Below are 53,531 nucleotides of genomic sequence, written 5' to 3'. Positions count from 1 at the left end.
CTGTGCAACCTGACCATCGAGGGCGGCGCCAAGGCCGGCTTGGTCGCGCCCGACGACAAGACCTTCGCCTACATCCAGGGCAAGCCCTCGGCGCCGAAGGGCGGGGCCTGGGACATGGCCCTGTCGTACTGGAAAAGCTTCGTCAGCGACGAGGACGCCCATTTCGACCGCACCGTGGTGATCGACGGCTCGGCCCTGGTTCCGATGGTCACCTGGGGTACCTCGCCCGAGGACGTCATCCCGGTGACCGGCAACGTGCCTGATCCGGAAAGCTTCGCGACGCCCGACAAGCGCGCTGCTGCTCATCGCGCTCTCGACTACATGGGCCTGACCGCCGGCCAGCCGATCTCGGAAGCCCGTATCGACCGCGTGTTCATCGGCTCGTGCACCAACAGCCGGATCGAGGACATGCGCGCCGCCGCCGCCGTGGTGCAGGAAGCCTTCCTGCACGGCCGCCTGGTGGCCCCGCACGTCAAGGCGATGGTCGTGCCGGGTTCGGGCCTGGTCAAGGAACAGGCCGAGGAAGAAGGCCTGGACGCCATCTTCAAGGCCGCGGGCTTCGACTGGCGCGAGCCGGGCTGCTCGATGTGCCTGGCCATGAACCCCGACAAGCTGGCCCCGCAGGAGCGCTGCGCCTCGACCAGCAATCGCAACTTCGAGGGCCGCCAGGGCCGCGCCGGCCGCACCCATCTGGTCTCGCCGGCCATGGCGGCGGCGGCGGCGATCGCCGGTCATCTGGTGGACGTGCGCACCCTGCTCGAGGAGACCGTCTGATGCAGGCCTTCACCCGTCTCGACGGCCGCGCGGCCCCGCTGTCGCTGGCCAATATCGACACCGACCAGATCATCCCCAAGCAGTTCCTCAAGACCGTCGAGCGCGAGGGCCTGGCCAAGGGCCTGTTCTACGACTTCCGCTTCGACGGCGACGGGAACGAGATCCCCGACTTCGTGCTCAACAAGCCGGAGTACAAGGGCTCGTCGGTGCTGATCGCCGGCGACAACTTCGGCTGCGGATCGTCGCGCGAGCACGCCCCCTGGGCGCTGATGGACTACGGGATCATGTGCGTGATCTCGACCAGCTTCGCCGACATCTTCAACAACAACTGCTTCAACAACGGCCTGCTGCCGGTGGTGCTGAAGCCCGAGGAAGTCGCCCAGCTGATGGACGAGGCCAAGGGCGGCAACCACATGGTCAGCGTCGACCTGGCCGCCCAGACCGTGATCTCGCCCTCGGGCAAGAGCTTCCATTTCGACATCGACCCGGTGCGGAAGGACAAGATGCTCAAGGGCCTGGACTTCATCGGCGAGACGCTGATGCACGGCGCCGACATCGACGTCTACGAAAGCAAGCGGGCGCTGGACCGTCCCTGGCTGGAAGCCTGATGCCCAAATCCGGCTCCGTCATCCTGGCCGGCACGATCCGCGTCCCGCCCGAGCGGCTGGCCGACCTGCGCCCGCACCTGAAGGCCCAGGTCGAGGGCAGCCGGGCCGAGCCAGGCTGCCTGGACTACGCGCTCAGCGAGGATCCGCTGGACCCCGGCCTGATCCGGGTGTTCGAGCACTTCGTCGACGAGGAGGCCGTGGCCTTCCACCGCGCTAGCCCGCACATGGCCGCCTGGCGCGCCTGCTTCCCCGAACTGGGCGTCCATGACCGCCGCATGTCGTCGTTCGACGTCTCCGACACCCGCCAAATCTAAGAAAGCCTTCCGATGTCCACGCTTCTGCTCCTGCCCGGCGACGGGATCGGCCCCGAGGTCTGCGCGCAGGTGCGCCGGGTGGCCGCCGCCCTCACGCCCGACCTGAACATCGAGGAGCGGATCTACGGCGGCGCCAGCTACGACGCCCACGGAACGCCCCTGACCGACGAGGTCCGCGACGCGGCCCTGGCCAGCGACGCGGTGCTGATGGGCGCGGTCGGCGGCCCGCAATGGGCGAACGCCCCGCGCCATTTGCGCCCGGAAGCCGGCCTGCTGAACCTGCGCAAGGCGATGGACGTCTACGCCAACCTGCGCCCAGCCTACTGCTTCGAAGCCCTGGCCGACGCCTCCAGCCTCAAGCGCGAGCTGGTCTCGGGGCTGGACATCATGTTCGTCCGTGAACTGACGGGCGGCGTCTATTTCGGCCAGCCGCGTGGCATCGAGGATCTCGGCAACGGCCAGAAGCGCGGCGTCGACACCCAGGTCTACACCACCAGCGAGATCGAGCGCGTGGCCCGAGTGGCCTTCGAGCTGGCCCGCGGCCGCGGCAACCGCGTGGCCTCGGCCGAGAAGTCGAACGTCATGGAGAGCGGCCTGCTGTGGAAGCAGGTGGTCACCGACCTGCACGCCCGCGACTACGCCGACGTCCAGCTGGAGCACATCCTGGCCGACAACTGCGCCATGCAGCTGGTCCGCGCCCCCAAGCAGTTCGACGTCATCGTCACCGACAACCTGTTCGGCGACATCCTGTCCGACGCCGCCGCCATGCTGACCGGCTCGCTGGGCATGCTGCCCTCGGCCGCCCTGGGCGCGGCGGGCAAGCCGGGCCTGTACGAACCCATCCACGGCTCGGCCCCCGACATCGCCGGCAAGGGCGTGGCCAATCCGCTGGCCGCCATCCTGTCGTTCGAGATGGCCCTGCGCTGGTCGCTGGACCGCGCCGACGCCGCCGACGGCCTGCTGGCGGCGGTCAAGGCGGCCCTGGACGGCGGGGCCCGCACCCGCGATCTGGGCGGTTCGCTGACCACCGCCCAGATGGGCGACGCGGTCCTGGCCAAGCTCTAGGGCGATCCGGCGCCATTTTCGCTCACCTTTTGGTGAGCGAAATGGATTTGCCCGCTCCCAATCGCGCGCCGGCGTTCTAAGCTCCTCCCAATAAAAACAGGGAGGAGCGCCCATGATCCCGGGCCTGATGCAGACCGCGCCGCTGCTGATCAGCGGCATCCTGCGCTATGCGGCCAGCGCCCACGGCGGGCGCGAGGTGGTCTCCCGGCTGATCGACGAGCCCGTCTGGCGCTACGACTATGTGGGCCTGGCCCGTCGCGCCGCTCAGGCGGCCAACGCCCTGGCGCGGCTGGGCGTGCGGTCCGGCGACCGGGTCACCTCCCTGGCCTGGAACACCCACCGACACCTGGAGCTGTTCTACGCCGCGCCCGGCATCGGCGCGGTGCTGCACACCGCCAACCCCCGGCTGTCGGACGAGCAGATCGTCTTCACGATCAACCACGCGGCCAGCGGCGTCCTGCTGTTCGACCGCAATTTCGCCGAGCTGGTCGCGCGCCTGGCCCCGCGCCTGACCACGGTGAAGGCCTTCGTCATGCTGTCGGACGCCGAGCGCGCCCATGACGCCGGCGTCGGGGCGACTTCGTACGAGACGCTGATCGCCGGCGAGTCCGACACCGTCGACTGGCCCGTGCTGGACGAGAACGGCGGGGCCTTCCTCTGCTACACCTCGGGCACGACGGGCGATCCCAAGGGCGTGCTCTATTCGCACCGCGCCGTGGTGCTGCACGCCATGGCCGGGGGCCTGTCCAGCGCGTTCGGCCTCACCGCCTTCGACGTGGTGATGCCCTGTTCCAGCCTCTACCACGCCACCGCCTGGGGCCTGCCGTTCACCGGTCCGATCTGCGGGAGCAAGCTGGTGCTGCCCGCCGACAAGATGGACGGAGCGTCGCTGCACGAGCTGATCCAAGGCGAGGGCGTCACCTTCACCGGCGGGGTGCCGACCATCTGGACCATGTACCTGGCCTGGCTGGAGCAGACCGGCCAGCGGCCGGACAGCCTGAAACGCGTCGTGATCGGCGGCAGCGCCGTGCCGCGCGCCATGGCCGAGACCTTCAAGACCCAGTACGGCGTCGACGTGCTGCAGATCTGGGGCATGACCGAGACCTGTCCGCTGGGCGTGATCGCCACCCCGACCCCCTCCCTCGCCGCCCTGGGCGAAGACGCCATGAACGAAGCCATCTGGACCCGCCAGGGCCGGCTGCAGTTCGGCATCGAGCTGCGGGTCGAGAACGAGGACGGCTCGGAAGCTCCGCGCGACGGCGAGACCTCCGGCGCCCTGAAGGTGCGCGGCCCCTGGGTGGTGCGCCGCTACTACCGCAAGGACGAGGACGCCGCCCAGGACGACGGCTGGTTCGACACCGGCGACATCGCCACCCTGGACGAGCACGGCTTCCTGCGCATCACCGACCGCCAGAAGGACGTCATCAAGTCGGGCGGCGAATGGATCAGCTCGATCGACCTGGAGAACATCGCCGCCGGCTGTCCCGGCGTGAAGATCGCCGCCGTGGTCGGGGTGCCGCACCCCAAGTGGGAGGAGCGGCCGCTGCTGGTCATCGAGGCGCACGAGGGAGCGTCGGTGGGCAAGGCTCAGGTGCTGGAGTACCTGGCGCCGAGGATCGTCAAGTGGTGGACCCCGGACGACGTGGTGTTCGCCCCGGTGCCGCTGACCGCGACGGGGAAGATCGACAAGAAGGTGCTGCGGGATGCTTGGCGGGGGCACCTGCTGGGATAGTGCGGCTAACACTTGCCCCCTACGGGTCGCTTCGCGACCGTCTTCCCCCACAGGGGGAAGAGGCGCGTCCTCCGCCCCCTGTGGGGGCGGACAGACCGCGAAGCGGTCAGGTGGGGGCAAGTGGGTGAGCCGCCTTACGCCAGCGTCCGCGCCTTCGGCTCCCGATCCCAGAACCGCTTGGCCGCCGCCGCAATGAAGTCCGCGCCCAGACCGACCACGCCCTCGTCCGGCTCCACCCCCGCCTTGTCCAGCAACGGCTTGGCCGCGTCAGTCGCCCCGATCGCCTTCAGATGCCCGAAGGCGTCCATGACGAACTGAACCGCCGCCGCTTCCTTCAGCAACGCCGCGCAGCCCGTGTCGGACAGCACCAGAGCGACGGCGTCCACCGTCACCGACGGCGTGCCGGCCAGCTGGCCGTCGGCCGGGATCAGCGTGCCGTCCGCGCCCTTGGCCCCGCCGATCTTCGGCGCGATGACCTTGGGCACGGCCCCGGCCTTGCTGATCGCCGCCTTCAGCTTGTCGACCGCCGCGGCGTCCGAACCGTCGGCCACCAGCACGCCGATCACATGGCCCTTGATGTCCTTTGGCGCGCGCGGGCCGTTGACGATGCGCAGGGCCGGCGACGGATCGAGGTCCTGGACGGGCGCGGCGGTCTTCGAAGCTTTCGGCACGGGCATGTTCAGGCCGGCCCCGACCCGCTTGGCCAGGTCCGGATCGACATTGACCAGGTTGGACATCATCCGCGTCCGCACCGCCTCGATCCCGACCTTCGACAGCTCGAACACCAGGGCCGAGGCCAGGTGGGCCTGCTCGGCCGGATCCAGCGAGCGGAAGAACAACCGCGCCTGGCTGTAGTGGTCGGCGAAGCTCTCGGGACGAATCCGCAGCTTGTCGCCCTGCTCGTTGGCGACATCCGCCGTCTGGAAGGTCGTGAACCCCGTCATCGGGCATTCGCGCGGTCCGCCGATCTCGCCGGCCGTTTCGGTCAGGCTGTTGGGCTCGTAGTTGGCCCGCCCCTTGGGGACGGCCATCTGCATCTGCCCGTCGCGCTGGAAGTTCATCACCGGACACTTGGGCGCGTTGATCGGGATCTGGTGGAAGTTGGCCGTGCCCAGCCGGCTCTTCTGGGTGTCCAGATAGCTGAACAGCCGGCCCTGCAGCAGCGGATCGTTGGTGAAGTCGACGCCCGGAACGATGTTGGCCGGGCAATAGGCCACCTGCTCGGTCTCGGCGAAGAAGTTGTCGGGCCAGCGGTCCAGCACCATGCGGCCGACGATCCGCACCGGCAGCACTTCCTCCGGGATGATCTTGGTCGGGTCCAGCACGTCGAACGGCAGGCTGTCGGCGAAGGCCTGGTCGAAGGTCTGCAGGCCCAGCTCCCATTCGGGGAAGTCGCCGCGCTGGATGGCCTCGAACAGGTCGCGGCGCTGGAAGTCCGGATCGGCGCCGGCGATCTTCACCGCCTCGTCCCAGATCGTCGAGGCCACGCCCTGCTTGGGCTTCCAGTGGAACTTGACGAAGGTCGACTTGCCGGCCGCGTTGACGAACCGGAAGGTGTGGATGCCAAAGCCCTCGATGGTGCGCAGGCTGCGCGGAATGGTCCGGTCGCTCATCGCCCACATGATCATGTGGGTGCTCTCGGGCATCAGGCTGATGAAGTCCCAGAAGGTGTCGTGGGCGCTGGCGGCCTGCGGATAGCCGCGGTTGGCCTCCATCTTCACCGAATGGATCAGGTCGGGGAACTTGATGGCGTCCTGGATGAAGAACACCGGGATGTTGTTGCCGACCAGGTCCCAGTTGCCCTCCTTCGTATAGAACTTCACCGCGAAGCCGCGCACGTCGCGGGGCGTGTCGACGCTGCCGGCACCGCCGGCCACGGTCGAGAACCGGGTGAAGACCGGGGTCTTCTCGCCGGCCCGCTGGAAGATATCGGCCTTGGTCAGGTCGGACAGCGACTCGAAGAGTTCGAAGAAGCCGTGGGCGGCCGAGCCGCGGGCGTGGACGATCCGTTCCGGGATTCGCTCATGGTCGAAGTGGAAGATCTTTTCGCGAAGGACGAAGTCCTCCAGCAGCACCGGGCCGCGCTCGCCGCTCTTCAGCTGGTTCTGGTTGTCGGAAACCCGGATGCCCTGGTTGGTGGTCAGGTGATCCTCGGGCGTATGGGGCCCCTTCTCCGGCACGTGCTGGTGGGTCTCGCCGCCGTTACCGACGTCGGTCTTGAAGCTGTCCATGTCCGCCACTCCTGATGCGCCCGGGGTGACGGCGAAACCCGGCGCTGAGCGGATCGTTCCTATGTCGGAAAGTCGAAGGAAGGCGCGACCTTAAGAAAGCTTCAGCCGCCAGGTCTCGGAGATCAGGCCATCGCCGAAGCCGTCATAGGCCCAGGTTTCCTCCAGCACGAAGCCGGCGCGTTCGTAGAGGCGACGGGCCGGCAGCAGGTTGTTCTGGGTCCAGAGGACGATCTCCTGGTACCCCGCCAGCCGCGCGAAACTGAGGCATTCGGCCACCAGCTTGTCGCCCACGCCCAGCCCCCGCGCCGAGGGTTCGACCAGCAACAGGCGCAGGCGGCCGACCGTGTCGCTCTCGCGGGCCAGCATGATCGAGCCGACCGGCCGTCCCTGATGCTCGGCGATCCAGCAGGCCTCGCGGGCCGGGTCGAAGGTCTTGATGTAGTCGGAGACGACGCCGGCCACCACGCCCTCGAACCGGGCGTCCCAGCCCTGCTCCTCCGCATACAGAACGCCGTGCCGCTGGACGATCCAGCCGAAGTCGCCGGGCCGGGGCGCGCGCAGGACGATCATCGCTCGATCAGCGCCTTCAGCGTCGCCAGGTCCTTTGCGACCATGCCTTGGTCGCGCGCGAACGTGGCGTCGTCCATGCCCGGGGCGCGAAACAGGGTCAGGGTCACCTCGGCCCCGTCGCCGTTGGCCACCACGCGCAGAGGGATGCTCAGCTCGGTCCCGTCCGGCAGGGTCACCCAGTGGTCGAGCACGCCAAAGGCGTTCTCCGGCGAGAACCGCACGTGGACGTCGCCGTCCGGGCCGTGGGCGATCCAGCGGTCGCCGTCGGGGGTCAGACCCGCCCCCAGGCCGGCGGCCCACTTCGGAAAGCTCTCGGGCTTGTGGGCGAAGGCGTAGACCTCGGCGGCCGGGCGGGCGATGGACACGGTGATCGGGCGGGTCTCGAACAGGGTCATGGAGCTTTCCTAGCGCAGCATCCCCCAGGCGATCATCGCCTGGCCGCCGAAATAGAGGAACCACACCGCCCAGGCCGTCAATCGCGGCGAGCCCAGCAGCTTGGCTCCCTTGAACAGGTCGAACGACAGGATGGCGTCGGACGCCATGAAGGCCACGGCGCCGATCGTGGCCGGCCAGCGCAGGCGCGGCAGCAGCAGGCTGGTCACCACCATGGCGACGATGGCCAGCACGTAGAGGACGACGGCCGGCTTCAGCGGGCCCAGCGACCGCCACAGCTGGACCAGCATCACGGCGGCGGCCAGGACGATCAGCGGCGCGACGGCCCAGAACGCCGTCCCCGCCGCCGGTCCCCGCTCACGCCAGAACAGCAGCACGTAGACCACGTGACCGGCCAGGAAGGCGGCCAGGCCGAACGGCAGCCAGCGCTTGGGATCTCCGGCCAGGAAGGCGTCGCCGGCCGCGCACAGGGCCAGGGCGATCGCCAGCCACGGCCCGCCGCCCTCCAGATAGGCCAGCACGGCCAGCGCCGCGACGGCGAGCGTCTTGACCAGGGTCCGGAGGAAGGACGGCGGTCGCTGGACCAGGACCAGGCCGTACAGCGCCGCGCAGAGCCCGGCGACGCTCCACAACGCCAGGTCAGTCATCAGAGCCGAGCTTGGCGAGGAAGGTCTTGGCCTCGTCCTTGTGGCGGGGCTTGAGGTTGCGTCCGATCAGGGCGATGACCGCGGCGATCACGGCCGCGTCGTCGGTCAGGCCGATGGCCGGCAGGATGTCGGGTATCGCGTCGGTCGGCAGGACGAAATAGGCCAGGGCCGCGAACATCATGCCCTTGGCCGAAGCCGGCGTCGCGGGATCCTTGGCGCACCACCACAGCGACAACGCGTCGGCCGCGAACGGCGCCTTGGACGCCACCTTGCGGATCTTCGGCCAGAAGCCGCGCGCCACCCGCTGCTCGTTGACCCGCACCGTGGCCGGGACAAGCGCCTTCTTCGGATCCAGCACGTCGTCGGGCGTGAAGCCTGGGTTGACGTCGGGGGATGGTTTGGCGTCGGCGCTCATCGGGGTAAACCGCTCCTCAAGGTTCAATTAAACGCAAGCCGCGAGGAAACGTCCATGAAACTCGATAACAGCGTCGCCGCCGTCGTCACCGGGGGCGCGTCGGGCCTCGGCGAAGCCACCGCCCGCGCCCTGGCCGCCCAAGGCGTCAAGGTCGCGATCTTCGACATGAACGAGGCCAAGGGCGAGGCGGTCGCCAAGGAAATCGGCGGGGTGTTCTGCAAGGTCAACGTGACCTCGGACGAGGATGTCGACGCCGGCTTCGAGAAGGCCCGCGCCGCCCACGGCCAGGAACGGGTCCTGGTCAACTGCGCCGGCACCGGCAACGCCATCAAGACCGCCAGCCGCGACAAGGCCACCGGCGAGGCCAAGCACTTCCCGCTCGACGCCTTCAACATGATCATCCAGATCAACCTGGTCGGCACGTTCCGCTGCATCGCCAAGTCGGCCAAGGGCATGCTGGACCTGGAGCCGCTGGCCGACGGCGAGCRCGGCGCGATCGTCAACACCGCCAGCGTGGCGGGCGAGGACGGCCAGGTCGGCCAAGCCGCCTATTCGGCGTCCAAGGGCGGCGTCATCGGCATGACCCTGCCGATCGCCCGCGACCTGATGAACGACGGCATCCGCGTCAACACCATCCTGCCGGGCATCTTCAACACCCCGCTGATGAACGGCGCGCCCGAGAACGTGAAGGCCGCCCTGGCCGCCTCGGTGCCGTTCCCCAAGCGCCTGGGCAACCCCGAGGAATACGCCCAACTGGCGCTGACCATGATCAGCTGCGGCTACTTCAACGGCGAGGACGTGCGTCTGGACGGCGGCATCCGCATGGCGCCGCGGTAGTCGGCACCCTTCCCTCCCCCTTCTGGGGAGGGGGGACCAGCGAAGCTGGTGGGTGGGGTCCGCTGACTCAGCGAGCCCCACCCGACGACTTACTGACCGGCCGAGGCGACCGGACGCAGGATCGACGGACCCAGGTTGGTCATGATCTCGCGAGCGTCGTAGGCGCGCGGGTCTCCGGCCGGCTTGGGCCCCTTGTGGAGCAGGATCTCGGCGCTGGCCTGGAACTTCTCGATCGTACGGACTTCGGCGGAGCCGCCGAAGAACGGGTCACCCCACGGGCCCCAGCCGCCGTAGCCGCCGTAATAGCCGCGCCAGGCCGGACGCCAGTAGCCGTACGGATAGCCGCCGTAGCCATAGCCGTAACCGCCCCAGCCGGGGCCGTAGTTGTCGATCACGGCGCGGGCCGTACGGTCGGTGCGGCGATCGGCGGTCTCGAACCAGTCGTAGCCCGCCTGAACGGTGACTTCGGCGGCGCGATACAGCAGGTAACGCTCGACGGTTTCGCGCGAGGTCATGCTGTTGCCGGCGAAATTGACCTGATAGCGGTCGCTTTCCAGCCGTCGGTCGGAGAAACCGCCGGGGGCCTTCTGGCCGGCGACGTTCGGTTGGTAGGGGGTGGCGGTGGCGCAGGCCGTCAGCAGGGCGGCGAGCGCCAAGGCAGCGACCAGCCCGGCCTTACCGGCGATGGTCTTGCGAATAGTCATGGCGCATCCCTTCACTAGGAATCTTGGCGAAAAGACTCGTTTCGTCCCGTCAATCTAAATGCATGGCGCAGCTTTGTGGTTTCGCCAAGGCCATTGCGTTTCAACCTTGTGATCAGCCGCGCGAGACGATCAGCCCCGCGGCGGTGATCAGCAGCACCCCGACGACGATCGCGAAGCCCTTGCGGAACCCCGGTTCGTTCATCCGCGAGGCCAGCGCCGCGCCGCCCAGGCCGTAGCTGCTCATGCTGATCAGATCCATGCCGATGGTGGCGGCGGCGAACATCGCCAACTGCGGGACCAGGGGCCGCTGGACGTCGATGAACGGCGGCAGCACGGCGCCGAAGAACAGCAGGATCTTGGGATTGGCGATCTGCACGGCGAACCCGTCGCGGAACGCCGAGCGGCTCATGCGGAACGATCGGTGGCTTTCGTCCTCGCCGCCCTTGTCCCTGAGCCCCGAGCGGATCGACTTGATCCCCAGCCAGACCAGATAGGCCGCGCCGGCCAGGGCCAGCAGGTGGAAGGCCTTGGGGAAGGCGATGATCAGCGCGCCCAGGCCCAGGGCCGAGCAGGCGAACCAGACCAGGGTCGCGACGTTCATGCCGGCCACGCCCAGCAGGGCCGCGCCCTTGCCCTTCTGCATGCCGGTGGCGATGGCGAACAGGTTGGCCGGCCCCGGCGTGATGGCCATGACGAACATCATCACCAGGAAGGCGCTGTAGCGGGCGGGATCGACGGGCAGGGTCATGGCCCCGCCCTATAGCCAAGCCTCGCCCGCCGGACCAGTCGCGGCCTAGGCGCCGACCGTCACCAGGATCCAGATGACCCGGCCCAGGGCGCCGAACAGCAGGATCGCCGCCGCCAGGGCCTGGATGATGAAGCCGGCCTCGCGCTTGCCCGGATCGGCCACGTAGCCCAGGGCGTAGACGATCCGCCCGACGATCCAGATCGCGCCGAGGATCGCGGCGATCAAGTCGCTCCAGTAGACGGCGAACAGCCACAGCGACGGCAGGAAGATCACCAGCCATTCCAGGGTGTTGGCCTGGCGCGGATGTGGCGCTCCAGGATCGGATCGCCGGTCATGGTCGGGGCGTGGATGCCGGTCCTGGCGCGCACCCGGCCGATGCGGGCGATCATCCAGGCATAGACCAGCAGCGCGACGATCGTGACGATGGCGACCCAGGAATGCGGTTGCATGTGCGTTTCTCCCCCGGCTCCCTTAAGCGGAGCCTTGCTCCGACGACTACACCGCAGTTCGCGCCGGTTTGCACCCTAAACAGGCATCGGGAACCGCCCCAGGCGGCCATGCGCTTTTTCGTCAGAACCGATCCTCATGCGGAGGCTTTTCAGCCATGCGTGTCGACTCCACGGCGATCCGCCAAATCGACTACGAGCCCGAGCACGGCAAGCTGTTCGTGACGTTCCACGACGGCGACGAATACGTCTATGTCGGCGTACCGCCCCGGGTGACCGAGGCCTTCGAACGCGCCCCGTCCAAGGGCCGGTTCTTCCAGCGGATGATCCGCGACCGCTACCCCTATAATCGGGTCTGACAACCTTCCCTTTCGTCGCCCCTTTCCTTCCTTCGCGCGGCAACGCTAGATCGCATTTCTGATCGAGCGGGGCGGCGACATGGTGCGGGCGGGGATCGCCGTTGTTCTGGGCTTGGCCCTGGGTCTGGCGGCGGGCGTCGCCCAGGCCGCGCCGCGCGTCGGCTACCAGGTCGAGGGAACCTGCGATGGCTGGCCCCGGCTGGCCATCGACACCGAAAAGGGCCTGTGCGCCGGCCTGGTGGCCGGTCCCGCCCCTGGCGCCTTCGCCAGCCGCCAACTGCGCCTGCCCCGCACTCTGGTCCAGCTGGACGAGCGGACCTGGCTGGTCGCCGACCTGGCCGACTGGACGCGACCGCGCGGGGTGATCTGGAAGATGACCGCCGCGCCCGGCCAGCCGGTCCAGCTTCAGCCCCTGCTGACGGGCCTGTCCCTGCCGCATGGACTGGCGCTCGGTCCCGACGGCCTGATCTATGTCGGCGAGATGAGCCGGATCTTCCGCTTCGATCCGCGCGCCGCCGATCCGGCCGCCACGGTCCAGGAGGTGATCACCGGCCTGCCCGACAATCGGCTGCACGACAATCGCCACCCGCTGTCGCAGTTCGTGTTCGCCCCCGACGGCGCGTTGCTGGTCAATGTCGGCGCGCCCTCGGACCAGTGCCTGGACGCCAAAGGCGCGCGCGTCGGGACCGTGCGTTGCGACCAGTCGGAGGGCGAGGAAGCCACGGCCGGCGTCCGTCGCTACGCGCGCGTCGCCCCAGGCCGCTGGGACCCGAAGTTCACGATGCTGGCGCGCGGCCTGCGCAACTCGGTGGCCCTGGCCGTCCATTCGTCCGGCACGATCCTGCAGGCCGAGAACAGCTACGACTTCGACGATCGCTGGAGCCCGTTCGAAGAGGTCAACCGTCTCGAGGCCGGCCGCCACTACGGCTGGCCCTATTGCCAGGACATGGCCACGCCGACGCCCGGCTGGACCGGAACCATGGGCTGCGCCTCCAGCGTCCATACCCCGCCCGTCGCCCTGCTGCCGCCCCACGTCGCGCCGCTGGCGATGACCTGGTACCAGGGCGCGATGTTCCCCGGGCTCAAGGGCAAGCTCTTGATGAGCTGGCACGGCTACCGCTCGACCGGCGGTCGACTGGTCGCCTTCGAGGTCGACGCCAACGGCGTTCCGCTCACCCGCTCGAAGGCGAGCTTCCCGATCTATCCCAGCGGCTCGCGGCCGTTCGGCGCGGGTCCCGCCGCCCAGGCCCAGGTGCTGACGCCGGGCTGGGGCCGGGTCGAAGGCAAGCGGCCGCAGGGGACGCCGGTCGGGATCGCCGTGGCCGCCGACGGGGCGATCTGGGTCGCCGACGACAAGAACGCCGGCGTCATACGCTTCGCCGTCGACCGGCCGTAGGCGGAACGGCCCGTACCCGCACGGCGTTCGGGCCGCATGGCCGCGACGGGAACCCACAACAGCTCGACCATGGTCGTCTACGCGGCCCTGGCCGGCAATCTGGCCATCGCCGTCACCAAGTTCGTCGCCTTCGTCCTGACCGGCTCGTCGGCCATGCTGACCGAGGCCATCCACTCCAGCGTGGATACGGGCAACCAAGGCCTGCTGCTGCTGGGCCTGGCGCGGGCCCGCAAGCCGCCCAGCGAGACCCATCCGTTCGGCTACGGCATGGAGGTCTATTTCTGGGCCTTCGTCGTGGCCCTGCTGATCTTCGCCCTGGGCGGGGCCTTCTCGATCTACGAGGGCGTGCTCAAGATTTTCCGACCCGAGCCGATCGAACGGGCCTGGATCAATTTTCTTGTCATCGGCCTGGCGATCCTGTTCGAGGGCGGCTCGTTCCTGGTGGCCTGGAAGGAGTTCAGGGTCTTGACCCGGGGCACGCCGCTCCTGCGCGCCATCCGTCGCAGCAAGGACCCTTCGGTGTTCGCCGTGCTGCTGGAGGACGGCGCGGCCCTGGCCGGCCTTGCGATCGCGGCGCTCGGCGTGGCCGGCTCGGCGGTGTTCGGGATCCCCTGGGCCGACGGCGCGGCCTCGGTGGCGATCGGCGTCCTGCTGGTTCTGGTGGCGATCTTCCTGGCCAACGAGACCCGCAGCCTGCTGACCGGCGAGTCGGCCTCGCCGCGCATCGTCGAAGAGGTGCGCCAGATGCTGGCCGCCGATCCGCGCATAGACACCGTGGCCGAGGTGCTGAGCATGCATCTGGGGCCGCAGGAGATCCTGTTGGGCGTGACCCTGGACTTCCACGACGACCTGACCGCCGGCGAGATCGAGGACGCCGCCGACGATTTCGCGGTGCGCATCCGGACCATCGACGAGAGGATCACGCGGGTTTTCGTGCGATCGGGCCGGGCCCGGGCGGCCTATGCGCGGCCGCTGGAAACCTGAGCCCGCCGCGCCTTCCACTCGTCCGCCGTCTGGCCCCAGAGGTGGACCTCGACCTCGTGATAAGGCTCGGGCAGCCGGCCCATCTCCAGGAATCGCGAACCGATCCGCTGGGCCACCTTGATCGACGGGGCGTTGGCTGGGTCGATGCAGTGGACCAGCCGCGTCCAGCCCAGATGGTCGACGACCCAGTCCATGGTCGCTGTCGCCGCCTCGACCGCATAGCCCTTGCCGTGGGCGCGGGGATGCAGGCTCCAGCCCACCTCGGTCCCAGGCCAACCCTCTGGCCGCCACGGGCCGATGCGCCCCGCCCAGAGCCCCGTGTCCTTCTCGATCAGCGAGAACATGCCAAAGCCGTTCAGCGCCCACGACCCGGCCATGGTCGCCATCATCCGCCAGGCCTGCGGCCGGCTCATCTGGCCGCCGATATAGCGGGCGGCCTCGGGATCGGCCATCAGCTCGGCCCAGCCGTCCAGGTCCTCGGCGGCCGGCGGACGCAGGATCAGCCGTTCGGTTTCCAGCGTGGGTCCGGGGGCGATCATCGGGCTTTCTCCTAGGCCACGCAGGCCGCCAGGCCCTCGCGGCGCACCGCGCCCGAGGCCTTGCCGATCCGGCTGGAGCGCTTCTTCACATAGCGGCCCGGATTGACCGCCTTCCACTTCAGCGGGCTGGGCAGGATCGCCGCCAGCCGCGACGACTGCTGCTGGGTCAGCTGGTCGGCCCCGACCTTGAAATAGGTCCGCGACGCGGCTTCCGCGCCATAGATGCCCGGGCCGTATTCGATGGAGTTCAGATAGACCTCCATGATCCGCTTCTTGCCCCAGAAGGTCTCGATCAGCACCGTGAACCAGGCCTCCAGTCCCTTGCGGAAATACGAGCGGCCCTGCCACAGGAAGACGTTCTTGGCGGTCTGCTGGCTGATGGTCGAGCCGCCGCGGATCTTCTTGCCCTTGCCGTTGTTCTCGTAGGCCTTCTGCAGGGCGTCGAAGTCGAAGCCGTGGTGGTCGCAGAACCGGGCGTCCTCGGCGGCGATCAGGGCGCGCGGCAGGGCCGGCGAGACCTTGTCGATCGGCCGCCAGTGGTGGTTCCAGCCCTTGCCCTCGGCCAGGCGGATGACCATCAGCGGCGTCGCCGGCGGCGGCACGAAGCGATAGACGATCACCGTCAGCACCGGCCCGGCGACCAGCACGATGAACAGCGCCACCAGGATGTTACGCAGCAGAACCCGCACGGAATCGTTCCCCAACTCGTCGCTTGCCTTGACGTTGCGGCGGGATGCTAACCAAGCCGCTGTCGTGGGGATAGCCGCCCATCCGTTAGTGAGGCCTTGATGACCGAGTTCAACACCGTGTCGAAAGCCGTCGAACGCCGGATGTCGGTGCGCGCCTTCAAGCCCGATCCCGTGCCCGGCGCCGTGGTCCGCGAACTGCTCGAGGCCGCCGCCCGCGCGCCGTCGGGCGGGAACCTCCAGCCTTGGGTGGTGCACGCCATCTCTGGCGAGCCGCTGAACGAGTTCAAGGCCCTGGTCGCCTCGCGGCTGATGGACCGCGACGAGCCGGAGTACCACGTCTATCCGCCCAACCTGTGGGAGCCGCTGCGCACCCGCCGCTACCAGGTCGGCGAGGACCTCTACGGGGCGCTGAACATCCCGCGCGAGGACAAGCTGGGCCGCCTGCAGCAGTTCGCCCAGAACGCCGAGTTCTTCGGCGCGCCGGTGGCGCTGTTCTTCTCGGTCAATCGCGATTGCGGGCCGCCGCAGTGGTCGGACATCGGCATGTACATGCAGACCCTGATGCTTCTGGCCGTCGAACGCGGGCTGGATACGTGCGCCCAGGAGTTCTGGTCGGTCTACGGCAAGCTGGTCCACGGTTTCCTGACGCTGCCCGAGGATCACATGCTGTTCTGCGGCATGGCCCTGGGCTATCGCGACGAGACGGCGGCGGTGAACAGCTGGCGCTCGCGACGCGATCCGTTCGAGGCCTGGGGGTCGATGCGCGGGTTTGAGTAGGGGGCACTTGCCCCCTACGGGTCGCTTCGCGACCGTCTTCCCCCACAGGGGGAAGAGGAAGGCGTGCGCGGCGCGTCTCCTCCGCCCCCTCTGGGGGCGGACAGACCGCGAAGCGGTCAGGTGGGGGCAAGGGGGTGAGCCGCCGCCATAACCTCCCAGGTTATTGCCCCCGTGACACCGTCCCGCCGATAGCGGGACGCATGAACGAGCTCACCGTCACCCTGCTCCTGCAAACCCCGACGCTCGGCGTCCGCGACGTGGCCTGCGACGGCGCCTGTCGCCATCGGAGCCCCAGCGAGTGCGCCGCCTCGACCCACCTGGTCTTCCCCTATCGCGGCGCCTATGTCCGTCATGTCGGCCGCCAGGACGCGGTGGCCGAGGCCAACCAGGTGGTGTTCTTCAACCGCGGCCAGGACTATGCGATCAGCCATCCGGTCGGCGGCGGCGACGCCTGCCTGTCGGTGTCGATCGACGATGACCTGCTGAACGAACTGTCTCCCATCGAACAACTGGAGGATGGCGGCCAAGCGGTGTTCCGGCGGCCGGCGCGGGGGCTCGACCCGCACGCCCAGGCCCTGGCCGCCCAGCTCCGGCACGGCCTGACGCGCGGAGCCTTGGAGCCGCTGCAGGCCGAGACCCTGACCCTGGGCCTGGTCCGCCGCGCCCTGGGCGAGCGCGCCTCCCAGGCCCGGGCCGCCAGCCACGGCCGCCGCAAGCTGGCCGACCGCGCCAAGCTGGTCCTGGCCTCCGACCCGGCCCGCCGCTGGACCCTGGGCGAGATCGCCAGCGAGGTCGGCGTCTCGCCGGTCTATCTGACCCAGGTCTTCGCCCAGGCCGAGGGCGCGCCGCTCTACCGCTACCAGCTGCGCCTGCGCCTGGCCCGCGCCTTGGACCTGCTGGGAGAGTACGACGACCTGACCGGGCTGGCTCTCGACCTCGGCTTTTCCAGCCACAGCCATTTCAGCGCGGCGTTTCGCCAGCACTACGGCCAGAGCCCCGCCGATTTCCGAGGTTCCGTCGCGCCACAGCGCCGCTACGCCTGATCGACGAACCCTCCGGCCAAGGCGGGATGCGGCAACGACCATCCGAAATAGACTTCGACCTCTGCGACCTGATCACCGCGCAGGGTGAAAATCTCCGTGTTGCGGAACCGCTTCCCCCCCGCCGATCGCGCCTCGTAGGTCACCGCGACCTGATCCTCGCCCGCCAGGAAGCGGACGAAATCGAAATCCTCGATCCGTTCGCTGTTGGGCCAGCACCGTTCGAAATAGGTCTCGCGATCGATGCGATTGTCGAGCGGGCTGGTGAAGTGAAAGTCCGGCCCGATCAACCGCTCGATGGCGGCCCGATCCTTGGCGACATAGGCCGCGAACACCGCGCGGACGATCGCGCCGCCGTCTCTGCCTGGCATGAGTCCATCTCCTGTCGTAGGCCCCGGTGAGTGTCGAACGCGCCGCCGGCCGTTCGGAGCCTCAACGGGATTGAGCGGGAAAGCCGAAGCTCAGGCTGGAGAACACGGTCTCGAAGTCGACGCCTTCGTCGACCAGCGGCTTGGTCCAGACGACGTCCATCATCCAGGCTCCGCCGGTCGGCATGGCGAAGCCGGCGCGGCCCTCGCCGTCGGTGCGATGCTGCTCCAGGGGCGCGGCGTCATGGGCCAGGTCGGTGATCTTGACCAGCGCCCCCGCCAGGGGCCGGCCTTCATAGAGCACACGCACCGGCAAGGCCGCCGGGCGCGGCAGGGCGTAGGGGCTGACCTCGGGCACGATCTCCAGGGTCAGGCCCACGGGCCGGGTGACGACCTTCTGGTCCCCGCCGTCGCCGACCTGGACCAGGGCCTTGGTCTGGCGGCTGTAGCGCTCGGAGGCGTCGATGGCCTGCAGCCCCTTCGCGGCGCGCGTCTCCAAAGCCGGGGTCAGTCCCTCTTCCTCGGCATAGGCGTTGAACCTGGCGGCCGGCTGGTGGCTCTGGGCGTTCGCGTCGCTGCGCAGCGTGACGACGTAGGCGCCGGGCCGCGCGAAACTCAGGGCGCCGTCGGCGTCCGGGGCGCCCAGGGTCAGGCCCGGGCGCAGGTCCAACGCCTCGCCGCCCGACGCCGTGGCGTCGAACCGCAGCACGCGGCGTGGCGGCAGTTGCGAGCGCTGGCGCTCGGTCCCCGTGCCGACCTGCAAGGTCATGGGGGTGGCTGCGTCGACCGGCAGCCAGAAGCTTTCGGGCTGGATCCAGAACTCATGGGCGGCGGCGACCTGGGGTCCGCAGGCCAGGACCAGGGCGCCGGCGGCCAGCAGGGCGCGGCGAAGGGAAATCTGGAACACGACCATGGTCAGGGCTCCTTGCGCGAGGGATAGGCCAGGCCGTCGGGCGCGGCGAGGAACGGGAACACGGCGTCGGAATGGACGTGGTCGTCATGGTCGACGCCGTCGTCGACGCCGGTCAGCGCGCCGGTGGCCAGCAGCGAGCGGTAGACGTCCACGGCGTCATAGTTGGGCGTCCGCCCCCCGCAATCGCCGACCAGGTCCCGGCGGCCGGCCAGGGCGGCCAGCTCCACGGCGAAAAGGGTCGTGCAGCGCGTACCGGCGCTGTCGATCCACAACCGGTCGTCGGCCAGCAGGATCGCCAGGTTCAGGTAGCGAGACGCCCCCGCCGAGCGGTCGGCGATCATCGCGTCGCCGCACTGGCCGTCGAAGGCGTCGTAGAGGCCCAGGGTCTTTTCGATCTCGGGGATGAAGGCGTCGGACGTCGCCGGCGTGGCGTGGTTGTAGGCCTCCTTCAGGGCGTCGCTGACGGCGTCGGGCTCCAGGGTGGCCAACAGGGCGTTGCCGGTCAGCGGCCGGCCCATGCGGTCGATGCGGCCCCTGGGCCCGACGGTCTCGCCCCAGACCGCCAACAGCTTGCCGCCACGCGACACCGCCGGCAGGTCGATCGAGATCACCAGCGAGGCCGGCGTCCAGCCCGCCAGCAGGTTCTGGGCCGGCCCGCCGCGCGTGTGGCGCCAACGGTCCAGGATGCCCGCCGAGGTCGCCTGGTCTAAGGCTGGGCAGCCCGCCTCGTCGAGCGGCGCGCCGGCCTTCAGCGCGGCGGCGGCGAAGTCGTAGGCCTCGCGCGTGCCCTTGACGTTGTTGAAGAACGGATCGTCGCGCAGGCCGGCGAACACCCGGAAGCGGCGGTGGCGAGATTCCAGCCCGTCGGGGCGGCTGGCGTCGCCCTGGACCTCGTCCCCGCCGGCCTCGCAGCGGGTCTCCGCGCCGTTGATCCGGCACGAGATCGTCGTCGTCGCGGTCGTCTTGCCGAACCGCGCGCCGCTGTCGACGTGGAAAACGTAGGCCAGGTCCTTGGAGAACCCGTGGCCGACGATGGCCATCACCAGGTTCAGCTTGCGCTTGTCCGGCGAGGTCCAGGCGAAGATGTCGCCGATGTCGGCCCGGGGATCGGCGATGACGCTGGGCGTATCCAGGTGGTCGGACGCCTGGGCCGGACCGGCGGCCGCCAGCAGCAGGGCCGCCGCGGCTCCCAGGGCGCCGGCCAGCGGGCGGCGGGTTTTGGTGGTGGAGATCATGAGTGGCTCCCGAAGATTGGAGCCGCAGAAAGCCTTGGAAGGACCCTCGCCCGCTGTCGAAATCTTTAGCGATCTGGCGGGGCGGCCTTCCCTCCCCCCTGACGTTATCCGCCAGCGGCGAGGCCGCGCCTTAAAGCCCTCAGTAAAAACTCTCCCCCGCCACCAGCCGATCCTGCTTCGCCCCGTCGCACAGCGCGTAGCTGAACCCCTTCTGGATCGACCAGGCCCCCACCTCGCCGGTCTTGCTCAGGGCCAGGAACCCCACCTGGATGTCCTTGGCCTGCGGCTTCTTCTTCAGGATTCGCGCCACGGCCTCCTTGCAGGCGTCCTGGGGGGAACGGCCCTGGCGCATCAGCTCGACGACCAGGAAACTGCCGACGTTGCGGATCACCTCCTCGCCGACCCCGGTGGAGGTGGCGCCGCCGACGTCGTTGTCGACATAGAGCCCCGCCCCGACGATGGGCGAATCGCCGACCCGGCCGCGCAGCTTCCAGGCCATGCCGCTGGTGGTGCAGGCGCCCGACAGGTTCCCCTGGGCGTCCAGGGCCAGCATGCCGATGGTGTCGTGGTTGCCCGCCCCGCCCGGCGTGCCCAGTCGCCCGGACGTCTTGCCGTAGTCGCCGACCTCGCTGTTGGCCTTGGGCGCGTACTTGGCGTCCTTCTTCCAGGCCTCCCAGGCGGCTTTGGACTCCGGGGTCAGCAGCTCCTCGCGCGGAAAGCCCTGCTCCTGGGCGAACTGCAGGGCGCCGGCCCCGACCAGCAGGACGTGCGGGGTCTTCTCCATCACCGCCCGGGCCACGGAGATCGGGTGGGCGATGTGCTCCAGGGCGGCGACCGCGCCGCAATTGCCCTGCTCGTCCATGATCGAGGCGTCCAGCGAGACATGGCCGTCGCGGTCGGGATAGCCGGCGCGGCCGACGCTATGGTTCTTCAGGTCCTGCTCGGGGATACGGGCCCCGGCCTCGACCGCGTCCAGCGCTCGGCCGCCCTTGCCGAGGATCGCCCAGGCCGCCTGGTTGGCCGGCACGCCGAAGTCCCAGGTGGAGATCACGCAGGGCTTGGTCAGCTGGATGCCGCCCGCGCTCCCGGCCGCGGCCGAGGCCCCTCCGGCGGCCATCAGCCCCGATCCGGCCAGGCCAGATCCTGCGAGGGACGCGCCGATTAGGCCTCTGCGATTCAGCATGGGTGTGCTCCAAGAACGCCGTTTGCGAATCTCGTAGCACGAGCTTGGGAGAGGCCAAGATGTCCGACCGCGTGATCCTGGAAGTCTGTGTCGATACGCCTGCCGGACTGGCGGCGGCGATCGCCGGTGGCGCGGATCGCATCGAGCTGTGCTCGGCCCTGGCCCTGCAGGGCCTGACCCCGGCGCCCGGCCTGATGGCCATCGCCGCCGAGGCGTCGATCCCGATCTATCCGATGATCCGGCCGCGCAACGGCGATTTCGTCTATGACGACGGCGACCTGGACGCCTTCTTCCGCGACATCGACGCCACGCGCGAGGCTGGCCTGGCGGGCGTGGTGATCGGCGCCAACCTGCCGTCGGGCGAACTGGACGCCGACGCCCTGGCCATGCTGGTCGCCCACGCCGAGGGCCTGGGCGTCACCCTGCACCGGGCCTTCGACCTGACGCCCGATCCGTTCGCCGCGCTGGAGACCGCCATCGACCTGGGCTTCGAACGCATCCTGACCTCGGGCTGCGCCCTGAACGCCATGGCCGGGGCCGAGACGATCGCGGCGCTGGTCGAGAAGGCCGACGGCCGCATCGCCATCCTGGCCGGCGGCGGGGTCAATCCGTCGAACGTCGCCGAGTTGGTGGCGCGGACCGGGGTGCGCGAGGTGCACGGCTCGTGCAGCGGGCCGATGACCTACGGCCTGGGCCAGGGTCACGAGGATCGGGCCTACAAGCTGGGCTTCGTGCAGGACGGGCTGCGGGACACGGACCAGACGGTCGTGGAGGCCGTGGTGAAGGTGCTGAGCGGACTAGGCTAACGCGGAACCCCTCCCCCTGTGGGGGAGGCGATCGCGCAGCGATCGGTGGGGGGAGTTTTAGGATTGTTGAATCCTGCAGGATGTCGCCTGCCGATCACTCCCCCCTCCGTCGGCTTCGCCGACACCTCCCCCAAAGGGGGAGGACCTAGAACCGCGTCTCCATCGCCGGGATCGCGATGATCCCCGCCTCGCCGTCCTCGTCGCCCCAGGCCAGGCGCGAACCGTCGGCCGAGACCGACAGGGCGCTGATCGCAGCGCCCTTCTCGGCCTTCAGGGTCTCGATGCGGCCCGAGCGCATGTGGGCGCACCAGATCTTGCCGTTGTCCTGGCCGGCGATGGCGACCGGCAGGGCCTCGACGCCGGCCACCTGCACCACCATCGAATCGCGCGAGAAGCCGATCTCGGCGGCTTCCTTGCCCATCGGGCCGCTGGCCCCGGCGAACGGCCAGACCACCGCGCCGTTGGCGCCGGCGGTGACCATCAGGTTGCCCTTGTCGAAGAAGGCCAGGCTCTTGATCTTGGCCGGATAGCCGCCCATCCGCATGTCCTTGCCGTCGCTCAGGCGCCAGCCGTGCAGCTGGCTCTCCTGCATCGACGAGACCAGGAATTTGCCGTCCGGGCTGAACATCGCGGCGATGTGGCTGCCGGCCCACTTCATCACCTGCGGCTTCTGGCCCTCGATCTTGGCCCACCACAGCGAGACGCCGCCGTAGCCGGCCGTGGCCAGGCGACGCCCCTTGGGGTCGAAGGCCAGGCCCGAGACGGTCTTGTCGTGGGCGAACACGCGCAGGAACTTCGGATCGGCCGAGTCGCGGACATGGGCCTCCTTGCCGGCGGTGAAGGCGATCAGGCCCGAGGCGGCGCTGGCGGCGACATGCTCGATCCAGCGGCCCTTGACCTCGGCGATCAGGGTGGCGGCCACCTCGTCGCCCTCGAGCCGGCTCCAGACCACCTTGCCGTCGTCGCCGCCGGTGACGATCCCGCGGCCCGAGGGGTGGACGGCGGCGGCCAGCACGGCGCCCGAATGCGCCTCGACGGTGACGAAACCGCCCTCTCCGCTTTCTTGGGCGGCTTCGAATCGGACCGTCCCGTCGCCCAGGGCGAAAACGGCTCGGCCGGCGCGGTCGAACAGGGCGGCGGTGACATAGGCGTCGAAGGAATAGATCATCCGCGCGCCATACCCCGCCCGAACGCGGGCGCCTAGTCGCGCCCCACGCGAGCCGGGGCTGGAGAACCCGTCATCTGAACGCCGTTCCGCCAAAAAGAGTCACAAAAGGGGTTGCCTTTGCGGCGCCTCCTCGGGCTTTACTTCCGCGCCCGTCTGAGCCAGACGTGGCGATCTAACATTTTCGGGACCGCGACGAACGCGGCCCTTAGGAGACAGTCAGGCAATGGCGGCTAAACTCTCCGGCGGTGGCGGCGGCAAATACTCGCTGGGCCAAAACGCCGACATCAACGTCACGCCCTTCGTCGACATCCTGCTCGTGCTGCTGATCATCTTCATGGTCGCCGTGCCGATGGCGACCGTGGCGATCAAGGTGGACCTGCCGCCCGCGACGATCCCGCCGCCGGACGCGCCGAAGCCGAAGGAGCCGGTGTTCATCTCGATCCAGAAGTCGGGCGCCCTGTACGTCGCCGACAAGCAGACCAGCCTGGACAACCTGCAATTCGATCTGGACCAGAAGTTCAACGCGACCGGTCAAGCCGGCCCGAAGGACGACCAGCGCGTCATGGTCCGCGCCGACGCCGACGTGACCTATGCCGACTTCATGGGCGTGCTGAACGCCCTGCAGACCGCCGGCTGGTACAAGGTCGGCCTGATCAACGAAGACATCCACTAGGACTCTTCGGCGATCGCCAGAAATCAGGGGCCGGACGCCAGCGTCCGGCCCCTTTTTCGTGCCTGCGACCCAGCGCTTTACAAATGTAAGAAAGTCCGCAAACTACACCTGTAACTTCAATCAACCCTGGCGGTTCGAAGAGGAGACGGGTCATGGCGGCAAGACTTGCGGGCAACGGCGGCGGCGGGCGCTATGCGATCCGCCAGAACGCCGAGATCAACGTCACGCCCTTCGTCGACATCCTGCTGGTGCTGCTGATCATCTTCATGGTCGCCGTGCCCACGGCCGTGACCTCGATCAAGCTCGACATGCCCCTGGCCTCGGACAAGGTCGCGCCGAAGGATCCCGTGTTCATCTCGATCCAGGAGTCGGGCGCGCTGTTCCTGGCCGGCCGGCCCACCAGCCTGAAGACCCTGGCGCAGGACCTGAGCGCCAGGTTCGCCGCCGACGGCCAGACCGGTCCGCGCAAGGATCAGCGCCTGATGGTCACCGCCCAGGCCGACGTGCCCTACGAGGCGCTGATGGGCGTGATCGACCGGGTCCACGACGAAGGCTGGACCCAGATCGGGATCATCAACGAGGATATTCACTAGAGAAGCAAAAGCCCCGGAACTGGCGTTCCGGGGCTTTTTGTTCGTGCGGTGAACACTTGCCCCCTACGGGCCTTCGGCCGTCTTCCCCCAAGGGGGGAAGAGGAAGCCGTGCGCGCGTCCTCCGCCCCCTATGGGGGCGGACAGACGGCGAAGCCGTCAGGTGGGGGCGAGTGCGTGAGCCCCTAAGCCGCCGTCGCCTCGAAGCCGGCCTTCAGCTCGGCTTCGTCCAGGTCGCGGCCGATGAACACCATGCGGCTGTAGCGGTTGTCCTTGTCGGTCCACGGGCGCTGGAAGTCGCCTTCCAGGATCATGTGGACGGCCTGGAACACCAGGCGGCGCTCCTCGCCCTTGACGTCGATGATGCCCTTGGCGCGCAGGATGTCCGGACCGCGCCTGGCCAGCAGGTCGTTGAGCCAGACGGTGATCTTCTGGCCGTCGACCGGCGTGTTCAGCGTCAGGGAGATGCCCTTCACGCCGTCGTCGTGGATGTCGCTCTTGTGGTCGTGACCATGGTGGTGGTCGTGACCGCAGTGTTCGTCATGCACGTGGCCGTGGTCATGCCCGTGGTCGTGGCCGTGGTCATGCCCGTGGTCGTGGCCGTGATGATGGTGGTCGTGGCCGCAATGCTCGTCGTGCACGTGGCCGGCCTCGCCATGGGCCGGGTTCAGGAACTCCGGCTCCAACTCGGTGATCCGCTCCAGGTCGAAGCTGTGCTTGCCGATGATCGCCTCGAGCGGGACGTTCGAGCGCTGGGCGCGGTGGATCGGGGCCAGCGGGTTGATCCGCTTGATGCGGGCCTCGACGTGGCGCAGGTCGTCTTCCGAGACGAGGTCCGTCTTGTTCAGCACGATCTGGTCGGCGAAGGCGATCTGCTCGACGGCTTCCTTGGAATCACCCAGGCGCAGCAGGATGTGCTTGGCGTCGACCACGGCGGTGACCGAGTCCAGATAGGTGCGGGCCTTGACGTCGTCGTCGACGAAGAAGGTCTGGGCCACCGGCCCCGGATCGGCCAGGCCCGTGGTCTCGACCACGATGGCGTCGAAGCCGCCTTTCCGCTTCATCAACCCCTGCAGGACCCGGATCAGGTCGCCGCGCACCGTGCAGCAGACGCAGCCGTTGTTCATCTCGAACACTTCTTCGTCGGCCCCGACCACCAGGTCGTTGTCGATGCCCACCTCGCCGAACTCGTTGACGATCACGGCGTAGCGCTTGCCGTGCTCCTCGGTGAGGATGCGGTTGAGCAGGGTGGTCTTGCCGGCGCCGAGATAGCCGGTCAGCACGGTGACGGGGATCTTGCCGGTTTGGGCGCCCGGTTGAGCAGATGTCTGGGTCATGGCGGCTATTTAGGAGCGAAGGGGGCCGGGGGGAAGCGGGCGCCACCGTTCCATCCCCTTAAACCGCGCTAGGTCTTCAGGAACGCCACCGCCGCGCCGATGGCGATCAGGGCGCCGCCGAGGATCAGTTCCTCATATTGCTCCAACCGGTCAAGGCCCAGGCGGTTGAAGCCGGCCAGGCTGAGGCCGGTGAAGACCAGCATGCCCGCCGCGGTCGCGGTCAGCAGCACGGTGCTCAGGACGACGAAGCCGACCACCCCATGCTCCATGCCCGCCAGGTAGTAGGGAAGGAAGGCCTCGCACGGCGACAGGGTCAGCAGCACCACCAGGGCGGTGATCGCCGCCTTGTCCGAGGCGAACTTGCGGGTCCCGTCCATGGTCGCGTGCTTGTGACGGCCGCGGATCAGATAGAAAGCGCCGATCAGCGCCATCAGCCCGCCGACGATCCAGTGGAAGTAGCCGCCCAGGTGCGGCTCGGCCACCAGGCCCGCGGCCACCACGGCCAGGCCCAGCAGGATGGTCAGGCCCACATGGCCCAGCCCGGCCAGCAGGGTGACGCCCAGGGTGCGGCCCGTCGTCCACTTCTGGGCGCGCCCCACCAGCACGAACGGCAGCCAGTGCGTGGGCAAGGCCGCATGCAGGAAGGCCACGGCGAAACCGGTGGCGGCGACGGAGGCGAAGAAGGTTGTGTTCACGTCACCGGCTATAGCCTGTTATAAAGTAACATACCAGCGCCTCTCTTGCGCCTCGTGCGCGAGATCCCGTCCGCCATGATATGAAGCGCGGCCATGACGCCGGAACCCGACCTGCAAACCGCGCTGGACGCGGCCTATACCGCCTTCCAGGGCCGCCGGCGCCCCACTGCCCTGGAGGCCGCGCCCGGTCGCGATCCGAAGCGAATCCTGGCCCGGCTCTCCACCAGCCCCCTGGCCGAGCTCACCGCCGACGACTTCGGCGGCTATATGGGCTGGGCCATGACGACGGTCGGCGGGGTGGACGACTACAAGCATTTCCTGCCGCGCATCCTGGAGCTCTGCGTGCGCGGTCCGGCGCGGGTCCATCTGGGCGGCGATCCAGAGAGCCTGGCTCGCAAGATCGCCTACGGCGGCTTCCCTGGCTGGCCGGCGGACGAGCGCGCGGCGATCGTGGCGGTCTTCGACCTGGCTTGGCGCCAGGCCCTGTGCGCCTCGCCGGAAGAAGAGGAGGCCGAAGACTGGCTGCGTGGCCTGATCTGTCTCGGCCAACCGGTCGAGGCGCGCCTCGCGGCCTGGCTGGCCAGCGACGAGCCCCGGGCGGGGCTTCACCTGGCCGACGCCGTCAACTCGGAAATCTTCCGGCGCTCAAACGCCCGGCCCTCGCTTGGCGGCGACGACGAGTACGCGGCCTACGCGGCCTATTCCAACTGGCTCGCCGGGCCGGGCGTGCGCCAGCGGCTGGAGCGGCTGATCCTGGAGATCGACGGCGAGGACGAGGCCTGGCGGCTGGAGCAGGCCCTGGACGTCCCGATGCCGCCCTATCCGGACGTTTGGCGCGGCTAGGGCTGCGTCGCGATTTTAGTCAAGCCGGGCGCCCCGTCGCCGTTGACTCGGCGACTTTCGACGGTATAAGTGCGCCCCTCTCGCCCGCCGGGTCTCCTCGCGGGCGTTCCCTATTTTGCGAACGCACGTTTCTTAAGGCGCTAACCTATGTACGCGGTGATCAAAACCGGCGGCAAGCAGTACCGGGTCCAAGCCGGCGACCTGCTGGTTGTCGAAAAGCTCGACGGTGAACCGGGCGCGGAAGTCGCTTTCGGCGAAGTCCTGATGCTTGGCGAAGGCGAGGCCGTGACGGTCGGCGCCCCTCTCGTGGACGGCGCTGTCGTCTCCGGCACCCTGATCGAAACCCGCAAGGGTGAGAAGGTGAAGATCTTCAAGAAGATCCGCCGTCAGGGCTACCGCCGCACCCGCGGTCACCGCCAGACCGAGTCGGTCATCCGCGTGACCTCGGTCGCCGGCGCCGGCAAGACCGACAAGTGGGACGGCACCGTCGACCTGACCCCGAAGGTCATCCTGAACGCCCGCGCTCGCGGCCTCGGCGACGCCGCCGTGTCGGCCGTGGTTCCGGCCAAGGTCGAAGTCGAAACCGTCGTGAAGAAGGCCACCAAGTCTTCGCCGAAGGTTGAAGCCGCCGTGGTCGAACACGCCGAGCCGACCGCCGCCCCGAAGAAGAAGGCCGCGCCTAAGAAGGCCGCGGCCAAGGAAGACGGCGAAGCCTAACCGGCTGCGCCTCTAAGGATCAGGAGAGCACAATGGCTCACAAGAAATCTGGTGGTTCGTCCTCCAACGGTCGCGATTCGGCCGGCCGTCGCCTCGGCGTGAAGAAGTTCGGCGGCCAGAAGGTGGCCGCCGGCAACATCATCATCCGCCAACGCGGCACCAAGTTCTATCCGGGCGCGAACGTCGGCATGGGCAAGGACCATACCCTCTTCGCGCTTATCGAAGGCGCGGTGGCTTTTGTCACCAAGCGCAACAATCGGACCTACGTGAACGTAGCTGCCCCGGCGCAAGCCGCCGAGTAGCGCGAACCTCGTAGAAACCGGGTCGCGCTTTCCTCAAAGAAAGACGATCCGGACAGACGAACCTAAGCGGGGAGTCCGGAACGCCGGGCTCCCCGCTTTTGTTTTGTCCGCGCTCGAAATTTCTTGGCCGCAAAAGCACCCCAGGCCTGAAATCCGAGCGTCACGGTCCCCACCTAGAAGGACCGAGTACGGGAGGCGCGCGATGTGCGTGATCGAGAAGAGTCCGATCATCGAGACGCGGCGGCTGACGCTGCGGGCTCCCCATGCCGACGACGCGGCGCGGATCGCGGCGCTGTGCGGCGACTATGCGATCGCCAAGATGACCACCCGCATGCCCTGGCCCTACAGCCAGAGCGACGCCGACGGCTTCGTCGCCCGCTGCCAGGTCCAGGACCGGCGCAAGGACTCCACCTTCGTGATCGACCTCGAGGACGAGGGCGTGGTCGGAGTGCTGGGCTTCTTCACGCCGCCCGACGGCCACCTGGAGATCGGCTACTGGGTCGGCCGGCCCTATTGGGGCCGCGGCCTGGCGACGGAAGCCGCTCAGGCCGCCCTGGCCTGGGCCAAGCAGGACTGGCGCAAGAAGCTGGTCGTCGCCGGCCACTTCGCCGACAACCCGGCCTCGGGCCAGGTGCTGGTCAAGGCCGGCTTCCTCTATACGGGCGTCGTCGAGCACAAGCCGTCGACGGCGCGGGCCGAACCCGTGCCGACGCGGATGATGGTCTGGTTGGCTTAGGGTCTTACGCCGCGCGGTGCGTGGCGACGACCTTCTGCGGGCCTTCGCGGAAGCGCTTCTCGGCGACGATGATCCGCTCGCACAGGGCGTCCAGGTCGCTGAGCAGCGAATAGGTCGCGTAGATCGGGATTTCCATCATCGCCACCTGGGCGCGGGGCATGAACTCGCAGTACTTCTTCCACGCCACGTGGCTGTCGCGGGCGTTCATGGCCCGCTGGCCCAGCGGGTTCCACAGGTTCAGGCCCATCAGCTCGTCCCGGCATTCCTTCATCACCGGCAGGGCGATGTAGAGGAACAGGAAGGTCGGCGTGGCGGCGCGGGCGAACTGCGGCTGCACCTGCATGTGCCAGATGCGGAAGGCCTCGAAGAAGTTGGCCTTGCGGGTCGGGTCCGGCGGCAGCCACTGCAGGTCCGGATTGATCAGCTCCTGGGCCGAGCCCGAGCGCTTGACCAGTTCGTCGGCCGTGCGGCCGTCGGCCATGGTCTTGTTCAGCGCGTTGATCGGGATCGCCAGGCGCTTGGCCACCTCGGTATAGGAGACCTGGCGGCCGGCCATCGGCGTCCACTGGCCGAAATTGGCCGCGTTGGGCGCGCTGGCGCGCTTCATCGCCGCGGCCTGGTGCATCAGCTGGTGGGTTTCGCGGCTCTTGGCTGCCTGCTGGCGGTCGAACTCTTCCTCGTGGACGGCCTGTTCGTCAGGCGTCATCCAGCGCGCCCGTCCGGGCCCGTAGGTGCGTTCGTTGCGATTGAGCAGGGTGAAGTTGTGCTCGTCGGTCGGGCGACGGCCGATGGCGGTCAGGAAGGCGCGGAAGTCGCGCCACTCCGGAGCCAGCCCCGTGCCCCGGCTCATCAGCATGTTCCGATGGAGCGACGCCTCGTGGGTGTACTTCCGACACAGGGTCGGCAGCGTCAGATCCTGGAGGTCATGCGCAAACTCGGCGTCAGAAATCGTCGTCAATGTCCGCCCTCCCCGCGCAATAGTCCTATCGGTTTCCTCATGAGATCGTTTGTCGCATGATCTCTTTTAACATTTCGTCACGAAGCCGAACGGAGTTCGACGCGGCAAAGCGACGCTATAACCGCCGGATTCCGGTCCCTAAACGCTTGTAAGGCTTGGCCGTGGACCGGTTTCGGCTCGACGCGAAAGCCGCCTTGCGACAAAAGACGCTCATGAAATTCTTGGACCAGTGCAAAATCTACGTCCGCTCCGGCAACGGCGGCGGCGGCGCGGTCTCGTTCCGACGCGAGAAGTACATCGAATACGGCGGCCCCGACGGCGGGGACGGCGGCCGAGGCGGCGACGTTTGGATCGAGGCGGTCGAGGGCCTCAACACCCTGATCGACTACCGCTACCAGCAACACTTCAAGGCCGGGACGGGCATCCACGGCATGGGCCGCGCCCGTCACGGCGCGGCGGGCGACGACGTCGTCCTAAAGGTCCCCGTCGGCACCCAGGTGCTGGAGGAGGACAAGGAGACCCTGATCGCCGACCTCGACACCGCCGGCATGACCCTGCGCCTGGCCAAGGGCGGCAACGGCGGCTGGGGCAACCTGCACTTCAAGGGCCCGGTGAACCAGGCCCCGAAATACGCCAATCCCGGTCAGGAGGGCGAGGAGCTGTGGGTCTGGCTGCGGCTGAAGCTGATCGCCGACGTCGGCTTGGTCGGCCTGCCCAACGCCGGCAAGTCGACCTTCCTGGCCGCCGCCAGCGCCGCCAAGCCGAAGATCGCCGACTACCCGTTCACCACCCTGACGCCCAACCTGGGCATGGTCGACCTGTCGACCAGCGAGCGCTTCGTGATGGCCGACATTCCCGGCCTGATCGAGGGCGCGTCGGAAGGCGCGGGGCTGGGCACCCGGTTCCTGGGCCATGTCGAACGCTCGGCCGTGCTGATCCACCTCGTGGACGGCACCCAGGACGACATCGCCACCGCCTGGACCACGATCCGCGGCGAGTTGGAAGCCTATGGCGACGAGTTGGCCGACAAGTCCGAGATCCTGGCGCTGAACAAGATCGACGCGCTGGATCCCGAGACGCTGGAAGCCAAGCGCGCCGAGCTCGAGGCCGTCTCCGGCATCAAGCCGATGCTGGTCTCCGGCGTGTCCGGCAAGGGTGTCACCGAACTGCTGCGCGCCGCCTTCATCCAGGTGCGCATCCGCCGGGGCGAGACTCCCGCCGAGGCGGCGATCGACGAGGCGCCCGAGGAGGAAACCCCCGGGGGCTGGCAGCCCTGATGTCCGCTTCCGGGGGGGCGCTCACGCGCGCCAAGCGCATCGTCTTCAAGGTCGGCTCGGCCCTGCTGGTCGACGCCGACACGGGCGCCGCCAACCGGGGCTGGCTGGACGCCTTCTGCGCCGACCTCGCCCGACTGCGAGCCCGGGGCCAGCAGGTGGTGGTGGTGTCCTCCGGCGCCGTCGCGCTCGGCCGCCGTCGCCTGAACCTGACGGGCCGCAAGTCCCTGACGCTGCCCGAGAAGCAGGCCGCCGCCGCCGCCGGCCAGTCGGTGCTGATGCGGGCCTGGGAAGAGGCGCTGGAGCCGCACGGCGTGGTCGCCGCCCAGATCCTGCTGACCCGCGACGACACCGAGACCCGCCGTCGCTGGCTGAACGCCCGCGCCACCGCCGAGACCCTGATCGCCCTCAATGTCGTGCCCGTGGTCAACGAGAACGACACGGTGGTGACCGAGGAGATCCGCTACGGCGACAACGACCGTCTGGCCGCCCGCGTGGCCCAGATGGTCGGCGCCGACCTGCTGGTGCTGCTGTCCGACATCGACGGCCTCTACACCGCCGACCCGCGCCGCGATCCGACCGCCACCCACATCGAGCGGGTCGGCGAGATCACGCCCGAGATCGCCGGCATGGCCGAAGGGGCCAACGCCTCGGCCGGGGTAGGCACCGGCGGCATGGCCACCAAGATCGCCGCCGCCCGCATCGCCCGGGCCGCCGGCTGCGCCACCCTGATCACCCTGGGCTCGCGCCCCGCCCCGCTGCAGGCCATCGAGGATGGGGCCCTGGCCACGGTGATCGAGGCCGGCGCCTCGCCCGCCGCCGCCTACAAGGCCTGGATCGCCGGCTCGCTGGCCCCCCAGGGCTGGCTGACCGTCGACGCTGGGGCCGCCGCCGCCCTGGCCAACGGCAAGAGCCTGCTCAGCGCCGGCGTGCGCACCGTCGAGGGCCCGTTCGACAAGGGCGACGCCGTCCGCGTGCGCGACGAGACCGGTCGCGAGGTCGCCCGGGGCCTGGTCCGCTACGACAGCGGCGACGCCCACCGCATCGCCGGCCTGCGTTCCGACGCCATCGAGGCCGAGCTGGGCTTCACCGAAGGCCCGATGATCCACGCCGACGACCTGGCGGTGGGCGGCTGATGCGCCCGGTCGCGCTGTTGGCCCTGGCGGCCGGCGCGACCTTGCTCTCCGGCTGCGCGACCCTGGCGCCCGCGACCTGCCCGGCGGGTCAGAGCCCCGGCCGCACCGCCCAGCTGTTCTTCGGCCGCGACATCAGCGACCAGGTCGGCGTCTCCGAAGCCGACTTCGCCCGCTTCGTCGACGAGGAACTGACCCCGCGCTTTCCCGACGGCCTGACCGTGCTGGACGCCGCCGGCCAGTGGCGCGGCGCCGACGGCGTCATCGTCCGCGAACCGTCGAAGGTGGTGATCCTGGCCCTGCCCGGCCGAGCCGGCGGCGAGGACCGGCTGGACGCCGTGCGCGCGGCGTATAAGCGACGGTTCTCGCAGGAAGCGGTGATGGTGGTGACCCAACCGGTGTGCCTGGGGTTTTAAGGCTCTCACCGGAATCCCAGTGCGGCGAGCACTTGCCCCCTACGGATCGCTTCGCGATCGTCTTCCCCCACAGGAGGAAGAGGACGCCGCGCTCTCGTCCTCCGCCCCCTCGCCGCGACAGACCGCGCAGCGGTCAGGTGGGGCAAGTGTTCACCGGCACGGCCTCCGCCCGCGATCCATTGCATCATGTGAACTTTCGTCTCATTTTGTGAAACAGTTCGCGTAGGCGACACGGGAGGCAAATGTGCTGGCATCGATCGTCCGGATCGCGACCGTCCTCATCGCCAGCCTCTGGGCCTCCACCGCGCTGGCCTCCCCCGCGCCCTGGATCCTCGACCGCCCCGCGGCCGGCGCCTTTCCGCTGGTCGCTCCGAACACCATCGCCGACCTGGTCGTGAGCCAGGACGACGCGCCGGTGGTCAGCCTGGCCGCCCACGGCCTGGCCGATGACCTGACCGAGGTGACGGACCGTTCGGCGACCGTCCGCCTCGACGACGGCGCTCCAGGCCGTCCCCAGGTCTGGATCGGGACCCTGGGCCGCAACCCCGCCATCGACCGCCTGGTCGCGACCCGCAAGCTCGACGTTCGCGACCTGAAGGGCGCCTGGGAGAGCTTCGTCATCGCCGTGGTCGACCAGCCTGCCCCCGGCGTGCCCCGCGCCCTGGTGATCGTCGGCAGCGACCGGCGGGGCACGGCCTACGGCGTCTATGAGCTGTCCCAGGCGATCGGCGTCTCTGCCTGGCGCTGGTGGGCCGACGTGCCGCCGCCCCATCGCGACCAGCTGTACGTGGCCGCCGGGACCCGGCGCTTCGGCCCGCCCTCGGTCAGGTATCGCGGGATCTTCCTCAACGACGAGGACTGGGGGCTGCAGCCTTGGGCGGCCCACACCTTCGAGCCCGAGACCGGCAACATCGGCCCCAAGACCTACGCCAGGGTCTTCGACCTGCTGCTGCGCCTGAAGGCCAACACCCTGTGGCCGGCCATGCACCCGACCACCACCCCGTTCAACGGCGACCCCATCAACGCCAAGCTGGCCGACCGCTACGCCATCGTCATGGGCTCGTCCCACGCCGAACCCATGCTGCGCAACAATGTCGGCGAGTGGAAGGGACCAGCCGAGACCTACAACTACGCGACCAACCCCGACGGCGTGCTGGCCTACTGGCGCGAGCGGGTGCAGGCCAACGGCGCATACGAGAACCTCTACACCCTGGGCATGCGCGGCATCCACGACAGCGGCATGGTCGGGGCCAGCGACATGGCCGGCCGCAAGGCGCTGCTGGAGACGATCTTCGCCGACCAGCGCCGGCTGCTGGCCGAACGCGGCGTCGCGGACGCGCCCCAGGTGTTCACGCCCTACAAGGAGGTGCTGGACGTCTATCGCGGCGGGCTGAAGGTCCCCGACGACGTCACCCTGGTCTGGCCCGACGACAATTTCGGCTACATCCGCCAGTTCCCCGACGCGGCCGAGCGCAAGCGCGCGGGCGGTTCGGGGGTCTATTACCACCTGTCCTATCTGGGCGCGCCGCTGTCCTACATCTGGCTGTCGACCACCCCGCCGGCCCTGATCCAGCAGCAGATGGGCCAGGCGTACGACCAGGGCGCACGGCGGCTGTGGGTGGCCAATGTCGGCGACCTCAAGCCGGCCGAGATCAACACCGAGCTGTTCCTGGCCATGGCCTGGGACGTCGACGCCTTCCGTAAGGACGGTTGGCGGGGCTTCCTGGCCGGCTGGGCGGCGCGGGAGTTCGGCCCCGAGGCGGCGCCCGAGATCGCCGACCTGATGACCGCCTGGTACAGCCTCAACCTCGAGCGCAAGCCCGAGCACCTGCAGTGGTGGCTGCCCGGTCAGAAGGCGCGGCCGAGCGACCTGCCGCTGGAGGCGGCGGCCGCGCGCCTGGCCGCCTTCGACGCTCTGGTCGCCCGGGTCGACGCCCTCGGCCCCCGGCTGAAGCGCGAACAGCAGGACGCCTTCTTCGAACTGGTCGCCTATCCGGTGAAGGCGGCGGCGGCGGCCAATCACCGCTTCTTCGACGCCGAGGCCCACGACCGCCTGGCCGACAAGGCGCCGCTGGAAGCCCGGCGACGCGGAGCCCTGGCGCGCCAGGCCGACGCCGAGCTGGCGGGCTTGACCGACCGCTACAACACCCAGATCGCCGGCGGGAAGTGGCGGGGCCTGATGGCGGTCGAGCCGGCCGACGGCCAGTGGAAGTCGTTCCGCCTGACCCCGCCGGTGCTGCCCGCCGCCTCGCTGGTCGAGGCCGGCTCGGCTCCGGCCGCGTCGCCAGCCACCCCCGACCCCGCGGCGCCGATCGCGATCCCGGCCGAGACGGTCACGGGCGCGGGCTGGACGCGGGTCGCCGGCCTGGGTCGCGGCGAGGGCTCGATGCAATCGGGCGCGGCCGGCTCGACCCTCACCTACGACATCACCCTGCCGCCGGGGTCCCGGGCCCTGTCGTTGGACCTGATCCCGACCTTCCCCCTGACCGCCGGCGACGCCCTGCGGCTGGCCGTGGCGGTGGACGGCGGCCCGCCGGTCGAGATCGCCCTGAAGCGCGAGCCCGGCGACGCGGTCTGGGCCCAGGGCGTGCTGGACGGGCGACTGACGGCGGCCACCGGCCTGACCCTGGGCAACGGTCCGCACCAGGTGGTCGTGACCTCGCGCGGACCGGGCGTCCTGATCGACGCCCTGGCCTTCAAGCCGCGCTGACAGAACTTTTCGGCGAGCCCCTTCAAAACACAACCAAAGGACGCTACGGTCGCCCGATACAAGGGGAGGGCGACATGCTCGACAGACGCACGATGCTGGGCGCGGGTCTCGCCGCGGCCGGACTTTCAGCAAGCCTGGGCGCGGATCAGGCGCTGGCCCAGTCGGTCCGCACACGGACTTCCTGGGCGGCGTTCGTCAACACCCCCTCCTACGCCAAGTTCGTCGCCACCGTGAAGAAGATGCGGGCGAACACCAACCCCTCCGATCCCAACAGCTGGGTCTACTGGGCCAACATCCACAAGAGCTACTGCCCGCACGGCGTGCCCTACTTCCTGACCTGGCACCGGGGCTACATCTACCGGTTCGAGCAGCAGATCCGGGCGATCTCGGGCGATCAGAGCTTCAACCTGCCGTACTGGGACTATTACACCAACGCCAACCTGCCCAAGGAATTCACCACGCCGGGCGACGCCAGCAATCCGCTGTGGGTCTGGCGCAAGAACACCAACGTCTCGGGCGCCCTGGGCTACGGCTTCACCCAGCCGCAGTACGTCAACTTCCCGCGCAACTGGCCCTCGCCGATGGAGCCGCAGATCGAGAGCCTGCCGCACAACCAGGTGCACAACATCATCGGCGGGGTCATGCCCACCATGCTGTCGCCAGAGGACCCGATCTTCTGGGTCCATCACGGCAATATCGACCGGCTGTGGTGCGCGTGGATCTCGGCCGGCGGCGGACGGACCATGCCGGCGACGAGCGACTCCTACTGGAGCGGCGGGTTCAACTACGGCCCCACCACGCCCGGCATGGCCAAGGTCCAGACCCGCGACACCACCACGACCCTGGGCTACGTCTACGACAACCAGCGCCTGCCCACGCCGCCGGCTCCCAGGACCCCGGCCCGGCCGATGCTGCGCGCCGTGCCGATGAACGGCGAGAAGGCGCTCGACGGCGTGATTTCGCTGGGCGACAGCCAGGGCGCCCTGACCCTTGACGACCGCTCGTTCAGCGTCAGCGTTCCCCTGGGCCAGCAAGGCAAGCTGAAGGCCGGCGCCCTGGCCGCCACTCCGCCGCGCACCCCTGCCCCCACCGAACTGAACGTGGTGCTCGACGAGGTCGCCCTGACGGAGATCGGCAAGGCCGGCGGCTATTTCTACAAGGTCTATGTCAACCTGCCGACGTCGGGCGGCGCGCCCGAGGAACGCCACCTGATCGGCACGGTCGGGGCCTTCGAAATCGCCGGGGCCCTTCATGCGGGCGGCGGCGACCACGCCGACCACGGGGGCGGCGGGACGGAAGGCAGCGGCAAGGCCAAGCTGGTCCTGCCCGCCACCGACGTCCTGCGCGGCCTCTCGCCGGGCCAGATCAGCCAGCTGGTGGTGTCGTTCGTCCGCGTCGACGGCGCCAACGCCCCCAAGGGCCCGGCGATCACCATCGGCGACTTCAGCGTCCAGGCGGCGCCGCCGGCGCGGTAGGATCAAGGGCGTTCGCGGCCTTCCCTCCCCACGAGGGGGAGGGAAGAGCGGTTTACCGCCCGTACCCCGTCATCGACATCGGCCGGTCCTTCGCCCCCGCCGCCCACGCCTTGTTCGGCGTGGCGCTCATCGTGAAGACCAGCTCGCCGCCGGCCCGGATCTCGGCGTCGCGGAGGAAGCTCCGCGTCAGCGGCTTGCCGTTCAGGGTGACCGCGCCGACATAGGGCGCGCCGTCCGACAGCCCCACCGTCCGCACCGTGAACCGCTTGCCGCCCTCGAGGTTCAGCACCGCCTTGTCTACGAACGGCCGGCCGATCACGTACTCGTTCGAGCCCGGCGCGACGGGATAGAAGCCCAGCGAAGTGAAGACCAGCCAGGCCGACATCTGGCCCAGGTCGTCATTGCCCGACAGGCCGTCGGGCGTGGGCTTGTACTGCGACTTCACGATCTGGGTCAGCCGCGCCTGGGTGCGCCACGGGGCGCCGGCGTAATCGTACATGTAGGCCACGTGGTGGCTGGGCTCGTTGCCGTGGATGTACTGGCCGATCAGGCCGGCGATGTCCTCGGCGTGCGAGTAGTCGATCTTGGAATTGTCGAAGTCGAACATGGCGTCCAGCTTGCGCACGGTCGCCGCGTCGCCGCCCATCAGGCCCACCAGCCCGCCCAGGTCCTGCGGCGCGAACCACGAATACTGCCAGGCGTTGCCCTCGGTATAGTCGCTCCCGTAGTTGATCGCCGTCGGGTCGAACGGCGTGCGGAACGCCCCGTCGCTCTTGCGGGCCCGCAGGAAGCCGGTCTTCGTGTCGAAGCTGTTGCGCCAGTTCCCCGCCCGCTTCTCGAAGGTGGCGGCGACGTCGTCGCGGCCCATGGCCTTGGCCATGCGGGCGATGGTCCAGTCGTCATAGGCGTATTCGACGGTCTTGGAGGCGGCCTCCGGTTCCTTGTCGATCGGCACGTAGCCCAGGGTCATGTAGTCGCCCAGGCCGCCATAGGGGGCGTAGGTGGCGCTCTTGACCATGGCGTCCAGGGCCGCCTTCTCGTCGAAGCCCCGGATGCCCTTCATGTAGGCGTCGGAGATCACCGGCACGGCGTGGTAGCCGATCATCGTCCAGGTCTCCTGGCCGTGGAACTGCCAGACCGGCAGGATTCCGTAGGGGCTCTCCTGTTGGGAGGCGATCAGCGAATTGACCACGTCGCTGGTGCGCTTCTCCGGCTGGACCAGGGTCAGCAGCGGGTGCTCGGCGCGGAAGGTGTCCCACAGCGAAAAGGTCGAGTGGAAGGTGTAGCCCTTGGCCTCATGCACCTCGTTGTCGGGCCCGCGATAGCGGCCGTCGACGTCGCTGAACACGCTGGGGGCCAGCAGGGTGTGGTAGAGCGCGGTGTAGACGTTCGTCCGAGTCTCGGCCGGGGCGGCGATCTCGACCGCGTCCAGGGCCTTTTCCCAATCGGCACGCGTCCTGGCCCGCAGGCCGTCGAAGTCGAAGCCGTTCTCGTCGCTGGACAGGTTCAGGATCGCGTTCTCTTCGCTGACCGACGAGATGGCCACCTTGGCGACCAGGGGTCCGTCGATGGTCCCGAAATCGAAGACGCCGACCAGGGCCCGGCCCTCCATCTGGGCGCGATCGAAGGCTGTGCGGCCCGGCTGGGCGAAGCCCTTGTAGGGGACGTCAGCTTCCTTGTTGTACAGCGCCTTGCCGACCAGCGGCCGGTCGAAACGGATGGCGAAATAGAGCTGGCGGCCGGGCGCCCAGCCGCGCGTCTCGCGCATGCCGGTGATCGTGCCGTCCTCGGCCACGCGGATCCGCGACCACGAAACCTTGCCCGGATAGTTGTAGATCGAGGTGCGCAGGTCGAGCAGCACCTGGGCTCGCGCGCCCTTGGCGTAGCTGTAGCGATGCATGCCGGTGCGCAGGCCGGCCGTCAGCTCGGCCCGCACCTGGCTGTCGGTCAGGGTCACGGCGTAGTAGCCGGGCTGGGCGACCTCGCCGTCATGCGAAAAGCGCGAGCGGTAGCCCGACCCCGGCTTGTCGGCCTCGCCCGGCTCCAGCTTGGCCTCGCCGCTGACCGGGGCCAGCAGGATGTCGCCGAGGTCGGAGTGGCCCGATCCCGAGAAGTGGGTGTGCGAGAAGCCCAGGATCGTCGGATCGGTGTAGCGATAGCCGGCGGCGCGGGCGTAGCTCTGCTTGAACGGCAGGATGTCGGTGTCGGGGCTCAGTTGCACCATGCCGAACGGGGCGACCGCGCCGGGGAAGGTGTGGCCGTCGCCGCCGGTGCCGATGAACGGGTCAACCGCATCGTAGGGGGTCTTGTCCTGCGCCAGGGCGGGTGTCGCCGACAGCGCCGCGATCGCGGCCAGCACCAGTCCAAGACGCATGGGATTCTCCTGACGAACTCGGCCGGGACCCTAGACGGAGGATGCGGGCGGCGTCACCCGATTTAGGAAGCTTGGTTTGCTAAATCACGCCGTCAGAACAGAGCCACGGGGATCACGATCGCGAAGAAGAAGATCAGGGCCAGGACCAGCGCCGAGACCGCGATCCCCGCCGCCTTCAGCCTCCCGATGCCCAGGCGGCTGGCGAACCAGCGGGTTTGGGCGGTCAGGAACCAGGCGATCCCGGCCAGCATCAGCACCAGGCCCAGGACGTTGGGGATGTCCTGACGCTGGAAGATGATCCCGCCGCCGATCACGATCACCGCGCACGGTCCGGCCAGGTAGCACTGGGCGTAGAACGGCGGCCGCAGGGTTTCGCGCGACAGCCGCACGCCTTGAAAGCGCAGCAGGGCGACGGCGGCGACCAGCGGGATCAGGCTGAAGACCAGGGCGCGGAACAGGGCCGCGTTCTGGGGCGAGCTGAAGACCGCGTGCCCCAGGGTTCCGGCCGCGCGCGGCTGGGGCATGTGGGCGGCCAGGGCGAGCAGGTTCATCGCCACCACGGTGACCAGCAGGAACAGCGGCGGCGTCAGGGCGTCGTCATAGCGCCCGGCCTCGTCGTCGCCCTGCTCGGCGTCGGAATAGGCCATGGTCTCCAGCGGCCAGACCAGCACCCGCCACAGGGTCAGCGGATAGAAGACCAGCCACGACGTCGCCTCGAACAGGAACTCCTCGAAGCTGCGCAGGAGTTTCATGAAGTCCATGCCGGCCCTCGCGTGGCGCGCCGGATGGGGGGACCGGCCAGAGGACTGTGGCGGGGATGGCGGCGGGCGTCCATCGGGGGAGATCCCCTAGCGCTTCACCTCGCGCCCGTACCGCTTCATCGCCTCCAGCATCCGGTCCACCGGCATGGCGTACACCCGGACGTCGTCGGCGCCGGTCATGGTCTCGCCGGCCAGCAAGGCGTTGGTGATGGCCGCCTCGGTCGCCTGGGCGGTGGCCTTGAACAGCGGGTCCATCTGGTCGTTGCTCAGCATCCGCACCGACGACACGTCGTCCGCCGCCCAGACCTTGGGATTGGCCGTCGAGAAGGCGATGAAGATGTCGCCCGAGCCGTTGCCGCCGAAGCCGCCCTGCCGCCCCACGCCCAGCGCGACCCGGGTGGCCAGCCGCTTCAGCTGGTGCGGCAGCAGCGGGGCGTCGGTGGCCACGACGACGATGATCGAGCCCTGCTCGCGTTCGGTCTCCGCCTCGGACTGGGTCCGCGCGGGAGCCGCGTCGCAGGGCTTCAGCCGCGGGGCGGCCGCCGGAGCGGGGGCGCCGTTGGCGACGCAGGGCATCAGGTCGGGGATCGCCTCGCCGACCGGGACGCCGGCGATCCGCAGGTCCGGCCGCCCGCCGAAATTGCACTGCACCAGCACGCCGACGGTGTAGCCGCCCTGCTTGGCCGTCAGCATCCGCGAGGCGGTGCCGATCCCGCCCTTGAAGTGCAGGCAGACCATGCCCGTGCCGCCGCCGACCGCGCCCTCCTGGACCGGCCCGCCCTTGGCGGCGTCCAGCGCGGCCAGCACGTGCTCGGGCTTGACGTGGAAGCCGTTGATGTCGTTGAGCAGGCCGTCATAGGTCTCGGCCACCACCGGTAGCCACCACGGCTGCAGCACCGCCTTGCGCGACAACTCCCACTGGATCACCGCGTCGCGCACCACCCCGACGCTGTGGGTGTTGGTGATCGCCACCGGCCCCTCCAGGTAGCCGCCCTCCTGCAGCCAGGTGGTGCCGGTCATCTCGCCGTTGCCGTTCAGCGTGAACCAGGCCCCGAACACCGGGTCGGGATCGTCCTTGCCGCGCGGCAGGACCACCGTCACCCCGGTGCGCACGGGGCCCTTGCCGGGGACCAGCTTGCCCGCGCCGGAGATCAGGGTCGTGTGCCCGACCTCGACCCCGGCCACGTCGGTGATCGCGTCCAGCGGGCCGGGCTTGCCGCCGATGGGGAGGGCGAGGTCGTTCTCGCGGGGGCCGGCCGCCTGGGCCGAGGGCGCGGTCAGGGCGAGGGCGCAGAGGGCCAGGAGCGCGAGGGTCGCGCGGCGGAGATGGGCGGGTGTCGGCATGTGGTTCCCCCTGGGTATGGGGAGGACGATAGGCCGGGGACGGGGCCGAACGGAAGGCCGCCGCGCACGGCGGAAACCCTCTCCCAGAGGGAGAGGGAGGGCCCAAGCGAAGCTTGGGAGGGTGAGGGGTTAAAACGTCAGACGGCGCGCCGGCAGGGCGTCGGCGTGAAACCGGATAGGGTGAAACCTCTCACCCTCCCACCGCTGCGCGGCGGGCCCCTCCCTCTCTCTAAGAGAGAGGGTTCAGAAAGAACGCCCTTCCGGAAACACCCCTGACGTCWTCCGCYAGCGGCGAGRCCGCGCCTTGAAACCTTGATGGCGAGCCTGCTCTGGCGTCTGGCCGTGTCAAGGACGGCGCGTCGCGCCGCCGCGACGCGGCCGCCAGGGGCGGTCCTTGACACGGCCAGACGCCAGAGCTCCGATCCACCAAGGCTTTAAGGCGCGGCCCCATCCGGGGCGGATGTAAACTACCAACAAAAAGGGAGCTAAGCTCGACCTCCAGGCTCACCGGGGCATCCAAGCGAACCACATGGCATTATCCGTCAAAGCAGCTGAGGGTTACGCATGCTGGTTTCGCATGATCGTTGGTGTGATCAAATCAGCCGACGGAGCGGCGGGCTGGGATGCTTTCAAAGCGACAATACAGACAGAAGGAGGCGAGTACGCGGGTGTCGCCTTTGACGCGGACAACCCGGAGCATCAGGATGATTTTGAGGCCGATCTTGAACGAATGCTCAACGATCTCACGCAGCTGAACTTCTTGGATGTCCAATATAAGCGCAGAGGCACAGGCAAACTCGATCTCCCACATCCAGTTTGGACGCTCAAGCCAAAGGGCACGAAACTTTATGAACGCGGAGCAGCAGCCCAACGAAGGTTGTTCTTGAGCTTGATGGCGTGGCAGCAGGTGAAGGCGATTTATGAGCCCATCAAGATTCCCATTGGGATGGCTGGAACCGCGTTCACAATCGCCAAATTGGCGGGTCGCTGGCCTGACATACATGCTGTTCTTGCAGCATTGGCCGCCGCTACGGTGGCGATCCTCTGGGGAATTTTCAGAGCCGATCACACATAGGACGACACGTTAGTGCTGAAGCGTTTTCTGTGACGTTCGGCAGCCCCACCAGCCCCGCTAACACCCCCACCACCCTTTCCCCATTCCCCCGCCCGCCCAAAGCGCCTAGGTAAGCCTCACTCTGAGCATATCCGGGATCGGAGGATGGCTATGGACGACGCGGGCATGAGCTTGCAGGCGACGATGACGGCGATGGGACAGGCGGCTCGGCACGGGGCGCAGGCCTTGCGCGTCGCCACGCCAGCCCAGCGCACCGCCGCGCTCCAAGCCATGGCCGCCGCCATCCGCGCCGACGCCCCCGCCATCCTGGCCGCCAACGCCCGTGACCTCGACAAGGCCGGGGCCGGCGGCCTGACCGCGCCGATGGTCGAGCGGCTGATGCTGAACGCCGAGCGCCTGGAAGGCGTGGCCGCCGGCGTCGAGGCCGTGGCCGCCATCCCCGACCCCCTGGGCGTCGAGACCGCCCGCTGGACGCGCCCCAACGGCCTGGACATCGCCCGGGTCCGCACGCCGATCGGCGTGATCGCCATGATCTTCGAGAGCCGTCCCAATGTCGGCGCCGACGCGGCCGCGCTTTGCGTGCGCTCGGGCAACGCGGTGATCCTGCGCGGCGGGTCGGAGTGCATCCACTCCAACCTCGCCATCCACGCGGCCGTGACCAAGGGGCTGAAGGCGGCCGGGATCTCGACCGACGCCGTGCAGATGGTCCGCACCACCGACCGCGACGCCGTCGGCTACATCCTGGGCGGCCTGGACCGCACCATCGACCTGATCATCCCCCGGGGCGGCAAGACCCTGGTGGCGCGGGTGCAGAAGGAAGCGCGGGTCGCGGTGCTGGGCCACCTGGAAGGCCTGAACCACGTGTTCGTCCACGCGGCGGCCGATCCCAAGCAAGCCGTCGACATCGTGCTGAACGCCAAGATGCGCCGCGTGTCGGTGTGCGGCTCGGCCGAGACGCTGCTGATCGACCGCGCGGCCGCCGAGCGGCTGCTGCCGCCGATCGCCGACGCCCTGATCAAGGCCGGCTGCGAGCTGCGCGGCGACGGTCCCTCGCGGGCCATCGAGCCCACCATGAAGCCGGCTGTCGAGGCCGACTGGTCCACCGAATACCTGGCGCCGACCATCTCGGTGGCCGTGGTCGACGGGGTGGAGGGCGCGGCCGCCCACATCGCCGCCTACGGCTCGGGCCACACCGACGCGATCCTCACGCAGGATCCGGCGGCGGCCGAGCGGTTCATCGCCCTGGTCGACAGCGCCATCGTGCTGGTCAACGCCTCGACCCAGTTCGCCGACGGCGGCGAGTTCGGCTTCGGGGCCGAGATCGGCATCGCCACCGACAAACTCCATGCCCGCGGTCCGGTCGGGGCCGAGCAACTGACGACGTTCAAATATGTGGTTCGCGGGACCGGCCAGACTCGTCCCTGAGGCCGGCCGGCCCGCCGCGCAACGCCTGGGGTTCCATCTGGAACCGGGCATGCGCGTCGGGTTGTTCGGCGGCAGCTTCAACCCGGCGCACGAGGGCCACGCCCACGTCGCCGAGACGGCGTTGCGACGCCTGGAGCTGGACAAGGTGATCTGGCTGGTCTCGCCGCAGAACCCGCTGAAGTCGTCGCACGAGACGCGGCCCCTGGCCGAGCGCCTGGCCGGGGCCCGGCAGTGGGCGCGGGGCAGCGACATGATCGTCTCCGACGCCGAGACCCGCCTGGGCTCGCAATACACGATCGACACCCTGCGGGTGCTGCGGGCGCGCTATCCGGGCGTGAAATTCGTCTGGGTGATGGGGGCCGACAGCCTGGCCACCTTCCATCGGTGGAGGGGCTGGACCCAGATCATGCGCGAGGTCCCCGTGGCGGTGATCTCGCGGCCGTGGGCGGCGCTGAAGGCCCGCACCTCGCCGGCCGCCCGCCGCTTCGCCTGGGCCCGCCTGCCGTCCAGCGCCGCCTCGATCCTGGCCGACGCCACGGCCCCCGCCTGGGTCTATCTCACCGGCCCGCTGAACTTCGCCTCGTCGACGGCCCTGCGGAAGCGGCAGACCAAGGGGTAGGCGCCCCTTCCCTACCAAAACGGGCTCCTTTCGGGCGCCGAAGCGTTCCTTGTCGACCCTTCGACGGCGATCCGCCCCAGCGTGGCCGCCGTCGATGCAGCTCGAAAGGAAATCGCCATGGCCACCCATGCCAAGCCGACCAAGGCCGAGATCGTCGCCCTCGAGACGTCCTACTGGGACGCGATGAAGGCCAAGGACGGCGACAAGGCCGCCAAGCTCTCCGGCAAGACCAGCCTGGTGACCGGCGCGCGCGGCGTCATGAGCATCGCCCGGGACAAGATGGGCAAGATGACCGAGGAGGGCGACTGGTCGCTGGAGTCCTACAGCTTCGACGACGTCGAGGTCTCCACCCCCGCCCCCGACGTGGCGATCATCGCCTACACCGTGCGCCAGAAGGTCAAGATGGACGGCAAGACCCAGGAGCTGCACGCCGCCGACAGCTCGACCTGGATCCGTGGCGACGACGGCTGGGCCTGCCACGCCCATAGCGAGACGTTCCTGCAGGACGGGGCCGGCGCCTAGAGCGTCTCCCGACCTGATTGCATCAGGCCGGGGCTCTAGGTTTTTGTTTTAGAGCATTTTCTTCACGCGAACCGGCATCCACTTCGCTCGAAAATGCTCTAGAACGCGCCGTCGCTGGCGGTCGCGCTGCTCGGCAGAGCCTTCTTCAACCGCTCGACGATCAGCCTGCCCTCGGCCTCGTCCAGTCCGGCGGCCAGCCGGACGGTCCGGGCGCCATAGGTGAACTGCACCGCGCCGATCTGCATGTGGCGCATGAAGGGCCCGCTCAGCTGGAAGTTCGTCAGCGGATTGGCGGGCGCGGCGCGCAGGTCGCGGATCTGTGCGCCCTGATAGAGCTTGCCGCGCTTCCACGGGCCGATCTCGGTCCCCAGCTCCAGGTCCTTGCCGACGACCCGCACGGTCTCTGCGCCCATCAGCATCCAGGCGATCGTGCCGGCCGCGAAGACCCAGCCCAGCGCCCAACCGCACAGCCACAGGCAGAGGAACAGGCTGAACTCATGGAGCACCTGGCCGATCGCCACGACGCCGCCCACGGTCCAGCCCGTCAGCCAGACCGGCAGGAACAGCAGCGCGAACACCTGGCGGCGCGCCTTGATGCGGATCATCTCGACCGGCCCGCTCCGGTCGACGACGAAGCGTTCCTTGCCCAAGGTCTCGTAAGCCATGCTGTCCCCCGTACTCGAAACCGTTTTCTAGCCCAGGGCGGCGGAAGTGAAAGGGGTTTCGGTCAAGCTTGGCGCCGTCGCCCCGGAAGACACACCGACCCCCTCGAATCGCCCGCGACGACGAACCCCCTCATCTTTTCGAGTCTTCCATGCTATGGGAGCTATTGCGCGAACCCCATCAAGGAGCATTTCCGCTGCGTAGCGACCCCGCGCCCCAGGCGCACGAGGGAACGGTTTCCCCCGAAACCTCGACCAAGAACGAGTCCGAGCTGGACCTGAGTATCAAGGCGCTCGAGACCCTGATCCTGTCGCGTCTCGACGACGACAAGGCCCAGGACATCGTCCACATCGACCTGACGGACAAGAGCTCGGTCGCCGACAGCCTGATCGTGGCGTCCGGCCGTTCGCACCGTCACGTCGGCGCTCTGGCCGACCACATCATCCGCGCGCTCAAGGAGCAGGGCTTCGGCAAGGCGCGGGTCGAAGGCCTGCCGCACTGCGACTGGGTGCTGATCGACGCCGGCGACGTGGTGGTCCACCTGTTCCGCCCCGAAGTCCGCTCGTTCTACAACATCGAGAAGATCTGGGCCGTCGACGCGCCGCACCGGATGGCGTCGAACTAAACCGCTTCGTCTCCCCCGGCCCGGCCGGGGGACGCCAGGCCGCCCTGCTTGGCCCTGCCTGGAAGCGCGATGAAGATCACCATCCTCACCGTCGGAAAACTCGGCCGCATGGTCGAGGCGCAGCTGGCCGTGGACTACGCGTCCCGGGCCACCGCGTCCGGCCGCGCCCTGGCGATCGGACCGGTCGAGATCGTCGAGGTCGAGGCCAGGAAGCCCGGCAAGGCCGCCGAGGCCGAGGTGCTGCGCCCGCACCTGGAGGGCGCCTATGTCATCGCCTGCGACGAACACGGCAAGGTGCGGCCAAGCCGGGCCTTCGCCGAGCATTTGGGCCGCCTGCGCGACGACGGCCACCGCAAGGTCGTGTTCCTGATCGGCGGGGCCGACGGCCTGGATCCCTCGATCCTGGGCGCCGCCAACGAGATGCTGGCCTTCGGGCCCCAGACCTGGCCGCACGCCCTGGCGCGGGCGATGCTGGCCGAACAGGTCTATCGCGCCGTCACCATCCTGGCGGGCTCGCCCTATCATCGCGATTGAGGCATTGATCGGATCATGTCGCGTCGCGTCGTCCTGATCACCGCCAGCCTCCTGGTCGCCCTGCTGGGCGCCGGCGGCCTTGTCGCGGCCCAGGTCGGCCAGCGCGGATCGATCGGCGAAAGGATCCCCTCGAGCCAGAAGACCCGGGACGAGCAGGCCGCCGCCGAGACCCGCCGCGAGATCGCCGACCTGCGCGGCGAGCTGGACGCCCTGGGCCGCCGCCGGGTCGACGCCGGCGACGACGTCGACCTCAAGCGCGCCCGGCTGGAGGCCCTGCACCAGCGCGAGTCGGCCCTGACCGCCGAGCTGGGTCGCGACCGGGGCCAGCTGGCCCGGCTGCTCAGCGCCCTGCAGCTCTTCCGCCGCGATCCGCCGCCGGCCCTGCTGGTCAGCCCCGACGACGCCCGCGACGCGGTGCGGGCCGCCATCCTGATCCGGGCCATGACGCCCGAGCTGCAGGCCCGCGCCGACGGCTACGCCCGCCAGGCCCGCGCTGTCGCCGCCTTGCGCCGCGAAGCCGCGGCCGCCTCCGAGCAGCTGTTCACCGCCGAAAGCCTGGTCGCCGACCGCAAGGGCGAGCTGGAGCGGATGATCGTCGAAAAGACCCAGCTTGAGCGGGCCTACGCCCAGGAGGCCCTGACCGGCGACGACCAGGGCACGCTCGGCGCCCTGACCGACGCCCTGTCGCCCAAGCCGGCCACCGGCCCGCTGAAGCTCAGCGCGCCCGTGCCCGGACCGCTGGCCCGGCGCTTCGGCCAGACCATGCCGGCCGGCGGCCGCGCGGCCGGCCTGACGATCCGCACGGAAAAAGGTCACGTCGTGGCCAGTCCCGCCGCCGCCGTGGTCGAATACGCCGGACCGCTGAACGGTTGGGGCACGGTCTTGATCCTGCGCGCCCAGGGCGCCTACCATCTGGTTCTGGCGGGAATGGACGAGGTTTCCGTCGGACCCGGACAATCTGTCGCACCTGGCGCGACGGTTGGCCGGATGGCCAGCCATGGTTCCGACGAACCAGAACTCTATTTCGAAGTCAGGGAAGACGGCGCCCCGGTCGATCCTGAGCGTTGGTTGAAACAAGGATCGCGGTAGGGGATCGCGGTAAACGGCTTTTTCAGCGATGATGGCCGTCAAATGAACAAGGGTTGGTCCCACTAACGGATTGACCGACAAGTTTTAATGCGACGCTTGGCGTCGTCAGGGAGCCTTCCAGGCCACATGCGCAAGTACCTGCTCATCGGTGTTTCGGCCTTCGTCCTCGGTGCGGGGACCATGGCTTACGTCAGCCCCATCGCCCAGGCGACCAGCGCCACCAAGGGCCAGACCTACAAGATGCTCGAGCTGTTCGGCGACGTCCTGCAGACGGTCGACGCCCAGTACGTCTCCGAGGTCGACAACAAGAAGCTGATCGAGGCGGCCCTGGACGGCATGCTGACCAGCCTGGATCCCCATTCGGGCTATCTGTCGCCCGACAGCTTCGAGGACATGCAGGACACCACCCGCGGCGAATACGGCGGGCTGGGCATCGAGGTGACCAGCGAGGACGGCGTGGTCAAGGTGATCTCGCCGATGGACGGCACGCCCGCCTCGCGGGCCGGCATCCAGGCCGGCGACTACATCACCTCGGTCAACGGCCAGTCGGTGCTGGGCCTGACCGTCAACGAAGCGGTCAAGCAGATGCGCGGCCCGGCCGGCGAAGCGGTCACCCTGACCATCGCCCGCGAGAAGACCGACCCGTTCGACGTCAAGCTGACGCGCGAGATCATCAAGCCCAAGGCCGCCATCGCCCGGATGGAAGGCGACTACGGCTATGTCCGCCTGCCCGGCTTCAACGAAAAGGCCACCGACGCCCTGACCACGGCGATCACCGACCTGAAGGCCAAGAACCCGCAGATGAAGGGGCTGATCTTCGACCTGCGCAACAATCCCGGCGGCCTGCTCGACCAGGCCGTGGGCGTGTCCAGCGTGTTCCTGGACGGCGGCGAGGTGGTCAGCCAGCGCGGCCGCGATCCGCGCGACATCCAGCGTTACAACGCAAAGCCGGGCGGCGACATCCTGAAGGGCCTGCCGGTGGTGGTGCTGATCAACCAGGGCTCGGCCTCGGCCGCCGAAATCGTCGCTGGCGCCCTGCAGGACCGCCATCGCGCCGAGCTCGTGGGCATCACCAGCTTCGGCAAGGGTTCGGTGCAGACCGTGATCCCGCTGCGCGGCGGGGCCGACGGGGCGCTGAAGCTGACCACGGCGCGCTACTTCACGCCGTCGGGCCGCTCGATCCAGAAGACCGGCATCGCGCCCGACCTGGAAGTGGCCCAGACCAAGGACCAGGCCCAGGACATCGCCAACCGCGTGTGGTTCAGCGAGGCCAGCTTCAAGAACGCGCTGAACGCCGACGAGGGCAAGAGCCGCCAGGGCGCCCACACCCCGGCCGAGGCGCCGCCGGCCGGCTTCGACGAGAAGAAGGGCGACTTCCAGCTGGAGCGCGCCGTCGCGGTGCTGAAGGCCGGCTCGGTCCAGGCCGTGCCGAAACTGCCCAAGCCCCAGGCCAAGATCGCCGAGGTCACCGCCAAGGCCGCCGCCGCGGCCGGCAAGGGCCCGCCAGTCGAGAAGAAGTAGGCCTCTCCAAAGCCGTCACGACTGTCAATCCCGGGCCCTCGCGCCCGGGATTTTCGTTTGCGCGCTCCAGAACGCATGAGTTCATCGCTCGCGGCTCCCGCCGCCCGCGCGGTGTCGCCGATCACGACCTAGTTGACAGCTAATTTTTGTTGTTTCACGATAATATTCTCAATGTTGAGGAGAGGGTGATGGAACAGAGCAATAGCGCCGACTTCCGATCTCGTCTGCGCACCGGCGGCCTGCGCGGCGTCAGCGGCTTCATGGCCGCGTTCTGCGGCTTGGCCACGGTGGTCGTGCTCGCCTTCACGATCATCATGTTCGGCGGCGTCGGCGCGGCGATTATCAGTGCGTCAAAGACCGGCGAGACCGCCTGGCGCTCCGAGACGATCACCGTGCAGGCCAAATCCGAGAACCAAACTTGCACCCCGTCCCGCCAAACCGCCTGCCAACCTGGACCCGCGGGCTTGTCGGAGCGGCTTGTCGCGCCGATCGCGGTGTCCCTGGTTGTCGGCGCGCTGCCGCTTCTCGCGCTAGCCTACGGATTGCTCGAGGCCAGCCGCTGCTTTGGGGCCATGGCCAAGGGGCGCTTCCTCGCCCGCCAGACCGTGGCCCGGCTGACCCGCTTCGCGGTCGGCGGCCTGGTCTTTGTCCTACTGTCGCCCCATGCCGGCGCGATCACGGGGGCCACGTACGAGGGTCTGGGAAAGGCGTTCGACCTGCTGACCCACGCGGCCCCGGGAGGCTCCTATTCCAGCCACTTCAAGTTCACCGTGACCGGGGCATCGGAATGGCTGAACGCCATCTACGCCCTGGCCCTGACCGTAGTCGCCCTCGTCATGGCCCGGGCCTCGTCGATCGCCGAAGATCACGCCCAGATCGTCTAGATGCCCATCCTCGTGAAACTCAACGTCGTCATGGCCGAGCGCAACGTGAAGTCCAAGGACCTCGCGGCCCATGTCGGCATAACCGAAGCGAACCTTTCCCTGCTCAAGCAGGGAAAGGTGAAAGGCGTGCGGTTCGAGACCTTGGAACGCATCTGCGAGTTCCTCGACTGCGAGCCGGGCGATATCCTGCGGATCGATAGAGCCTCCCAAACTAGGACTCTGGGAAAGGCGATCGGCGGAGACTAAAGCGGCCGGGCGGCACATTCCGCCGCACCCTTCGTTAACCATATATTCGAAGCTCGCCGCCTAGGCTCCGCCCCATGGCCGTGTCGTTTTCCCGCAAGCCCGCTTATCGCGCGCCTTCGCTCGTCTCCGACGGGTCGGACGCGGGCGATCTGCGCGCGAAGATCCTGACGGCGGCGGCCAATCCGTTTATCGGCGCCAGCGCCGCGGCCTTCCTGTTCCTGCTGAGCCTGGCCCTGCTGGTGCTGATCACCGGCGATCCCAACAAGGGTTCGCCCCTGGTGCGCGTGGCCCTCGAGAAGATCGGCACGACCAAGAACGTCCCCCAGGGCTGGCGCGAGGCCCTGGTCGCCGAGGGCGACCGCGAGGCGCCGCTGCTGCCGGGCGCCCTGGACCTGTCGAACCTGCCGTTCCTGCACCACGCCGACCCGAGCGCCGACGCCGAGGCGATCGTCGCACCGCCGCCGGCCGCCCTGGCCACCGGTCCGCTGCCGGCCGCGCCGATCGCCGGCCTCTACACGCCCGGCCCGGGCGGCGGCGTCCTGCCGGTGATCGCCCCCGACGGCCGCACCGCCGCCGAGGCCTATGCCCGCCCGTTCACCGCCGACGGCCGCCCCAAGGTGGCCCTGGTGATCGGCGGCCTGGGCCTGAACCCCCAGACCACCCGCGCCGCCATCGAGACCTTGCCGCCCGAAATCACCCTGTCGTTCGCGCCCTATGCCGAGGGCCTGCAGGGCTGGATCGACCTGGCCCGCAGCCACGGCCACGAAGTGCTGCTGGAAGCGCCTATGGAGCCGGTCGACTATCCCGCCAACGATCCCGGCCCCTACACCCTGATCGCCGCCAACCGGCCCGAGGACACCGTTCGCAAGCTGGAATGGCTGATGTCGCGCGCCACCGGCTATTACGGCCTGACCAACTATCTGGGCTCGCGCTTCGTCACCAGCGACACGGCCATGACCACGTTCACCCTGGCCCTGAAGGCCCGGGGCCTGGCGTTCATCGACGACGGCCAGGCCTCCCTGCGCGGCGGCCCGATCCCCCGCGCCTCGGCCGACCGGATCATCGACGATGAACTGGCCGCCGGCTCGATCGACGGCCAGCTGAAGATGCTGGAGGCCGGCGCCGCCGGTCGCGGCCAGGCCCTGGGCTCGGGCTTCGCCTATCCGGTGACGATCAACCAGGTGCGCCTCTGGGCCGCCGGCCTGTCCGGGAGGGGCTTGCAACTGGCCCCCGCCTCGGCCATGGCCAAGCGATGAGCCCTGGCGACCTAGACCTCTATCCCGATCACCGCCCCAATGTTGGCGTCGTGCTGTTCCACCCGGACGGCCGCGTCTGGCTGGGCAAGCGACACAACCAGCCGCCGCCCCACAACTGGCAATTTCCGCAGGGCGGAGTCGACGACGGCGAGGATTTGCTGGCCGCCGCGCGCCGCGAGCTGGCCGAAGAGACCGGGGTCACCTCGGTCGAATATCTGGGCCGCACCGAGAACTGGCTGATCTACGACTTCCCCGCCGACTTCGCATCGTCGAAAAAAGCCCGTGGATTCAAGGGTCAGAAGCAGGTCTGGTTCGCTTTCCGCTTTCTCGGCGACGAATCCGAGATCGATCTGGAGGCTGACGCCCATGTCGAGTTCGATGCCTGGAAATGGGGCGCTCTCGACGAAACGCCCGAACTGATCGTACCTTTCAAGCGCGGGGTATACGAACAGGTCGTTTCCGCGTTTGGTGGGTTCGCGCGCGGCGGCTGAAATCTGGCCGCGCTGGAGGGGTAACGGAGTGGCGGACACGATCCTGCTGATCCACGGCTACGGTTGCGCTGGGGACGTCTGGGATCCCATGGCCGCGCGGCTGCGGGCCGAGGGCTACCGCGTCGTCGCGCCGACCATCCACTCGGCCGTGCGTACGGTCGATGGCCCCCGGGCGGGCCTGGCCGGCCTGACCCTGGCCGACTATGTCGCCGAGATGAGCGCCCTGGCCCAGGCCCTGACCAAGGAAGACGGCAGGAAGCCGATCGTCTTCGGCCACTCCATGGGCGGACTGATCGCCCAGAAGATCGCTGAGGCCGGCCACGCCGATCGCCTGGTGCTGTTCGCCCCCGCCTCGCCGGCCGACGCCCGCGGCAAACCCAAGCTTTCGCCGGTCTTCACCTTCCTGAACATGGCCCTGCAGTCCAAGCCCGAGACCAGGGCGGGCAAGATGTGGAAGACGGGCTTCAAGTTCGGCGTCATGAACGCCGTTCCCGCCGCGCGCCACGACGCGCTGTACGCGACCATGGTCCACGACAGCGGGCAGGTGCTGGCCGACCTCGCCTGGCCGCACAAGGATCCGAACAGGACCGCCCATGTCGACGCCACGAAAGTGACCGTCCCCCTGCTGGTCCTGGCCGGCGCCCTGGATCGCACCACGCCTCTCGAGGACGTTCGGCGAGTCGGCCAGAAATATCCGGCCGCCGACCTCAAGATCTACCCCAGCAACGCCCACTACTTGATAGATGAGCCAAACACGATGAGCATTCTCGACGACGTGATCGCCTGGCTGACGGGCAAAACGAAAGCCGCTCCGGCCCCGCCGCCGGCGTCCGCGCCCCAGTCCGTGAAGGCCGCGGAGTCCGCGCCGGCCCCCGCGCCGACGCCCGCTCCGGCTCCGGCTCCGGTCGAACCCGCGCCGGCCCCGGCCGCCAAGTCCCCCGTCGCGAAGGCCGCTCCGGCGCCGAAGGCCGCGCCCGCCCCGAAGGTCGCCAAGACGGCTGCGGCGAAGCCCGCTCCGAAAGCCGCGCCGGCGGCTCCGAAGGCCCCGGCCAAGCCGAAGGCCGCGGCCAAGCCCGCTCCGGCCAAGGCGGCCGCTCCCAAGGCGGCGCCGGCCCCGAAGCCGGCGGCCGTGAAAGCTCCGGCCAAACCCAAGGCCGAGGCCAAGCCCGCCGCCGCCAAGGCTCCGGCCAAGACGGCCGCCCCCAAGGCCGCCGCGAAGCCCAAGGCCGCTCCGGCCGCCAAGGCTCCGGCGAAAGCGGCTCCAGCTCCGAAGGCTCCGGCCAAGGCCGCGCCCGCTCCGAA

The 53,531-nt window shown here is 69.1% G+C and carries 59 protein-coding genes (2 of these 59 cut by a window edge); 36 read left to right on the top strand and 23 right to left on the bottom strand.

The features are described from left to right. From leuC to AC1DMQ_RS04595, 5 genes are all read left to right on the top strand, one after another. Positions 1 to 774, top strand: partial view of a 3-isopropylmalate dehydratase large subunit gene (gene leuC / locus AC1DMQ_RS04615; RefSeq protein ID WP_477032371.1) — the 3' portion only. Its footprint begins 669 nt before the window's first position; 774 of the gene's 1,443 nt are visible here — the last part of the coding sequence; its start codon lies beyond the left edge, outside the window; the stop codon is at positions 772 to 774. Then, entirely contained in the window at positions 774 to 1,382 is a 609-nt protein-coding gene (leuD, locus tag AC1DMQ_RS04610; RefSeq protein ID WP_477032370.1) for a 3-isopropylmalate dehydratase small subunit, read from the top strand. The genes leuC and leuD overlap by 1 nt, the downstream gene beginning before the upstream one ends. Beyond that, entirely contained in the window at positions 1,382 to 1,696 is a 315-nt protein-coding gene (locus tag AC1DMQ_RS04605; RefSeq protein WP_477032369.1) for a putative quinol monooxygenase, read from the top strand. Before leuD ends, AC1DMQ_RS04605 begins: the two co-directional genes overlap by 1 nt. A 12-nt stretch (positions 1,697 to 1,708) precedes the next feature. Continuing rightward, on the top strand, positions 1,709 to 2,761 hold the full coding sequence (leuB, locus tag AC1DMQ_RS04600; RefSeq protein ID WP_477032368.1) for a 3-isopropylmalate dehydrogenase: 1,053 nt from the start codon (positions 1,709 to 1,711) through the stop codon (positions 2,759 to 2,761). 112 nt (positions 2,762 to 2,873) lie between these two features. Then, positions 2,874 to 4,493 (top strand): long-chain fatty acid--CoA ligase, encoded by a 1,620-nt coding sequence (locus tag AC1DMQ_RS04595; RefSeq protein ID WP_477032367.1) that lies wholly within the window; start codon positions 2,874 to 2,876, stop codon positions 4,491 to 4,493. 134 nt (positions 4,494 to 4,627) lie between these two features. Here AC1DMQ_RS04595 and AC1DMQ_RS04590 read toward each other — a convergent pair whose 3' ends face one another. The 5 genes from AC1DMQ_RS04590 to AC1DMQ_RS04570 all read right to left on the bottom strand — a co-directional run bounded on the left by AC1DMQ_RS04590 (position 4,628) and on the right by AC1DMQ_RS04570 (position 8,749). Then, on the bottom strand, positions 4,628 to 6,724 hold the full coding sequence (locus AC1DMQ_RS04590; protein WP_477032366.1) for a catalase: 2,097 nt from the start codon (positions 6,722 to 6,724) through the stop codon (positions 4,628 to 4,630). A 90-nt stretch (positions 6,725 to 6,814) separates the two neighbouring features. Continuing rightward, a complete protein-coding gene (locus AC1DMQ_RS04585) occupies positions 6,815 to 7,294 on the bottom strand; it encodes a GNAT family N-acetyltransferase (protein WP_477032365.1) in 480 nt (159 codons plus the stop codon). Continuing rightward, positions 7,291 to 7,689 (bottom strand): SRPBCC family protein, encoded by a 399-nt coding sequence (locus AC1DMQ_RS04580; RefSeq protein ID WP_477032364.1) that lies wholly within the window; start codon positions 7,687 to 7,689, stop codon positions 7,291 to 7,293. The genes AC1DMQ_RS04585 and AC1DMQ_RS04580 overlap by 4 nt, the downstream gene beginning before the upstream one ends. 9 nt (positions 7,690 to 7,698) lie before the next feature. After that, positions 7,699 to 8,334: a lysoplasmalogenase family protein gene (locus tag AC1DMQ_RS04575; protein WP_477032363.1), complete on the bottom strand. Its 636-nt coding sequence runs from the start codon at positions 8,332 to 8,334 to the stop codon at positions 7,699 to 7,701. Further along, positions 8,327 to 8,749 (bottom strand): YkvA family protein, encoded by a 423-nt coding sequence (locus tag AC1DMQ_RS04570; protein ID WP_477032362.1) that lies wholly within the window; start codon positions 8,747 to 8,749, stop codon positions 8,327 to 8,329. The genes AC1DMQ_RS04575 and AC1DMQ_RS04570 overlap by 8 nt, the downstream gene beginning before the upstream one ends. 54 nt (positions 8,750 to 8,803) lie before the next feature. Between AC1DMQ_RS04570 and AC1DMQ_RS04565 the strand changes: the two genes are divergently transcribed. Further along, positions 8,804 to 9,586 (top strand): SDR family NAD(P)-dependent oxidoreductase, encoded by a 783-nt coding sequence (locus AC1DMQ_RS04565; RefSeq protein WP_477032361.1) that lies wholly within the window; start codon positions 8,804 to 8,806, stop codon positions 9,584 to 9,586. An 89-nt stretch (positions 9,587 to 9,675) separates the two neighbouring features. On the opposite strand, the gene AC1DMQ_RS04560 is transcribed toward AC1DMQ_RS04565, so the two are convergent. The 4 genes from AC1DMQ_RS04560 to AC1DMQ_RS04545 all read right to left on the bottom strand — a co-directional run bounded on the left by AC1DMQ_RS04560 (position 9,676) and on the right by AC1DMQ_RS04545 (position 11,487). Further along, positions 9,676 to 10,290 (bottom strand): CC0125/CC1285 family lipoprotein, encoded by a 615-nt coding sequence (locus AC1DMQ_RS04560; protein WP_477032360.1) that lies wholly within the window; start codon positions 10,288 to 10,290, stop codon positions 9,676 to 9,678. 112 nt (positions 10,291 to 10,402) lie between these two features. Continuing rightward, positions 10,403 to 11,038 (bottom strand): LysE family translocator, encoded by a 636-nt coding sequence (locus AC1DMQ_RS04555; protein ID WP_477032359.1) that lies wholly within the window; start codon positions 11,036 to 11,038, stop codon positions 10,403 to 10,405. A 45-nt stretch (positions 11,039 to 11,083) separates the two neighbouring features. Next, the gene (locus AC1DMQ_RS04550; RefSeq protein ID WP_477032358.1) at positions 11,084 to 11,311 is read right to left on the bottom strand and encodes an MAPEG family protein; all 228 of its coding nucleotides are present in this window, start codon (positions 11,309 to 11,311) and stop codon (positions 11,084 to 11,086) included. Further along, positions 11,308 to 11,487 (bottom strand): hypothetical protein, encoded by a 180-nt coding sequence (locus tag AC1DMQ_RS04545; RefSeq protein ID WP_477032357.1) that lies wholly within the window; start codon positions 11,485 to 11,487, stop codon positions 11,308 to 11,310. Before AC1DMQ_RS04545 ends, AC1DMQ_RS04550 begins: the two co-directional genes overlap by 4 nt. Before the next feature lie 155 nt (positions 11,488 to 11,642). Here AC1DMQ_RS04545 and AC1DMQ_RS04540 point away from each other — a divergent pair, with 155 nt between their 5' ends. The 3 genes from AC1DMQ_RS04540 to AC1DMQ_RS04530 all read left to right on the top strand — a co-directional run bounded on the left by AC1DMQ_RS04540 (position 11,643) and on the right by AC1DMQ_RS04530 (position 14,223). Then, positions 11,643 to 11,843 (top strand): KTSC domain-containing protein, encoded by a 201-nt coding sequence (locus tag AC1DMQ_RS04540; RefSeq protein ID WP_012284298.1) that lies wholly within the window; start codon positions 11,643 to 11,645, stop codon positions 11,841 to 11,843. A gap of 79 nt (positions 11,844 to 11,922) precedes the next feature. Next, positions 11,923 to 13,239, top strand: a complete 1,317-nt coding sequence (locus AC1DMQ_RS04535; RefSeq protein ID WP_477032356.1) for a PQQ-dependent sugar dehydrogenase — start codon at positions 11,923 to 11,925, stop codon at positions 13,237 to 13,239. Between the two features lie 36 nt (positions 13,240 to 13,275). Beyond that, the gene (locus AC1DMQ_RS04530) at positions 13,276 to 14,223 is read left to right on the top strand and encodes a cation diffusion facilitator family transporter (protein ID WP_477032355.1); all 948 of its coding nucleotides are present in this window, start codon (positions 13,276 to 13,278) and stop codon (positions 14,221 to 14,223) included. On the opposite strand, the gene AC1DMQ_RS04525 is transcribed toward AC1DMQ_RS04530, so the two are convergent. Beyond that, positions 14,199 to 14,762, bottom strand: coding sequence for a GNAT family N-acetyltransferase (locus tag AC1DMQ_RS04525; protein WP_477032354.1), 564 nt, complete (start codon positions 14,760 to 14,762; stop codon positions 14,199 to 14,201). The genes AC1DMQ_RS04530 and AC1DMQ_RS04525 overlap by 25 nt on opposite strands. An 11-nt stretch (positions 14,763 to 14,773) precedes the next feature. Then, positions 14,774 to 15,451, bottom strand: coding sequence for a monofunctional biosynthetic peptidoglycan transglycosylase (gene mtgA, locus AC1DMQ_RS04520; protein WP_477032353.1), 678 nt, complete (start codon positions 15,449 to 15,451; stop codon positions 14,774 to 14,776). A gap of 99 nt (positions 15,452 to 15,550) precedes the next feature. On the opposite strand from mtgA, the gene AC1DMQ_RS04515 reads away from it, so the two are divergent. After that, positions 15,551 to 16,228 (top strand): nitroreductase, encoded by a 678-nt coding sequence (locus AC1DMQ_RS04515; RefSeq protein WP_477032352.1) that lies wholly within the window; start codon positions 15,551 to 15,553, stop codon positions 16,226 to 16,228. Between the two features lie 200 nt (positions 16,229 to 16,428). Continuing rightward, the gene (locus AC1DMQ_RS04510) at positions 16,429 to 17,271 is read left to right on the top strand and encodes a helix-turn-helix transcriptional regulator (RefSeq protein ID WP_477032351.1); all 843 of its coding nucleotides are present in this window, start codon (positions 16,429 to 16,431) and stop codon (positions 17,269 to 17,271) included. Here the strand turns inward: AC1DMQ_RS04510 and AC1DMQ_RS04505 are convergent. The 4 genes from AC1DMQ_RS04505 to AC1DMQ_RS04490 form a co-directional block, all read right to left on the bottom strand. Continuing rightward, entirely contained in the window at positions 17,262 to 17,639 is a 378-nt protein-coding gene (locus AC1DMQ_RS04505) for a nuclear transport factor 2 family protein (RefSeq protein WP_477032350.1), read from the bottom strand. The two genes, AC1DMQ_RS04510 and AC1DMQ_RS04505, sit on opposite strands and share 10 nt — an antisense overlap. Positions 17,640 to 17,700: 61 nt before the next feature. Beyond that, positions 17,701 to 18,549: a DUF4198 domain-containing protein gene (locus AC1DMQ_RS04500; RefSeq protein WP_477032349.1), complete on the bottom strand. Its 849-nt coding sequence runs from the start codon at positions 18,547 to 18,549 to the stop codon at positions 17,701 to 17,703. Between the two features lie 2 nt (positions 18,550 to 18,551). Then, positions 18,552 to 19,784 (bottom strand): DUF4331 family protein, encoded by a 1,233-nt coding sequence (locus AC1DMQ_RS04495; protein ID WP_477032348.1) that lies wholly within the window; start codon positions 19,782 to 19,784, stop codon positions 18,552 to 18,554. 139 nt (positions 19,785 to 19,923) lie between these two features. Then, positions 19,924 to 20,967 (bottom strand): glycosylasparaginase, encoded by a 1,044-nt coding sequence (locus AC1DMQ_RS04490; protein ID WP_477032347.1) that lies wholly within the window; start codon positions 20,965 to 20,967, stop codon positions 19,924 to 19,926. A gap of 59 nt (positions 20,968 to 21,026) precedes the next feature. On the opposite strand from AC1DMQ_RS04490, the gene AC1DMQ_RS04485 reads away from it, so the two are divergent. Beyond that, entirely contained in the window at positions 21,027 to 21,773 is a 747-nt protein-coding gene (locus AC1DMQ_RS04485) for a copper homeostasis protein CutC (protein WP_477032346.1), read from the top strand. A 145-nt stretch (positions 21,774 to 21,918) separates the two neighbouring features. Here the strand turns inward: AC1DMQ_RS04485 and AC1DMQ_RS04480 are convergent, their stop codons facing one another. Then, the gene (locus tag AC1DMQ_RS04480; protein WP_477032345.1) at positions 21,919 to 22,941 is read right to left on the bottom strand and encodes a WD40 repeat domain-containing protein; all 1,023 of its coding nucleotides are present in this window, start codon (positions 22,939 to 22,941) and stop codon (positions 21,919 to 21,921) included. A 223-nt stretch (positions 22,942 to 23,164) separates the two neighbouring features. Between AC1DMQ_RS04480 and AC1DMQ_RS04475 the strand changes: the two genes are divergently transcribed. Both AC1DMQ_RS04475 and AC1DMQ_RS04470 read left to right on the top strand, forming a co-directional pair. Beyond that, positions 23,165 to 23,614 (top strand): biopolymer transporter ExbD, encoded by a 450-nt coding sequence (locus AC1DMQ_RS04475; protein WP_477032344.1) that lies wholly within the window; start codon positions 23,165 to 23,167, stop codon positions 23,612 to 23,614. A gap of 152 nt (positions 23,615 to 23,766) precedes the next feature. After that, positions 23,767 to 24,207 carry a biopolymer transporter ExbD gene (locus AC1DMQ_RS04470; protein WP_477032343.1) on the top strand — a complete coding sequence of 147 codons (441 nt, stop codon included), beginning with the start codon at positions 23,767 to 23,769 and terminating at the stop codon, positions 24,205 to 24,207. A 182-nt stretch (positions 24,208 to 24,389) separates the two neighbouring features. Here AC1DMQ_RS04470 and AC1DMQ_RS04465 read toward each other — a convergent pair whose 3' ends face one another. Together AC1DMQ_RS04465 and AC1DMQ_RS04460 are read right to left on the bottom strand one after the other, a co-directional pair. After that, entirely contained in the window at positions 24,390 to 25,541 is a 1,152-nt protein-coding gene (locus AC1DMQ_RS04465) for a CobW family GTP-binding protein (protein WP_477032342.1), read from the bottom strand. Between the two features lie 68 nt (positions 25,542 to 25,609). Further along, on the bottom strand, positions 25,610 to 26,236 hold the full coding sequence (locus tag AC1DMQ_RS04460) for an MntP/YtaF family protein (RefSeq protein WP_477032341.1): 627 nt from the start codon (positions 26,234 to 26,236) through the stop codon (positions 25,610 to 25,612). Positions 26,237 to 26,329: 93 nt separating this feature from the next. On the opposite strand from AC1DMQ_RS04460, the gene AC1DMQ_RS04455 reads away from it, so the two are divergent. From AC1DMQ_RS04455 to AC1DMQ_RS04440, 4 genes are all read left to right on the top strand, one after another. Next, the gene (locus tag AC1DMQ_RS04455) at positions 26,330 to 27,079 is read left to right on the top strand and encodes a hypothetical protein (RefSeq protein ID WP_477032340.1); all 750 of its coding nucleotides are present in this window, start codon (positions 26,330 to 26,332) and stop codon (positions 27,077 to 27,079) included. A 147-nt stretch (positions 27,080 to 27,226) separates the two neighbouring features. After that, positions 27,227 to 27,796: a 50S ribosomal protein L21 gene (gene rplU / locus AC1DMQ_RS04450; RefSeq protein WP_477032339.1), complete on the top strand. Its 570-nt coding sequence runs from the start codon at positions 27,227 to 27,229 to the stop codon at positions 27,794 to 27,796. A 32-nt stretch (positions 27,797 to 27,828) separates the two neighbouring features. Then, positions 27,829 to 28,098, top strand: coding sequence for a 50S ribosomal protein L27 (gene rpmA / locus AC1DMQ_RS04445; protein WP_422182347.1), 270 nt, complete (start codon positions 27,829 to 27,831; stop codon positions 28,096 to 28,098). 202 nt (positions 28,099 to 28,300) lie between these two features. Next, positions 28,301 to 28,834, top strand: coding sequence for a GNAT family N-acetyltransferase (locus tag AC1DMQ_RS04440; protein ID WP_477032338.1), 534 nt, complete (start codon positions 28,301 to 28,303; stop codon positions 28,832 to 28,834). Positions 28,835 to 28,838: 4 nt separating this feature from the next. On the opposite strand, the gene AC1DMQ_RS04435 is transcribed toward AC1DMQ_RS04440, so the two are convergent. Next, complete coding sequence (locus AC1DMQ_RS04435) at positions 28,839 to 29,684, bottom strand: hypothetical protein (protein WP_477032337.1); 846 nt, start codon at positions 29,682 to 29,684, stop codon at positions 28,839 to 28,841. 320 nt (positions 29,685 to 30,004) lie between these two features. On the opposite strand from AC1DMQ_RS04435, the gene obgE reads away from it, so the two are divergent. The 5 genes from obgE (at position 30,005) to AC1DMQ_RS04410 (ending at position 36,800) form a co-directional block, all read left to right on the top strand. Next, positions 30,005 to 31,069, top strand: coding sequence for a GTPase ObgE (obgE, locus tag AC1DMQ_RS04430; RefSeq protein ID WP_477032336.1), 1,065 nt, complete (start codon positions 30,005 to 30,007; stop codon positions 31,067 to 31,069). Next, the gene (gene proB, locus AC1DMQ_RS04425; protein WP_477032507.1) at positions 31,066 to 32,202 is read left to right on the top strand and encodes a glutamate 5-kinase; all 1,137 of its coding nucleotides are present in this window, start codon (positions 31,066 to 31,068) and stop codon (positions 32,200 to 32,202) included. The genes obgE and proB overlap by 4 nt, the downstream gene beginning before the upstream one ends. Then, positions 32,202 to 32,615, top strand: a complete 414-nt coding sequence (locus AC1DMQ_RS04420; RefSeq protein WP_477032335.1) for a DUF3574 domain-containing protein — start codon at positions 32,202 to 32,204, stop codon at positions 32,613 to 32,615. The genes proB and AC1DMQ_RS04420 overlap by 1 nt, the downstream gene beginning before the upstream one ends. 244 nt (positions 32,616 to 32,859) lie before the next feature. Further along, the gene (locus tag AC1DMQ_RS04415; RefSeq protein ID WP_477032334.1) at positions 32,860 to 35,325 is read left to right on the top strand and encodes a glycosyl hydrolase 115 family protein; all 2,466 of its coding nucleotides are present in this window, start codon (positions 32,860 to 32,862) and stop codon (positions 35,323 to 35,325) included. A 74-nt stretch (positions 35,326 to 35,399) separates the two neighbouring features. Further along, a complete protein-coding gene (locus AC1DMQ_RS04410; protein WP_477032333.1) occupies positions 35,400 to 36,800 on the top strand; it encodes a tyrosinase family protein in 1,401 nt (466 codons plus the stop codon). A 52-nt stretch (positions 36,801 to 36,852) separates the two neighbouring features. On the opposite strand, the gene AC1DMQ_RS04405 is transcribed toward AC1DMQ_RS04410, so the two are convergent. The 3 genes from AC1DMQ_RS04405 to AC1DMQ_RS04395 form a co-directional block, all read right to left on the bottom strand. Beyond that, positions 36,853 to 39,174, bottom strand: coding sequence for a GH92 family glycosyl hydrolase (locus AC1DMQ_RS04405; RefSeq protein WP_477032332.1), 2,322 nt, complete (start codon positions 39,172 to 39,174; stop codon positions 36,853 to 36,855). Between the two features lie 92 nt (positions 39,175 to 39,266). Continuing rightward, positions 39,267 to 39,935, bottom strand: coding sequence for a hypothetical protein (locus AC1DMQ_RS04400; protein WP_477032331.1), 669 nt, complete (start codon positions 39,933 to 39,935; stop codon positions 39,267 to 39,269). A gap of 87 nt (positions 39,936 to 40,022) precedes the next feature. Further along, a complete protein-coding gene (locus AC1DMQ_RS04395; protein ID WP_477032330.1) occupies positions 40,023 to 41,279 on the bottom strand; it encodes a DmpA family aminopeptidase in 1,257 nt (418 codons plus the stop codon). A gap of 529 nt (positions 41,280 to 41,808) precedes the next feature. Between AC1DMQ_RS04395 and AC1DMQ_RS04390 the strand changes: the two genes are divergently transcribed. From AC1DMQ_RS04390 to AC1DMQ_RS04375, 4 genes are all read left to right on the top strand, one after another. Further along, entirely contained in the window at positions 41,809 to 42,354 is a 546-nt protein-coding gene (locus AC1DMQ_RS04390) for a hypothetical protein (RefSeq protein WP_477032329.1), read from the top strand. 150 nt (positions 42,355 to 42,504) lie between these two features. Continuing rightward, positions 42,505 to 43,779: a glutamate-5-semialdehyde dehydrogenase gene (locus AC1DMQ_RS04385; RefSeq protein WP_477032506.1), complete on the top strand. Its 1,275-nt coding sequence runs from the start codon at positions 42,505 to 42,507 to the stop codon at positions 43,777 to 43,779. Then, the gene (locus AC1DMQ_RS04380; protein WP_477032328.1) at positions 43,745 to 44,398 is read left to right on the top strand and encodes a nicotinate-nucleotide adenylyltransferase; all 654 of its coding nucleotides are present in this window, start codon (positions 43,745 to 43,747) and stop codon (positions 44,396 to 44,398) included. The genes AC1DMQ_RS04385 and AC1DMQ_RS04380 overlap by 35 nt, the downstream gene beginning before the upstream one ends. Positions 44,399 to 44,515: 117 nt before the next feature. Then, entirely contained in the window at positions 44,516 to 44,920 is a 405-nt protein-coding gene (locus tag AC1DMQ_RS04375; protein WP_477032327.1) for a nuclear transport factor 2 family protein, read from the top strand. 98 nt (positions 44,921 to 45,018) lie between these two features. On the opposite strand, the gene AC1DMQ_RS04370 is transcribed toward AC1DMQ_RS04375, so the two are convergent. Beyond that, the gene (locus AC1DMQ_RS04370; RefSeq protein WP_477032326.1) at positions 45,019 to 45,585 is read right to left on the bottom strand and encodes a hypothetical protein; all 567 of its coding nucleotides are present in this window, start codon (positions 45,583 to 45,585) and stop codon (positions 45,019 to 45,021) included. Positions 45,586 to 45,779: 194 nt separating this feature from the next. Here AC1DMQ_RS04370 and rsfS point away from each other — a divergent pair, with 194 nt between their 5' ends. From rsfS to AC1DMQ_RS04325, 9 genes are all read left to right on the top strand, one after another. After that, a complete protein-coding gene (gene rsfS / locus AC1DMQ_RS04365) occupies positions 45,780 to 46,208 on the top strand; it encodes a ribosome silencing factor (RefSeq protein WP_477032505.1) in 429 nt (142 codons plus the stop codon). 69 nt (positions 46,209 to 46,277) lie between these two features. Next, entirely contained in the window at positions 46,278 to 46,742 is a 465-nt protein-coding gene (rlmH, locus tag AC1DMQ_RS04360; protein ID WP_477032325.1) for a 23S rRNA (pseudouridine(1915)-N(3))-methyltransferase RlmH, read from the top strand. Positions 46,743 to 46,757: 15 nt separating this feature from the next. Next, complete coding sequence (locus AC1DMQ_RS04355) at positions 46,758 to 47,831, top strand: murein hydrolase activator EnvC family protein (RefSeq protein ID WP_477032324.1); 1,074 nt, start codon at positions 46,758 to 46,760, stop codon at positions 47,829 to 47,831. Positions 47,832 to 47,957: 126 nt separating this feature from the next. After that, complete coding sequence (locus AC1DMQ_RS04350) at positions 47,958 to 49,352, top strand: S41 family peptidase (RefSeq protein WP_477032323.1); 1,395 nt, start codon at positions 47,958 to 47,960, stop codon at positions 49,350 to 49,352. A 188-nt stretch (positions 49,353 to 49,540) separates the two neighbouring features. Beyond that, positions 49,541 to 50,236 (top strand): hypothetical protein, encoded by a 696-nt coding sequence (locus AC1DMQ_RS04345; RefSeq protein ID WP_477032322.1) that lies wholly within the window; start codon positions 49,541 to 49,543, stop codon positions 50,234 to 50,236. Then, positions 50,237 to 50,482, top strand: a complete 246-nt coding sequence (locus AC1DMQ_RS04340; protein ID WP_477032321.1) for a helix-turn-helix domain-containing protein — start codon at positions 50,237 to 50,239, stop codon at positions 50,480 to 50,482. Positions 50,483 to 50,556: 74 nt separating this feature from the next. Then, positions 50,557 to 51,738 (top strand): divergent polysaccharide deacetylase family protein, encoded by a 1,182-nt coding sequence (locus tag AC1DMQ_RS04335; RefSeq protein ID WP_477032320.1) that lies wholly within the window; start codon positions 50,557 to 50,559, stop codon positions 51,736 to 51,738. Beyond that, on the top strand, positions 51,735 to 52,229 hold the full coding sequence (locus tag AC1DMQ_RS04330; protein ID WP_477032319.1) for an RNA pyrophosphohydrolase: 495 nt from the start codon (positions 51,735 to 51,737) through the stop codon (positions 52,227 to 52,229). The genes AC1DMQ_RS04335 and AC1DMQ_RS04330 overlap by 4 nt, the downstream gene beginning before the upstream one ends. A 28-nt stretch (positions 52,230 to 52,257) precedes the next feature. Beyond that, positions 52,258 to 53,531 carry the 5' portion of an alpha/beta hydrolase gene (locus tag AC1DMQ_RS04325; protein WP_477032318.1) on the top strand. Its footprint extends 268 nt past the window's final position, so only the first 1,274 of its 1,542 coding nucleotides appear in the window; its start codon is at positions 52,258 to 52,260; its stop codon lies beyond the right edge, outside the window.

This window comes from Caulobacter sp. 05L422 (assembly GCF_056397765.1).
This window is presented reverse-complemented; position numbering and strand designations above follow the sequence as displayed.

Excerpts from the sequence above, each read along its gene's own strand:
- leuD (WP_477032370.1), top strand. The coding sequence starts at position 774 with ATGCAGGCCTTCACCCGTCTCGACGGCCGCGCGGCCCCGCTGTCGCTG.
- AC1DMQ_RS04605 (WP_477032369.1), top strand. The coding sequence starts at position 1,382 with ATGCCCAAATCCGGCTCCGTCATCCTGGCCGGCACGATCCGCGTCCCG.
- leuB (WP_477032368.1), top strand. The coding sequence starts at position 1,709 with ATGTCCACGCTTCTGCTCCTGCCCGGCGACGGGATCGGCCCCGAGGTC.
- AC1DMQ_RS04595 (WP_477032367.1), top strand. The coding sequence starts at position 2,874 with ATGATCCCGGGCCTGATGCAGACCGCGCCGCTGCTGATCAGCGGCATC.
- AC1DMQ_RS04590 (WP_477032366.1), bottom strand. The coding sequence starts at position 6,724 with ATGGACAGCTTCAAGACCGACGTCGGTAACGGCGGCGAGACCCACCAG.
- AC1DMQ_RS04585 (WP_477032365.1), bottom strand. The coding sequence starts at position 7,294 with ATGATCGTCCTGCGCGCGCCCCGGCCCGGCGACTTCGGCTGGATCGTC.
- AC1DMQ_RS04580 (WP_477032364.1), bottom strand. The coding sequence starts at position 7,689 with ATGACCCTGTTCGAGACCCGCCCGATCACCGTGTCCATCGCCCGCCCG.
- AC1DMQ_RS04575 (WP_477032363.1), bottom strand. The coding sequence starts at position 8,334 with ATGACTGACCTGGCGTTGTGGAGCGTCGCCGGGCTCTGCGCGGCGCTG.
- AC1DMQ_RS04570 (WP_477032362.1), bottom strand. The coding sequence starts at position 8,749 with ATGAGCGCCGACGCCAAACCATCCCCCGACGTCAACCCAGGCTTCACG.
- AC1DMQ_RS04560 (WP_477032360.1), bottom strand. The coding sequence starts at position 10,290 with ATGACTATTCGCAAGACCATCGCCGGTAAGGCCGGGCTGGTCGCTGCC.
- AC1DMQ_RS04555 (WP_477032359.1), bottom strand. The coding sequence starts at position 11,038 with ATGACCCTGCCCGTCGATCCCGCCCGCTACAGCGCCTTCCTGGTGATG.
- AC1DMQ_RS04545 (WP_477032357.1), bottom strand. The coding sequence starts at position 11,487 with ATGCAACCGCATTCCTGGGTCGCCATCGTCACGATCGTCGCGCTGCTG.
- AC1DMQ_RS04540 (WP_012284298.1), top strand. The coding sequence starts at position 11,643 with ATGCGTGTCGACTCCACGGCGATCCGCCAAATCGACTACGAGCCCGAG.
- AC1DMQ_RS04535 (WP_477032356.1), top strand. The coding sequence starts at position 11,923 with ATGGTGCGGGCGGGGATCGCCGTTGTTCTGGGCTTGGCCCTGGGTCTG.
- AC1DMQ_RS04530 (WP_477032355.1), top strand. The coding sequence starts at position 13,276 with ATGGCCGCGACGGGAACCCACAACAGCTCGACCATGGTCGTCTACGCG.
- AC1DMQ_RS04525 (WP_477032354.1), bottom strand. The coding sequence starts at position 14,762 with ATGATCGCCCCCGGACCCACGCTGGAAACCGAACGGCTGATCCTGCGT.
- AC1DMQ_RS04515 (WP_477032352.1), top strand. The coding sequence starts at position 15,551 with ATGACCGAGTTCAACACCGTGTCGAAAGCCGTCGAACGCCGGATGTCG.
- AC1DMQ_RS04510 (WP_477032351.1), top strand. The coding sequence starts at position 16,429 with ATGAACGAGCTCACCGTCACCCTGCTCCTGCAAACCCCGACGCTCGGC.
- AC1DMQ_RS04505 (WP_477032350.1), bottom strand. The coding sequence starts at position 17,639 with ATGCCAGGCAGAGACGGCGGCGCGATCGTCCGCGCGGTGTTCGCGGCC.
- AC1DMQ_RS04500 (WP_477032349.1), bottom strand. The coding sequence starts at position 18,549 with ATGGTCGTGTTCCAGATTTCCCTTCGCCGCGCCCTGCTGGCCGCCGGC.
- AC1DMQ_RS04495 (WP_477032348.1), bottom strand. The coding sequence starts at position 19,784 with ATGATCTCCACCACCAAAACCCGCCGCCCGCTGGCCGGCGCCCTGGGA.
- AC1DMQ_RS04490 (WP_477032347.1), bottom strand. The coding sequence starts at position 20,967 with ATGCTGAATCGCAGAGGCCTAATCGGCGCGTCCCTCGCAGGATCTGGC.
- AC1DMQ_RS04485 (WP_477032346.1), top strand. The coding sequence starts at position 21,027 with ATGTCCGACCGCGTGATCCTGGAAGTCTGTGTCGATACGCCTGCCGGA.
- AC1DMQ_RS04480 (WP_477032345.1), bottom strand. The coding sequence starts at position 22,941 with ATGATCTATTCCTTCGACGCCTATGTCACCGCCGCCCTGTTCGACCGC.
- AC1DMQ_RS04475 (WP_477032344.1), top strand. The coding sequence starts at position 23,165 with ATGGCGGCTAAACTCTCCGGCGGTGGCGGCGGCAAATACTCGCTGGGC.
- AC1DMQ_RS04470 (WP_477032343.1), top strand. The coding sequence starts at position 23,767 with ATGGCGGCAAGACTTGCGGGCAACGGCGGCGGCGGGCGCTATGCGATC.
- AC1DMQ_RS04465 (WP_477032342.1), bottom strand. The coding sequence starts at position 25,541 with ATGACCCAGACATCTGCTCAACCGGGCGCCCAAACCGGCAAGATCCCC.
- AC1DMQ_RS04455 (WP_477032340.1), top strand. The coding sequence starts at position 26,330 with ATGACGCCGGAACCCGACCTGCAAACCGCGCTGGACGCGGCCTATACC.
- rplU (WP_477032339.1), top strand. The coding sequence starts at position 27,227 with ATGTACGCGGTGATCAAAACCGGCGGCAAGCAGTACCGGGTCCAAGCC.
- rpmA (WP_422182347.1), top strand. The coding sequence starts at position 27,829 with ATGGCTCACAAGAAATCTGGTGGTTCGTCCTCCAACGGTCGCGATTCG.
- AC1DMQ_RS04440 (WP_477032338.1), top strand. The coding sequence starts at position 28,301 with ATGTGCGTGATCGAGAAGAGTCCGATCATCGAGACGCGGCGGCTGACG.
- AC1DMQ_RS04435 (WP_477032337.1), bottom strand. The coding sequence starts at position 29,684 with ATGAGCCGGGGCACGGGGCTGGCTCCGGAGTGGCGCGACTTCCGCGCC.
- obgE (WP_477032336.1), top strand. The coding sequence starts at position 30,005 with ATGAAATTCTTGGACCAGTGCAAAATCTACGTCCGCTCCGGCAACGGC.
- AC1DMQ_RS04420 (WP_477032335.1), top strand. The coding sequence starts at position 32,202 with ATGCGCCCGGTCGCGCTGTTGGCCCTGGCGGCCGGCGCGACCTTGCTC.
- AC1DMQ_RS04410 (WP_477032333.1), top strand. The coding sequence starts at position 35,400 with ATGCTCGACAGACGCACGATGCTGGGCGCGGGTCTCGCCGCGGCCGGA.
- AC1DMQ_RS04405 (WP_477032332.1), bottom strand. The coding sequence starts at position 39,174 with ATGCGTCTTGGACTGGTGCTGGCCGCGATCGCGGCGCTGTCGGCGACA.
- AC1DMQ_RS04400 (WP_477032331.1), bottom strand. The coding sequence starts at position 39,935 with ATGGACTTCATGAAACTCCTGCGCAGCTTCGAGGAGTTCCTGTTCGAG.
- AC1DMQ_RS04395 (WP_477032330.1), bottom strand. The coding sequence starts at position 41,279 with ATGCCGACACCCGCCCATCTCCGCCGCGCGACCCTCGCGCTCCTGGCC.
- AC1DMQ_RS04390 (WP_477032329.1), top strand. The coding sequence starts at position 41,809 with ATGGCATTATCCGTCAAAGCAGCTGAGGGTTACGCATGCTGGTTTCGC.
- AC1DMQ_RS04385 (WP_477032506.1), top strand. The coding sequence starts at position 42,505 with ATGGACGACGCGGGCATGAGCTTGCAGGCGACGATGACGGCGATGGGA.
- AC1DMQ_RS04380 (WP_477032328.1), top strand. The coding sequence starts at position 43,745 with ATGTGGTTCGCGGGACCGGCCAGACTCGTCCCTGAGGCCGGCCGGCCC.
- AC1DMQ_RS04375 (WP_477032327.1), top strand. The coding sequence starts at position 44,516 with ATGGCCACCCATGCCAAGCCGACCAAGGCCGAGATCGTCGCCCTCGAG.
- AC1DMQ_RS04370 (WP_477032326.1), bottom strand. The coding sequence starts at position 45,585 with ATGGCTTACGAGACCTTGGGCAAGGAACGCTTCGTCGTCGACCGGAGC.
- rlmH (WP_477032325.1), top strand. The coding sequence starts at position 46,278 with ATGAAGATCACCATCCTCACCGTCGGAAAACTCGGCCGCATGGTCGAG.
- AC1DMQ_RS04355 (WP_477032324.1), top strand. The coding sequence starts at position 46,758 with ATGTCGCGTCGCGTCGTCCTGATCACCGCCAGCCTCCTGGTCGCCCTG.
- AC1DMQ_RS04350 (WP_477032323.1), top strand. The coding sequence starts at position 47,958 with ATGCGCAAGTACCTGCTCATCGGTGTTTCGGCCTTCGTCCTCGGTGCG.
- AC1DMQ_RS04345 (WP_477032322.1), top strand. The coding sequence starts at position 49,541 with ATGGAACAGAGCAATAGCGCCGACTTCCGATCTCGTCTGCGCACCGGC.
- AC1DMQ_RS04340 (WP_477032321.1), top strand. The coding sequence starts at position 50,237 with ATGCCCATCCTCGTGAAACTCAACGTCGTCATGGCCGAGCGCAACGTG.
- AC1DMQ_RS04335 (WP_477032320.1), top strand. The coding sequence starts at position 50,557 with ATGGCCGTGTCGTTTTCCCGCAAGCCCGCTTATCGCGCGCCTTCGCTC.
- AC1DMQ_RS04330 (WP_477032319.1), top strand. The coding sequence starts at position 51,735 with ATGAGCCCTGGCGACCTAGACCTCTATCCCGATCACCGCCCCAATGTT.